At 44.8% G+C, this 42,234-nt stretch carries 19 protein-coding genes; 9 read left to right on the top strand and 10 right to left on the bottom strand.

The window, feature by feature from the left end:
* Positions 1-228 precede the first annotated feature (228 nt).
* The 7 genes from AB4329_RS09745 to AB4329_RS09715 all read right to left on the bottom strand — a co-directional run bounded on the left by AB4329_RS09745 (position 229) and on the right by AB4329_RS09715 (position 14,065).
* The gene (locus AB4329_RS09745; protein WP_102332120.1) at positions 229-1,797 is read right to left on the bottom strand and encodes a polysaccharide lyase family 7 protein; all 1,569 of its coding nucleotides are present in this window, start codon (positions 1,795-1,797) and stop codon (positions 229-231) included.
* Positions 1,798-2,218: 421 nt separating this feature from the next.
* Positions 2,219-3,967, bottom strand: coding sequence for a polysaccharide lyase family 7 protein (locus tag AB4329_RS09740; protein ID WP_372138172.1), 1,749 nt, complete (start codon positions 3,965-3,967; stop codon positions 2,219-2,221).
* Between the two features lie 237 nt (positions 3,968-4,204).
* Complete coding sequence (locus AB4329_RS09735) at positions 4,205-6,076, bottom strand: methyl-accepting chemotaxis protein (protein WP_017065711.1); 1,872 nt, start codon at positions 6,074-6,076, stop codon at positions 4,205-4,207.
* A 1,044-nt stretch (positions 6,077-7,120) separates the two neighbouring features.
* The gene (locus tag AB4329_RS09730; protein WP_004733521.1) at positions 7,121-8,002 is read right to left on the bottom strand and encodes an NAD(P)-dependent oxidoreductase; all 882 of its coding nucleotides are present in this window, start codon (positions 8,000-8,002) and stop codon (positions 7,121-7,123) included.
* A 541-nt stretch (positions 8,003-8,543) separates the two neighbouring features.
* Positions 8,544-10,622 (bottom strand): DUF4962 domain-containing protein, encoded by a 2,079-nt coding sequence (locus tag AB4329_RS09725; RefSeq protein ID WP_372138171.1) that lies wholly within the window; start codon positions 10,620-10,622, stop codon positions 8,544-8,546.
* A 219-nt stretch (positions 10,623-10,841) separates the two neighbouring features.
* Positions 10,842-12,620 (bottom strand): sodium:solute symporter family transporter, encoded by a 1,779-nt coding sequence (locus tag AB4329_RS09720; RefSeq protein ID WP_017061477.1) that lies wholly within the window; start codon positions 12,618-12,620, stop codon positions 10,842-10,844.
* 725 nt (positions 12,621-13,345) lie between these two features.
* A complete protein-coding gene (locus AB4329_RS09715) occupies positions 13,346-14,065 on the bottom strand; it encodes a FadR/GntR family transcriptional regulator (protein WP_017061478.1) in 720 nt (239 codons plus the stop codon).
* 265 nt (positions 14,066-14,330) lie between these two features.
* Here AB4329_RS09715 and phnD point away from each other — a divergent pair, with 265 nt between their 5' ends.
* From phnD to phnE (AB4329_RS09695), 4 genes are all read left to right on the top strand, one after another.
* A complete protein-coding gene (gene phnD / locus AB4329_RS09710) occupies positions 14,331-15,287 on the top strand; it encodes a phosphate/phosphite/phosphonate ABC transporter substrate-binding protein (protein WP_372138169.1) in 957 nt (318 codons plus the stop codon).
* A 143-nt stretch (positions 15,288-15,430) separates the two neighbouring features.
* Positions 15,431-16,249: a phosphonate ABC transporter ATP-binding protein gene (gene phnC / locus AB4329_RS09705; RefSeq protein WP_372138167.1), complete on the top strand. Its 819-nt coding sequence runs from the start codon at positions 15,431-15,433 to the stop codon at positions 16,247-16,249.
* A complete protein-coding gene (phnE, locus tag AB4329_RS09700; protein WP_240698126.1) occupies positions 16,246-17,100 on the top strand; it encodes a phosphonate ABC transporter, permease protein PhnE in 855 nt (284 codons plus the stop codon). The genes phnC and phnE (AB4329_RS09700) overlap by 4 nt, the downstream gene beginning before the upstream one ends.
* 10 nt (positions 17,101-17,110) lie before the next feature.
* On the top strand, positions 17,111-17,941 hold the full coding sequence (gene phnE, locus AB4329_RS09695) for a phosphonate ABC transporter, permease protein PhnE (protein ID WP_372138165.1): 831 nt from the start codon (positions 17,111-17,113) through the stop codon (positions 17,939-17,941).
* Positions 17,942-18,220: 279 nt separating this feature from the next.
* Here the strand turns inward: phnE (AB4329_RS09695) and AB4329_RS09690 are convergent, their stop codons facing one another.
* The gene (locus AB4329_RS09690; protein ID WP_372138164.1) at positions 18,221-20,374 is read right to left on the bottom strand and encodes a heparinase II/III family protein; all 2,154 of its coding nucleotides are present in this window, start codon (positions 20,372-20,374) and stop codon (positions 18,221-18,223) included.
* A 2-nt stretch (positions 20,375-20,376) separates the two neighbouring features.
* Positions 20,377-22,575 carry a heparinase II/III family protein gene (locus tag AB4329_RS09685; protein WP_017069899.1) on the bottom strand — a complete coding sequence of 733 codons (2,199 nt, stop codon included), beginning with the start codon at positions 22,573-22,575 and terminating at the stop codon, positions 20,377-20,379.
* Positions 22,576-22,908: 333 nt separating this feature from the next.
* Between AB4329_RS09685 and AB4329_RS09680 the strand changes: the two genes are divergently transcribed.
* The 5 genes from AB4329_RS09680 to AB4329_RS09660 all read left to right on the top strand — a co-directional run bounded on the left by AB4329_RS09680 (position 22,909) and on the right by AB4329_RS09660 (position 28,548).
* Positions 22,909-23,244: a cupin domain-containing protein gene (locus AB4329_RS09680; protein WP_009846518.1), complete on the top strand. Its 336-nt coding sequence runs from the start codon at positions 22,909-22,911 to the stop codon at positions 23,242-23,244.
* A gap of 34 nt (positions 23,245-23,278) precedes the next feature.
* Positions 23,279-24,211 (top strand): sugar kinase, encoded by a 933-nt coding sequence (locus AB4329_RS09675; protein WP_052878562.1) that lies wholly within the window; start codon positions 23,279-23,281, stop codon positions 24,209-24,211.
* Between the two features lie 73 nt (positions 24,212-24,284).
* Positions 24,285-24,911, top strand: a complete 627-nt coding sequence (locus AB4329_RS09670) for a bifunctional 4-hydroxy-2-oxoglutarate aldolase/2-dehydro-3-deoxy-phosphogluconate aldolase (RefSeq protein ID WP_017061486.1) — start codon at positions 24,285-24,287, stop codon at positions 24,909-24,911.
* Positions 24,912-25,761: 850 nt separating this feature from the next.
* The gene (locus tag AB4329_RS09665) at positions 25,762-27,528 is read left to right on the top strand and encodes a sodium:solute symporter family protein (protein WP_136979158.1); all 1,767 of its coding nucleotides are present in this window, start codon (positions 25,762-25,764) and stop codon (positions 27,526-27,528) included.
* Positions 27,529-27,783: 255 nt separating this feature from the next.
* Complete coding sequence (locus tag AB4329_RS09660; protein ID WP_017067326.1) at positions 27,784-28,548, top strand: transporter substrate-binding domain-containing protein; 765 nt, start codon at positions 27,784-27,786, stop codon at positions 28,546-28,548.
* Between the two features lie 75 nt (positions 28,549-28,623).
* On the opposite strand, the gene AB4329_RS09655 is transcribed toward AB4329_RS09660, so the two are convergent.
* The coding region (locus AB4329_RS09655) for a cadherin-like domain-containing protein (protein ID WP_372138161.1) at positions 28,624-42,234 on the bottom strand (13,611 nt) is incomplete at its 5' end.

Genomic DNA, 42,234 nt, shown 5'->3' with positions numbered 1-42,234 from the left:
GGCGATTGGCGATTGGCGAGAGGATAGTAACTGAAACTGATAATGACTACAGTTAATACTGAATGAGCTTAATGATATTGTCTTAAACTATGTGTAACTGATAACTACCCTTCTCCGACTCAATTAAATCATACGCTTAAGCCCAAACAACAGGAGGCAAAAAAGCCTCCGAACCCTGAGGCTGGAGGCTATTGCGATAACTTAAATATTAAGTGTTATTCGATCAGATTACTTTTGGTATTGATCGTGCGATACGTCTAGCTGGTAGAAAGTCGCTTGTGAGTAATCGTCTAGGTCGCCGCTGATGTTTTGGTTGTAAACACCTGCTTTGAAGTACATGTACTTGCCGCCTACGTCGTAACCGCTGTTGCTCATATCAACCACTTGTACAACGTCGTCTTTGCCTTCACGCATTAACGTTACAGTCATCGTGTTGCCTTTAACGTCAATACGGTAGCTGAACACTTCGCCAAGTGCGATACCATCGTCACCCACTTCAGCCGTCATGTCGCCCACTAGAGGGTAGAAGTCCTCTTTAGTTGCATCTTGGCTTTCGTGTGCGAAGTAAACCGCACCCGTTGCTTGGTTTGGCAGTTTACGGTAGTACAAACGAATTGGTTCATCGTTTTGATCGTGAATCTGACCAATGATAAAGCGGCCTACTTCGTTCGCATTACCTGTTGTTGTTGCGTGATCGATTTTCAACGTTGCTTCTAAAACGCCATCAATACCAGCAGCAGCTTCTAAGTCAGACTCAGGTGCGCTTGAGAATACCCAGTTGTTCTTGTTAACACCTTTAGTGCTAATAGACTGGTCACCACGGCGCATCATTTCGCGAAGCTCTGTACGCGCATACTTAGTATTTTTAGAGGTACGAACACCTTTCACGTAAGACTTGAAGACTAGACCACCATCGTCAGCTGTGTAGAAGATCTCTGGGTGTTGGTAACCGTTTGCAAGGTTCCACTCAGAAACATCATCAGGCTTACCGTTTTTGTCATGGTCGAATGGTTGAGATAGGTACCAATGCGTCATGTCAAAGTTTTCGCTTGGCGCGTTACCTGCAACTGGTGTCGCTGGCAGGCCTGTCGGAACTGGCAGTGCACTGCGTGTGTCACATTCAACTGAGGTCTCACAAGGGTAAACCGCTGCTACACCAAAGTTACCTGAACGAAGATCTTTGCGCGCATCTTTACGTGCTTTTTCCACTGCTTTCATTTCAGCGATCATTGCCGCTTCTGCAGCTACTACGTCTGAAGTAATGATATGGCTAGCGGGACAAGCGTTAATGTTACAGTTAACCGCAGCTAACCCTGTCACACTGTTCCAACCATTTTTGGTGTTACCGTGACCAACGTATCTTACGTAGCGCGCTTGCACTGCTGGCTCGAATTGGAAACGCTCTAGGCCGATCGCTTTACCTGAGCTCAGTTGGTTTTCAAGTACGGTTGTCCAGTTTTCGCCATCGACACTTACTTGAATATCAAATTTAGACTGGCGCTCGTTACCTTTGCTGAAAGATGCTTGAACCGCATCAAATTCTTGTACTGAACCATAGTCTAGTGTTGCCCACTCACCGTCACCCGCAGATGACCAACGTGTAGTTAGGTCTTGGTCAATGAGACGATCAGGTCCGTTACCATCATGGCTACTAGCGGCAACAGCAACTGGCGTCAGAAGCGCTTCACCAGTTTCTTTGTTATTTGGGAAATCAACAGTCGGTGTGCTCGTGCTCGCACAACCAACTGCAAGTAAAATAGAAGAAGCGAGTAAGGTTTTTAGAGTAATTTGTTTCATATCTAATCCATTATTATAATACAAAGACAGCGTTCGTAAGTGAAAGATAAATTGGCAAACACGAGCTATAAGGCGTTTTCTCTCTCAGTATTTGCGATAACACAAAAATATTACGTAATCTTATAATACAAATAAAACACTTCGTTGAATAAATGAGACTGGGAACACTTTTCGCTTTTTCCATACTTTAACTGGATCACACTTCCTATTGATAAAAGACAACATATGAAAATTTAGAATGCGAAATGGGCTATCAAGGGCGAAAAATCCGAGCGGTAATGGTGAGAATGTGCATCACTCGAGCAGAGCATTTATCGTTCAGAACATCTCATTTAACAGTGTCGCAGCAGTTAAAAAAAGACCACATTGTTAGGAATCAATATGGTCTTTAAAGCAGTCATTGTTGTTACTCAAACGTTAGCTAATTCAAATAGTGTTCAGCTCTAAGAGAACTAAAGCTCACATCAAACACTTCACCCGCATAGTCGCTATCAGGCTTAAATTGTGGATAGATGCCTGCTTTGAAATAGAAAGCGATGTCTGTCGATGTCCAATCTGATGTTAACGAAACCGTGTCCCCATCTTTATCTGTGTAATCTTGTCCCCAAGGGATTAAATGAGAAACGGTGTTGGTTCCATCTAAATCATGAGTCGCCAAGTAGATACCGTCTTGATTGGCACGAATCGTATATCGCCACTCTTCACTTGCCGAATAAGTCCCTAACTCGACACTGAACGGGTCACAATGATTACAGTCTTGGTTGTTGCGTTCAAAATCGTCATTCAGTATCACTCGTACCGGCTTACCCTCACCTTCCCAAAGCAATTTGACCAATGCTTGATTGATCTTCCAGCCATGGATCTGACCGAGCACTACTTTTGGGTCTTGGCCGTTGATGTTCGGGTAATCTTCAATTCGCAAGCTTGCCGTTAACTCGTGACTGGTTGTGTTGGTTCTGGTGTCGTCCAAATACCAACTGGTATCTTCATCACTGGTGCTGCAATCTGGCTGAACACTGCTTTGATACAACTCCCTGAGCTCAGAGCGAATATAGCTAGAGTTTTGGGTAGAGGTGCCGTATCCCATATCCGCTCTAAAGTGCATTCTTCCTTCATCAGTATTGAAGTAAGAAAGATCAATATCACTGTCGTACACATCGCTGTCATTTGAAAGAAGATCTTTACTCGATTCACAACGTTCTGGTTCTAACTCAGCAGCACTGTCACCACCGCTTCCATACCAATCATTCTTACTCGGTGGAATAGTCAGCTTCCAATCATTAATGTCCCAATCGTTTGATCCATCGATTTGAGTCGTGGTGTATCTCAACGCCTGATAGTAAGCAATCGCTTCACCATTCTCAAATTGGTTATAGATACCCGCTTTGAAGTAGCTCAATAAATGCTGCCAGTAAGCGATGTCTTGATTCACTTTTACTTCATCATTCACTTTGAGCGACAGTGTGTTCTCATAAACAGAAAGATCAAATTTGGTAAAACTGTCCAATTCCGCCTCACCTAAATCGTAGCGATTGTATGACGTGGCATAACAATCCGAAGAGTCAGCAGCGCTGCTACAATCAATGGCATTGTTTTTCATGACTGCCCAGTAGTGACCTGTGAGGCCATCTCGTTCTTGCTCCCAAACCACACGCAATAGCGGATGAGGGATATAACCCGTACCACTCTCATCAGTCCCCTTATTGTGTATCTGCAGCAACGTCACTTCATCATGGTCGGCAGGTGAACTCGCCATTGCATGCTCGATATCAGGTAAGCTTATTTCCGCATACAAGCTTCGTCTTACACCCGTTTCATTGATATCGAAGTTTTCTCCCTCACGAACCTCAGAACGCATCTTGTAGTTCGTCATTTTGAAGATAAGATTTTCCGTCTCTTCATCAGCATAAAAATAATCACTGACATAACCATCGAAGTTACCATCTTTGACTTCAGAGGTTTTATTGCCCTCCTCTCCATTAGGATCAGAGACCTGAAGATCTGAGCTGGAAAGGATGTTTTGATACTTGGTAATATCATAGGGAGCAACAACACCAGCGGGCATTCCTGGGTTATTGGTATCGGAAGGATCACTGCTGTCACTGGAGCTGCTTCCACCGCAGCCATACGTAAGCGAAGCGAGTACTACGACGAAGATTGGCTTATTCACATTTATCTCACTTATCCATAAGAATAGAGTGACAATGTATATTTGTACTATTTTATGTCAATTATATATTTATCAGAATGTGAGATGCGGCAAATGAAGTGGGATGAATGAGTATTGCGTAGAGTTAGACTCAAGAAAAACGCAGAAAGGCCACTCTAAACTCGCAAGCTATTGAGTGGCTCTCAGATCAACAACTAAACTTAGTATGTTGATTTTTAAATATAAATATTAGAAAAGTTAAACCTTAAAGCTGCTCATCAAGTCACTAACGCTGCCGTTAAGTGTTTTGATTTCTGCTGATTCAATCAACTGATCTTGGCTTAGCTTATTAAGCTCCTCAACAAAGCTTTCAATCTTATGCATGTTCTTAGCAATGCTCTGAATAAGGGCGTTCTGCTCAACAGACGAACCCGAAATATCGTTATTAAAACGACTTACCGTTTCCATCTGTTCCGTTAGCTTGGCCAACATATTTACCGCTTGAACCACTTGGGCACGCGTCATTTCACAGTTACTTTTGGTCAACTCAATCGATTTAACCAAACCATCTGATTTAGACTGCAAGCCAGACAGCGCTTCATCAATTTCAGAAGTACTGATTTGAGTTCGGTTGGCTAACGCACGGACTTCATCAGCAACCACCGCGAAACCTCGGCCATGCTCACCCGCTCTCGCCGCTTCAATTGACGCATTCAATGCCAGCAAATTAGTTTGTTCCGCAATTCCTCCAATCACAGACACGATAGACTGGATGCTCTGCGTTTCATTCGCCATTGAGCGAATATCATCAGAGGTGGTGCAGACTTGCTTCTCAAGATCACTGATATAGGTTTCCGTCACGGTGTTAATTTGTTTCGTCTCATCACTAAACACAGCGGCCTCTCTTGCTGCTTCTGCCGCCGACTGAGAACTCTTCTCGACTTCGTTTGATGCTTCAGATAAGCCGTTAATTGCAGAGACCACTTGAACCGTTTCATCAGTGTGAACTTTCAGTACATCGCTGGTTTCTTTACAACCTTCACGAATACTCAGTACCTTAGTATCGAGATCCGAGTTCTTAAATTTGACGTCCTTAACCATCTCTTGCAGACCAATGATGAACAAGTTGATGTCTTTGGCGATATGCCCTAAGTCATCATTCCCCTTCTCAACAAGCCTTTGAGTCAGGTCTCCGTTACCTTGAGATAGATCGTGGACGATTTTTCTCAGTGACACGATTGGGCGGTAGAAGCGATTCAGCAGTAAAATCATCAATATCACCGAGCCAAGCACACATGCCACGATAAGGATACGCGCACTCGACATCACGCCATTCAACTGATTGAGCGCGAGTTCAGGATCGATACTAGATATCATGTACCATTCTTTCTGGCTGCCAATATCGACCTTCTTAGCCATCAAGATTCGCTGATTACCATCAATCATACCTTCAATGAATTGGTCAGGTAGTTCAATAGCTTCATTGAGTTTCATTAAGGCGTCAGCAGAAGATATATTGCTCTGTGGAAGCACGTTTTCTATTGTGGATGCAATTACCATCCCTCTCTCATCCACGATGATACCTTTGGCTTCGTAGATGCTATCTAGCTGTTTGAGCTGAGTTTCCAAATCATCAAATCGAATGTCTGCCATGATGACGCGATCTTGATAGGTGTAAGTCACACCAATCATAGGTACTTGAGTACTCTTGGTGAAAAACAGATCACTAAAAGATAAACCTGATTTCAATTTCGCTTGTTGATACCAAGGACGAGTCGTTGGGTTGTATTTTTCTTTGATTCCAACACCGTTTGGGAAAGACTCTGAAGGACGAGAAGTGTAAGAACGACCATCATCAAAACCCACTACAATCTTGTCAATACCACCGAGCTTAGCGGCAAAATGCATCAGCGCTTCGTTTGGTACTTGGTATGGGGATTTCATGAACTCTTGTGCAACGGAATTGACCGTATCGATGGTGCGCTGGACGGTGCTTTCAATCTGATTAATTTCTATCGTTAACGAGTGATCAATCTCGTTATAAATCGTTTGGTTTACTTGATCAGTCGCCAAGTTAAGCGTGAACCAGTTCGTAAATGCCAAGGCACTGGAACTGACGATCGCCACCATTAAAATCAATTTTCCTTTAAACCCTAGAGACAATTTTGAATTCATAAAACTCATAATCCATATCAACCTATGTCTATTATTTTTATCCGAATGAAATGGTCATTTTTTAGATATTCGAAGATACGGGAAGCAAAACTTGTTCATGCCGTTCCATCGTCACAACCATCAATTTAATTAATATTGTATGTTTAATTTACTGCACTTTCTGTGAGCAATCTTGACATATCAAAACTGGTTAAAATCACCCTGTGACATAGGTATCATTTATGAGTTTGAACTTTTAACATGATTAGAAAGGAATAATTAACCAATTAAAAATGATCAACTTTCAGATGATTACCTCACAACTTCGCCGATAATGCCTCCACTCAAATTATTCATATCACTTTCGGTCACCTGACTAGGAAAGTGAGCCTTAGGTCACATTTTCACTAACCAACCATTCACTCAAGGCATTCAATCTTAAAATTTATTTGTAATACAATAAGCCTTAAGTTATGGTGTATTTGAATCATAACTTAAGTTCTTTCTGGATGCTTTTGTTCAGTTCAAAGTGATAATTGAAGCAGCCGCTTTAAGGTCATTGAACTCGTTTAACGTAGAAACTGTCGGGGGATCTCGTTATTCGTTTTTTCACTTTCTATTGATCATTTGTTTTTCCAGACGGCTCGTCCGAACATGCCCATACAGTCACCAGCTGTGTGGGTTTTTTTTACTTTCTTTTCAGACCCGATATACGAGCGGTGTTAAGCCATCGCCAACAATCAGTTAAGTGCACTGGTTTAAGCTTGCGAGGAAAAGTGAGTGAGTTGGTGCTAGAAGGCTTTGAATTTACAAATAGATATAGATATAGATATAGAAACAAAAATAGGAATTGAGGCAGTAACAAAGTTGAACAGAGTTTTGAGTAGGTGTAGCTGAGGAAGTAGAAGTAGAAGAGTTTAACGAGGGAACAAAGGGTTGGGTATGGCAGATAAAAACGAACCTCGCTGAGGTCTCGCCGCCTAAAAAGACAGGCAATACCCTAGCGAGGTCGTACGTCGATTACTTCTCTAGTTTAGCGAAGTAGTCGAAGATTACTGGTACGTCGTTGTTACCCATTCCTGCGTCAACAGCAGCTTGTAGGCTAGTTGCAGTACCTTGAGCAATTAGAGACTCAGTACCTAGCTCTTCACAAAGAGCAAGGAAGTAACCAAGATCTTTGTTAGCGTTAGCAACAGAGAAACCTAGCTTCTCTTCGCCGTCTACTGCGTAGAACTTACAGAATTGCATGAATGGTGAGTTAGATGGACCTGCAGACATGATGTCAAACAGTTGTTGGCCATCAACACCAGCGCGTTGAGCAACAGCGAAAGCTTGAGACATAGTCGCAACAGTCGTCATACCCATGAAGTTGTTTACAAGCTTAGTAACGTGACCAGAACCTAGAGCACCTAGGTGGAATACGTTTTCGCCTTGCTCTTCAAGAACAGGTTTAACTTTGTTGAAAGTTTCCATGTCGCCAGCAGCCATGATGTTCAGAAGACCATCTTTAGCGTGTGCAGGAGTACGGCCTAGAGGTGCGTCGATCATGCCCGCGCCTTTTTCAGCTAGAGCTGCGCCGATTTTCTTAGTAGAAGCAGGGATAGAAGTACCGAAGTCTACTAATACTGCGCCTTCTTTGATGCCAGCTAGAACGCCGTCTTCGCCGTAAACGATTTTTTCAACAACAGCTGAAGTTGTAAGACAAAACTGAACGATGTCACTTGCAGCAGCTAGTTCTTTAGCAGAAGTGAATGCAGTCGCATTGCCGCGATCTGTAACGCGAGCAACAGCTTCAGCGCTTAGATCCATTACGTTTACGTGGTAGCCGCGCTTTTGTAGGTTTTCAACCATGTTGCCGCCCATAAGACCTAGGCCAATGAAACCGATTACAGGTTTAGTCATGTTCAAACTCCAAATATAGTATTGTATGATTATATGGTCATTATAATAACGACGTCTTTTCCGTTACGCAATAGTTTTAGGGTAATCCTTCAATGCTTAGACGCAAGTTGTGACGGGGATTCACTTTACGAGAAAATATGGTCACGCTTTGTACTTACAAGAGCGATATCCCAATCAAAAAATAACCTATTGATGAAATAATGCACTCTAAATGTCATACGATTAATGAGAATAAGCCACTCCAATAACGATTATTAACCTGCCGTCCCTTTTTTCAGACAAGATTAAGGCTGCCCACTGTCAGTAGTTGACAAATTATTGGAAGACAGTCACTGCCCTAGCCTTAGTAAGGTTTACTGAACACGGGTTTTAAACCAAGTTTTGTCGCCACTTACTAAGCCTGGCACTCTTGCTACTTAGCCTCTAACTAACCAACGCAACCTCTTCCCACCTCGTAGGCTACTGCCTGTTCTGTGCAAACAAAAAAACTCCGAGCTTTCACTCGGAGTTTTTAGTATCTAGCTTCTGTTGCTTCAGCGAATTACAGTTCGATTGAAACCGTTTCACCATCAACATTTAGCATTAGCGTGTTGCCTTCAAGCTTGTGAGACACTTCAACTTGCTCGCCTTCGTTCTTATTAGGAACAAGAAGCGTAAGGATGTTGTGCTCTTTTGATGGCTTGAATTCCACTTCAACGTGACGGTGGATTTCAAGATCTTTGAACTCGTATGGGTCAACTTCGCCAAAACCTTCAACGTTCTTAACTGACGTGATGTTATCAGCAGACTCGTTGATGAAGTTTACGTCTAGGTGCGCAACTTCGCCACGGATAGTGAAAGACTTGTCTGCCACGTCGTTTGCGAAAGTTGTGTGCATTAGCCAAGTCATGTCTTTCTCTTCAGAAAGCGTTGCCTTGTCTTGCATTACGAATACTTTACCTTGAACAAACCAGACCTTACGCTTGTAAGATTCAATTTCAGGAACGAAGTACTTGTAAGATGCCGTTGCATCACCCTCAACCATCTTCACATCAGATTCAGTGTCGAAATCAGAGATGTTGCCGCCCGCTTCGATACAGAAGCGATCTTGGTGGTTTTCGTAGCCCGTGTTCTTGTTCTCGCCGTACTGACCTTTACCGCCAAATAGTGGAAGGTTCTTAGAGAACGTTTGACGACGCCATTTAGTGTGCATATCAACACCGAAACCACCGTAATAGCCAGTGATTGACGCTAGCGTTTCACCGAATGCATGCAACGTGAATGCGTTTTGGTCACCGTGAGAGTGGCTGATTGAGCCAAACGGAGAACATTTGAATACCATGTGAATATGGTTATCACGCTCAGTCATCTTGTTGTGGAATGCAGCCCAACCCGTGATTGGGAATACTTTCAACAGTGGGTCATTCGATGGTGCTTTCTCTTCAGGTGCATCCCAAAGGAAGTTAAAGCGAAGATCATCGTAACCGAAGTCCCACCAACCGAAGTTGTAGAATTTGGTGTGTGCTTCAGTATCACGGCCTTTCAGTTGGTTGTAGTACCAAACATACTCAGGCTTCTGGTTAACACCTGCGTAATGCTTGATGTTGTAAGCCAGTTTTAGACCTGGGAAATCACCGATTGAAGACTGGTCACAGAAGCTCGCGCGCTTAGAGTGAACAGGCATGCAGTAAAGCGGGAAATCACCTGTGTTTTCGTAGAATGTTTTGTTGAACATGTCTACGCCACAGTATGCTTTCAATAGGTCGAATGCTTCGCCTAGGAATGCAGTTTGCGTGTTCCAGTAGTCAGGACCTTCAGCCCAACCGCCGTCTACACCGCCCCATGGTGGGTAGTGTACTGCGTAGTATTCTAGTGCGTATGCAATGTACTCGCCTGCTTTCGGGTGATCGTGGTAAAGCGCGATACACGTTGGGATGATAGCAGAAGAGATAGAACGAACACCGTGGCTGTTCAGTGGGTTGTTCAATAGATCAACCGTCACTTTCAGGTGGTGCATGATTTCGTCTAGACGCTCAATCAAAGCATCTTGAACTTGCTGACGTTCTTCATCTGTGAAGTAGCCGTGTAGCCAGTCGTAACCCCAAGCCATAGCCGCGATAACACGGAAAGCCGCTTCATCGTTATAGCCACGAGAAGTCACGCCTTCTGGATCGTACGTAGACAGTTTTAGAGTCCAAGCTTTTGCTTTAGCAATTAGCGCTTCGTCTTCTTTCACAACACCAGCAATTGCTAGGTTACGTGTCGCGTTTAGTGCCATTTGGCAATCAACGTACATTTGACGCCAGTAAGGACGCCATAGAGAAGCTTTGCCTACCGTGTCAGCTGGGTACGCTTTAGGCTCTTCGAAAGGAGCAGTCTCAAGGAACTTAACTGTCGAGTTATTGTAGAAATCATCAAACATGCAGTGAGCTTCATCAGCTTTCACTTTCGCTTTGAATTCTTCTAACTGATCTGCTTGAACAAGAAGACGTGGACGTGCTTCGCTCAAGTTGTCTAGGAATGATAGGTCGAAGTCACGTTTCTGTACTTCGATAGGGAGTAGGTCTACAAGATTACCTGCTGAAGTATCATTCTCCAGCTTCATCTTCCTGATTGCATCAAGAGATTTTTGGTCGCTCATTCTAACTCACTTATTTTTCAAGTTGATTGAAAGGAATTAGCAATAATATACGTCTTATTGTAGGACAATTAAATCTATTTCGGTTCGATTGAACCATTTTGTACAGTTTTCGTGATTTAGGTCAGATATCTTCCACCTGACCGTTTTTCCGTTTCGCAGAGCAAAAAAATGCGACGCCCTTTCGAGTCGTCGCATTCTATTATAATCGTTTTCTATGTATTAGCTTTCAGTTACTGCTTTCGCTTGCTTGCCGCCGTCATCGACCGCTTTAACCAATAGCACACCAACACCACCAACAATCACACCACAAAGTATGAAGACTAGACGTCCCCACATTGGGTTAGTGAGTAGAGCCATTAGCATGATACCGACACCCGCTACCGCAATCAGTTTACCAAGCATTTCACGCTGTTTGTTATCCAGTACTTTCTGTTCTGCTGACTCCGCAACTAATGGAGTAGACAGGTTACCGAAGAACTTATCAACGTCTGCTTGACGCTTCTCAGTTAATGGCTTGTAGAACAGAGTTGATAGGATGAAGAAACCACCTGTCAGCGTAATGTGAGCAATCAGACCGATAGCAACCTTAACATCAGACCATTCACGGCTTGTTAGCTCTTCTAGACCGAAGATTGAAGACACCATTTCAGCGTTAACAACGAAACCCACGTAGTAAGAAACAAAACCACCAACCACTAGCGTACCCCAACCAGCCCAGTCCGGAGTCTTCTTAATAAAGAAGCCAAGGAATGCAGGAATTGTCATTGGGAAGCCGATCAGTGCGCCTACATACATCATGGTATCGAACAGGCTCAAACCTTTAAGCGAGTTGATGAACTGTGCAATAAGGATGATAGCAATACCAAACACGGCAGAAGTAATCTTAGAAACCGTTACTAGTTCTTTTTCGCTAGCCGTACCTTTACGAACGATTGGTTCATAGAAGTTCTTAACAAAGATACCCGAGTTACGGTTTAGACCAGAATCCATTGAAGACATTGTCGCTGCAAACATCGCCGCAACTAGAAGGCCAACCATACCTGCTGGCATGTACTCTTGTACGAAGTATAGGTAGGCAAAGTCACCCGCTTTCTTACCTGCTTCTGGGTAAGCTGCTGCTAGGTCGACACCTTGACCTGCAATGTACCAAGAAGGCATGAACCAGATAAATACACCACAAAGCATTAGCACACACGCTAGTAGCGCTGCTTTCTTCGCGTTCTTTGAGTCTTTAGCCGCTAGGTAACGGTAAGAGTTAAGCATGTTGTTAGTAATAGAGAACTGCTTCACGAAGATGAAGAATGCCCAAATGCTGAAGATGCTTAAGTAGTTAATGTTGTTACCAGAAAGGAAAGAACCGCCTTCCGCTACAGGGAAGTTATTCACGATTTCACCAACACCGCCACCTTGAACAACAGCAACAACAGCACATGTCACGGTTACTGCCATGATGATAACCATCTGCATAAAGTCAGATGCAATTACCGCCCATGAACCACCCGTTACAGACATTGCCAATACAACCAAACCGGTAATCCAGATAGTTGCTGTCATGTCGAAACCGAAGATACCAGAAGCGATGATTGCTAGTGCGTTTAACCATACACCGGCAGAAACAACACTGTTTGGCATTGAAGACCAAGTGAACACTTGTTCGTTAGTCGCACCGAAACGCATACGAATTGCTTCGATTACCGTTACTACACGTAGTTGACGGAACTTTGGAGCAAAATATGCGAAGTTCATGAAGTAACCAAATGCGTTGGCTACGAAGATGACCGCTACTGCAAAACCATCGTTATACGCTTTACCTGCCGCACCGGTGAATGTCCATGCACTAAACTGGGTCATAAAGGCGGTTGCACCAACCATCCACCACAACATGTTACCGCCCCCGCGGAAGTAGTCACTGGTGGTACTTGTAAATGTTCTAAACATCCAACCTATCGCAATCAAGAATAGGAAATAAATGCCGACAATAATCGTGTTGAGTTCCATCGTGTATCCTTTGTCCGTTGTATTTTGTTACGATGACTATAGGAAATCTCAAACTTTATTTGTAGTACAATAATCCAAATAAGTGATGGCGATCTTATTTTGATTGATTAAGTTAATTATATATATGACATAGGATGGAATATGGCCAATCCATCAAGGCAATTACTGGTGTTTGAGGTAAAAACTCAAAAAACAAGGCCAAAGAACATCACACCCATTAAAATCAAAGACTTATGAGAAAGTGAGACTTTGCACACTTATTAACAAATACAACCAAACACATATAAATATAAAATCCTCAAAAATAATAAAAGCCAAATCAGAGCTAAATCACCCTCATTTATCACACAATAAACCAGCGTTTTTTATCTATTGAGAGTGGATAATTTCATTAGAATTCTACTTAAATTAATCAATATAGAAGAGGCATATCCAGTTCAAACGATGGTAGATTCAAAATATACAAAAATGAAAAATCATGGATGACGCATAATTATTTGAGGGTCGAGAGTGTCTAAAAACGAATATCGAGCGTAATATTATTTTTATTATGATGGTAAAGAGAACGACCGCTAGGCGTATACAAGAAGGAACTGGCTTAAGAAGGAGTTAAGCGAGGATGAACCAAAACAGTGCCACACATGGTGCAACACGCTTTCTAAAAACAAAAAAGCATGCACTTGGCATACCTTTTTGATTGGTTCAAATGAAGTTGAAAACCGTGTTTAGCTTGCAGTGGCTAAACGGTGGTTAGCGTCTTGCAAGTGAGCGGCTGACATTGTACGAGCTTTTTCACTGTCGCCAGCCATAATCGCTTCATAGATTCTACGGTGTTCATTGATACATGTGCTGCCCTCTTCAGAAGAGTGCACGATGAAGTTAACGAACATGGTAGTCAGAATATTGCCGAATGGCAGGTAGAAATCGTTACCTGTCGCATTAAAGATCAAGCTATGGAAACGAATATCGATGTCTGTCCAACGTTCTTGGTCAAACACTTCTGCGTCATCCACTTCAACCATCTTCTGGAAGATCTCTGAAAGCTCGATACGTTGCTCAGCAGTCGCAAATTTTGCAGCTAATGCACACGCTTCAGGTTCAATCGCACGGCGAAGGCCTAAAAACTGAGAACAGAATTGGTCTATGTCGGTTAGACCATCCATCCATTCAATCAGTTGAGGATCAAGAAAGTTCCAGTATGCGCGATCTACTACACGAGTACCGATTTTCGGGCGGGACTCTAACAGACCTTTAGAAGTCAGTAGTTTAACGGCTTCACGAAGTGCCGTACGGCTGATACCAAACTGTTCACACAGCGCCATTTCACCAGGAATAATAGAACCTTGTGGCAGTTCACCAGACAAGATTCCACGAGCGATTTCACGCGCTACTTGCACGTGCAGGCTGCGCTTCGAGCCCGAGATTGAATTAAAAGTGCTAACCATAAGTTCACTTATTTTATATGTTATGTTTATGTATTATTTAAGGATCACTATAACAGGATTTCAACCTAGCGCCAATTGAGTAAATTAGCAACGAGTCGTGCCCTATTAATTTACTCAATGAATCAAACACTTATAAAGCATCTAACTCCATACCGCTAGAAACATTATGTTACACCATTCATAAATCCGTCATCAAAAGGCATCGGTTCTGTCATCCTCGATTCCTATACTTCCTTCCAACAAATCACTCAATTGGACTGACATAATGAAACCGACAAAAACAAATCTCACGCTTAAGAGCGCTATTACTGCTGCGCTGATTTTTTCTGGTTCTGCATTAGCAATGGATACACGATACGAAGATCGCTCTGGCAACTTGGTTGCTGATGTTCCTCAAGATGAATCACAATGGGTTGACCCAAACACGCTAATTTTTGCTTATACGCCAGTTGAAGATCCTGCAGTATACGCTGATGTGTGGAGCGAGTTTTTGAGCCACCTTGAAAAAACAACGGAAAAGACGATTCGTTTCTTCCCTGTTCAAAATAACGCTGCTCAAATTGAAGCAATGCGTTCAGGTCGCCTACATATCGCAGGTTTCAACACAGGTTCTACACCACTGGCGGTTAACTGTGCAGGCTTTGCCCCATTCACAATGATGGCTGCAGAAGATGGCTCTTTCGGTTACGAAATGGAAATCATCACTTACCCTGGTTCTGGCATTGAGAAAGTGGAAGACCTAAAAGATAAGAACCTAGCGTTCACATCACAAACGTCTAACTCTGGCTTCAAAGCACCTTCTGCGATTTTGGACGCTGAATACCAACTTCAACCTGACCGAGATTTCAAACCAGCATTCTCTGGCGCACACGACAACTCTATTTTGGGTGTGGCGCACAAAGATTACGATGCTGCAGCAGTTGCTAACTCAGTATTGAACCGCATGCTTTCACGCGATGTTGTGAAAGAAGACCAAATCAAGAGCATCTACAAATCTCAAACCTTCCCGACTACCGCTTACGGCACAGCGCACAACCTGACGCCAGAGCTGCAAGAGAAGATTCAAAAAGCGTTCTTCACTTTCGATTGGGAAGGCACAAAGCTTCAAGAAGAATTTGAACGTAACGGCGAAGCGCAGTTCGTTCCTATTACTTACAAAGAGCACTGGGAAGTGATCCGCACTATCGATACGGCAAACAAAGTCTCTTACACGTGTAGCTAAGTTCAACCGAACTAAAAAGCCAATCACACACCGATAAAACTAACTGCAGGTGTAATCGCCTGCAGTTATTCACCACTCTTTCCGGTTTACTTTCCATGCCTGTCTCAGGCGAACTCTTAGTACACCGCTCTTATAGGAATTCTATGTCTACTCTTACCCTTAAAGGGCTTACCAAGCACTACTCCAGTTCTGATAAAGCCCTTACCAACGTTAGCTTGTCGGTCAATGCCGGTGAAGTGGTTGGTTTAATTGGTCCATCTGGTGCGGGTAAATCAACGCTTATCCGTTGTATTAATCGGCTCACCGAACCCACCAGCGGCGAAGTGATCTTTTCCAATACCAATCTAGAAACGCTGTCTAAGCGACAACTGAGACAATCACGCCGTGAAATCGGGATGATTTTCCAAGAGTACGCGCTGATTGAGCGTTTGACGGTGATGGAAAACGTACTTTCAGGACGTTTGGGTTACGTGAATTTCTGGCAAAGCTTTACTCGCCGTTTCCCTGAATCGGATATCCAAGCCGCTTATGCGCTACTCGACCGTGTTGGATTGTTAGAACACGCCAATAAAAGGGCCGATGCTCTGTCGAGTGGTCAGCGTCAACGTGTTGGTATTGCACGTGCACTTGCTCAGAAACCGAAATTACTGTTGATTGATGAACCAACGGCCGCACTTGATCCACGTACAGCGCGCCAAATCATGCGACTGATCAGTGAGATTTGTTCAGAGCAACAGCTCCCTGCCATCATCAATATTCACGATGTTCAATTAGCAAAGCAGTTTGTTGACCGTGTTGTCGGCTTAAATGCAGGTTGTGTCGTATTTGATGACAAACCAAACCTGCTCACTGAATATGTTTTAACGCAAATCTACGGTGAAGAAGACTGGAGTCAACAAGCAGAAGAAGAGGCCGATGACCTCATCATCACAAGTCCTCGCCTGTCTGAGGCAACAATATGACTCAACCATATCCAAATCAAGTTCAGCAGCATTTAAAGTCAGGAAAACAGAATTCCAAACAATACCCGACACAGTGGACAAAGCCGCCACTGATTTCTAGCCCATGGTTACGCTGGAGCTTAATCATCATTGTCGCGGTTTACTTGTACCTTGCGACTCAATCGGTACACGTCAACTGGACTCGAATTTACGAAGGCAGCGAACGCGGCTGGCAGTTCATTTTGGCTTTCATGAACCCAGATTTTGGTGGCCGATGGAACAACATCTCACAAGGTTTGATTGAGAGTTTAACCATGACCCTGACATCAACCGTGGCGGGTGTCCTTCTTTCAATCCCATTCGGATTAGGCGCAGCCAAAAACCTTGCCCCTACTCCCGTTTATCTATTCTGCCGTGCGTTTATTTCGATCGCTCGTAGCTTACAAGAGATCATCGTTGCGATTCTGTGTGTGGCTCTGTTTGGCTTTGGTACGTTTGCGGGTTTTGTCACGCTGACCTTCGCAACCATCGGCTTTCTCGCGAAATTGTTTGCCGATGAAATTGAAGCCATCGACCCAGCACCACTCACCGCAATGCGCGCAACTGGCGCAAGTTGGTTACAACAAGTGAACTATGCGATTCAAGCGCAGGTAATGCCACGCTTTATCGGGCTTTCGATGTACCGACTCGACATCAACTTCCGAGAGTCAGCGGTAATTGGCATTGTTGGCGCAGGGGGTATCGGTGCTACATTGAACACCGCAATGGACCGTTACGAATACAGCGCAGCGGCCGCTATTCTATTGATTATTATTGTGATTGTGATGTTGTGTGAATACCTATCAACCATCATCCGTAAGCATGTGCAGTAAGGAACGACCAATGAGCACGTTAAATGAAACACCGACAAGCGCCATCAATCGTACCCAATGGCAGCGTTACGACAGTAAACAGAGCCTCATGCTTTGGCTAGGCTGGCTTTGCTTTGTTGCTTTGACAGTATTCGCATGGCAAGTCATGAACAAGGATACGATTTGGTACTTTGTGACTGACTCACCCAACCAATTTACTGATATCTCTTCACGTATGTGGCCACCAAGATGGAGCTACTTAGAGTCTCTTTGGAGTCCGTTGTGGGACACCATTAACATCGCGACACTTGGCACACTGTTGGGGATAGTACTAGCGTTTCCAGTCGCGTTCTTAGCTGCACGTAATACAACGCCAAGCATGACGTTTATCAGACCTATCGCGCTGTTCATCATCGCGGCAAGTCGTTCAATTAACTCGTTAATTTGGGCATTGTTATTGGTAGCAATCATCGGCCCAGGCTTGTTGGCCGGTATCATTGCGATAGCGCTACGTTCAATTGGTTTTGTGGCGAAGTTAATGTATGAAGCGATTGAAGAAGTGAATGCAACACAGATGTCTGCAATCCAATCGACTGGAGCTTCTCCGCTGCAGGTATTGAACTACGGTATTCTTCCGCAAGTGATGCCAAGTTTCATCGGCACGAGCTTGTTCCGTTGGGATATCAATATTCGTGAGTCTACAGTTTTAGGCTTGGTCGGCGCTGGCGGTATCGGCTTAAAACTGCAAGAGTCGATGGCGATGCTGGCATGGCCTCAAGTGACGGTGATTTTCTGTGCGATTCTAGTGACGGTCATCTTCTCCGAATGGCTGGCTGCGAAAGCAAGAAAAGCCCTTATCTAAATACTAAAAACAACGTCAAATAGACGGTTAGCTAAGATCAAAGCCTACTCACTGAGTAGGCTTTTTGTTTGTTGAAACGTTCTATTCTGTTTCTTACACACATAAAAAAACCGAGCAACTCGCAATGAGTTACTCGGTTTGACTTATTCCCGATGTATTCAGTCGTTGTTGGTATCAACGAACGATTTTGCAATCACGACTGAATTCAATGTGACGCTTCGTTCCCGCAAAGCACCACATCAGTACACACCATCGTTAAATGGTATGTGTGTTGATCATTTACAGTTGAGCAAATGATCCTTCCCACGAGTATGTCTCACCCGCGAACTCAACAGCGTGAGTTGCTTGCTGCGTGTCTTCAGCTTGGTTTGAAATACCGTAGTGGTAAGTGTTACCAGAAGTAGTCTGAATGCGAACAACAGTCCCGACACTGTTATGGCCCACAACAGATACTGATTTAACCAGACCACGAGCGCCTACAGAAGCTTCGATAGACTCGTTAAAGTAACCATGCGTTTCTAGTACAGAAGCAAACACGTGGTTTTGACCAGACTGACGTAAGATGAACGCAGGCTCACTCTTAAGGTTGAAGTCTGGATCGTTAGCACCAGTGCGAGCAAAAATCACTTCGCTGCCCGCATTCGCGCTGGTTACTAGGCTGTAGTAGCTGCTGTCATGTAGCCAGCTTACTAGAGAACCTTCTTCGTTTACTTTACCTGAAGCAACGTTCCATAGATGTTGGTAACCGTTATCTTCACCTAGCGGCTTAAGCGTTTTTTCCATGTTGTAATCAAAGTCAGTACGGATGATCTGGCCAGAGTGGTGAACTGGTAAGTCGTACTGGTGCTCAGCGTCAGCTTCGATGCGGTACACATCAATCACTAGCGGTTTTTCGAACTCAGGAAGTTCAGCAAGAATCACGCTGCGTTGCATGTCTACGCCAGTGTAGTACTCAGAAATGGTGCCGCTCATGCCTTGTAGAGACTGGTCGTCTGCTACGAAGAAGTGCTTCTGACCAAACTTAGACTCAGCCAGTGCTGTGTTGAAGTTGTTCTGCGTTTTCTGATCAACCGTTACTGTGTTGTGAGCAACCGTCTGCTTACAGTAAGACTTGTTCTCTGGGATGTAACGACCGCCAAACTTAGGCTCCACGTTTACCCAACGACCGAAGCCGTAATCGTGCAGTACTTCGTGGCCACGGTTGAATACGCTTAGGTGTAAGCCATCGTAGTGACCGTGGTCTAGCGCAGAGTGATACTGGTGATCAGAGCCGTGCTGACCAAACCAGATCAACGCCATTGTGTCGTCGTCTTGCTCATCACGGTGACGAAGGATGCTTACGCCACCTTTTTCGCCTTCAGGGCCGTCCGTTACAAACAGGCTACCCCAGTTAAATGCTTTGATGTCGGCTGCTGCATCAACCGCGTCAGACAGTGTTTTACCCGAAGCATGAACCCAAACGTTTTGTTGGTGATCAGCCATGCCAAGCAGAGTTTCAGTCTGCTCGTAACGGTGGTAACACACAGACGTTGCCATGATAACGCCTTCATCGTTGATAGAGATTGTCTTCGATGAATCGTTCAGAGCTGGCAATGTACCGTCTGGGAATGCTGTTTTGAATACAGAGTACGACGTTGTCTTGATCACTGAGTCGTTGAATTCATAGATACCAACTTCAGGCTGACGACGTTCAATTGCTTCTGCGAACAGGTAGATTGGACGTAGCGAGAAACGGTGGTAGTAAGGACCTTCCATGTAGTAGCCGTCTGGCGAAAACAGTTGGTCAAGTTGTGCTAAGAAACCGCCGCTTACTTTGTCTAATTTCAGGCCGTAAAGTGCTTTATCTACAGACTCTTGATCGTTGATCGCATAACCACAGATACCTACCGCTGCCACAGCCCATAAGCCGTGGTTGTGTACGATATCGAAGTCGTGTGCGTAAGTCACAACGAACATTTCGATCATTTGCTTAAGAAGATCGTCTTCGATCAGACGCTTTTGCTCTTCAGAAATGGTGTGGTAAATACAGCTGTACGCACAAGAAGCGTAAAGCATCCACATGTTCTCGTTCAACGTTTGGTGGAACAGCTTACCCGGAGGGTTAGAGTCACGGCTTACGTTGCTTTCAAGTGTTGGGTACACCGTCGCGTACGCTGTTAGCATATCAACGATGTAATCACGGTACTTTGTTTCCTCAGTGATAAGGAACAAACGGCCCGCTAGATCCATATGGATGTAGTTTTGCTTGTGACGGTTGTGCTCGTAACCGCCGCCTTCACCGTGACCAGGTACTTCAATGCCAACTTCCGCCATGTAAGCGTCAGTTTGTTTAATGTCGCGAGTCAGTGCGTTACCTAAAAGGCTATCCTTGCCAAGTTCTTTACGAAGCTCTGCTGCTTCATCAAAGTTAAGTAAAAGTGGTTGATAGCTCATTATTATTTCCCCTGCTCTGCTCTGCTTGCTAATTCTGGGTTTAAAGTTGTTTCTACTGAGTAGAAGCCTGTCCAGCTGTATACTTTGCCGTTCAGCTCTACTTTGTGTTCAGTGCTGTCAGTCGCACCAAGTTGGTTGCTGATCATCACTGTCACGTTTGATTTCTCTGTGGTGATCTCAACTACCGAACCGATATTGGTGTGAGCCACTACTTTGATGTCTTTCACAACACCACGTGCATTAACTGATTGCTCGAATTCTTCGTTGAAGTAACCGTGCGTTTCAACAACAGAAGCAAACAGTGTTGTTTCACCTTTGCTGCGTAGAATGAACGCAGGCTCAGAACGTAAGTTGAAGCTTGGATCGTTAGCGCCAGTGCGAGTAAAGATAACTTCAGCATTGTCGTTAGACGTTGCACCTAGCCACGTGTAGTAGGTGTTGTTCTGTAGCCAGCTTACCAGTGCTGTGCCCTTCACTTCACCGCTTGCCACGTTCCATAGGTGTTGGTAACCGAAGTCTTCACCTAGCGTGTTCAGCTCTTTGTTTGCTTGGTATTCAAAGCTAGTGCGAACAATCTGACCTTGATATTGGTGTGAGTAGTCGTACTGATGCTCACCTTCACCGCCTTTCTCAGAATCTAAACGGTAAAGATCTAATAGTAGCGGAGATTCTAATTCTTCAAGGTTTAGCATGAACACGCTGCGTTGCATGTCAAAACCTTCGTAATGATCGTTAGCAAATGCGCTCATGCCATTGATTTGCTCGTCTTCTACTTTGAAGAAGTGTGGCAAGCCGTGTACTGCATCTGCACGTTCAACGTCAAAGTTGTTCTGACATTTTTCATCAATCGTTACTGCGTTATGTGCAATTGTTTGACGAGCGTAAGATTTGTTTTCGTCTAGGTAACGGCCGCCGAATTTAGGCTCAACGTTCACCCAACGACAGAAACCGTATTCACGCAGTACTTCTTGACCACGGTTGAAGAAAGAAATACCCAGCGTATCAAAGTTACCGTGACCCATGCCGTGTTGGCCGTAGTTCATAACAAGTTGAGAAACGTCGCCTTTCTTATCCTGCATACGGATAAAGCCTTGCGCGCCGTTGTGACCTTGAGGGCCTTCGTTCAATTCAACACTTGGCCAGAAAGGCATGCCGATTTCTTTCTCAGCAGACGCTGCTTCGTAGGCTTTAGATAGCTCAAGACCACATGGATGCATCCAAACTGCGTCTTGAATCTTCGCCATACCAAGAATGTTTTGGTCTACGCCGTTTTCAGAAGAGTAATGCTTGCTGTAAACACTTACTGCAACCTGAACACCCATGTCTGTAATACCCATAGTACGAGAAGCATCATTCAGAGCCGGGAACTCACCGTTCGGGTAAGCCGTCGCCAGCATCGCTTGTACTGTGTTACCAATCACGCCGCCTTTGTAGTTGTAGATATCCACTTCAGGCATATGACGGTGAATCACTTCAGCGAACACACACGTTGGACGAATCGCATAACGGTGGTAGTAAGGACCTTCCATGTAGTAGCCAGACGGTGCAAACAGCTGAGAAACTTGCGCTAGGAAGCCGCCAGTGTCGTTACGGTCAATGCCGTACACCGACATTTCAAGGTACTCACGCTTGCCAAGAGCAAGACCACAAATACCGACAGCGGCTACAGCCCAAATACCGTGGTTGTGAATTCGGTCGAAGTCGTGTGCGTATTTAACTGTGAACATTTCTAGCATTGGTTCGAAAATACGAGACTCAATATTGTCGCGTTGTTCTTGTGTCAGGGTTGAAGCAACACAAGAGTAAGCTAAGCTTGAGAACATTAACCAGCAGTGTTCGTTCAGGATTTGGTGGAACAAACGACCTGTAGGGTTAGTGTTTTTCTGTACGTGGTAATCAAACGTTAGGTATTTGTCTGCGTACTCTTCTAGTAATTCTGTAACAAAGTCAGCGTACTTTTGCTCTTTAGTGATCAAGAACATGCGACCAGCTAGATTCATGTACGTGTAATTTTGCTTATGGCGGTTATGTTCGTAACCACCAGCCTCACCATGACCTGGGACATCAATAGGTAAACGCATGAATGCTTCTAGATCTTTCGCGTTCGCTGCAATGGTTTTGCCCATTAAGCTAGAACGGCCCACTTCAAGGTGAAGTTGCTCTATTTCAGCTTCAGTCAACAATACTGGTTTAGTCGTCATATTCTTTGTCACCCTCAATAAAGAGTTTATCTGCTTAAACTTTGATTAAATTTTCAAACTCCATATAAAGTAATACAATATTAGCTTTAATTATACATATTCGTCGCCAAATGATGAGTAGAGTCACACTATTAGTCATAAGTCATTGATGTAGCTGACTAATGGTAAATATCAGCCATTTATTAAGTTGTTGATTTATTTACGCTATATGAAGTATCGCTTGATCAATATCACACAAATTTAGATATATTGTATTACAATTGAGCTCATTCCCTTATGATGGATGCAAGTTAAGTAACACTTAAAAGATTTAAACAGATTAGGAGATACACAATGAACTCTTTCTTTATCCTAGATGAAAACCCATGGGAAGAACTTGGTGGCGGCATTAAGCGTAAAATCGTTGCTTACACTGACGATCTAATGGCAGTACACCTATGTTTTGATAAGGGCGCGATTGGCCACCCTCATACTCACGAAATCCATGACCAAATCGGTTACGTAGTTCGTGGCAGCTTTGAAGCTGAGATTGAAGGCGAAAAGAAAGTCCTTAAAGAAGGTGATGCTTACTTCGCTCGTAAACACATGATGCACGGTGCCGTTGCACTAGAGCAAGACAGCATCCTTCTTGATATCTTCAACCCTGCGCGTGAAGATTTCCTAAAATAATAACTAGCGCAACCTCAGTTGCTAAGGTAAGCATATGAAATCATTAAACATCGCGGTCATTGGCGAGTGCATGGTTGAGCTACAAAAGAAACAAGACGGGCTTAAGCAAAGTTTCGGTGGCGATACACTAAATACTGCACTTTACTTGTCTCGCTTAACAAAAGAGCAAGATATCAACACGAGCTACGTAACAGCACTAGGCACTGACCCATTCAGTACCGACATGTTAGAAAAGTGGCAAGCGGAAGGTATCGACACTAGCTTAATTGCTCAGCTTGATCACAAACAACCAGGGCTTTACTACATCGAGACCGATGAAACTGGTGAACGCAGTTTCCACTACTGGCGTAATGATGCTGCAGCAAAATTCATGTTTGACCAGGAAGACACACCTGCTCTACTTGATAAGTTATTCTCTTTTGATGCGGTTTACCTAAGTGGTATTACGCTTGCTATCTTGACAGAGAATGGACGCACGCAGCTATTCAACTTCTTAGACAAATTTAAAGCGCAAGGCGGCCAAGTATTCTTCGACAATAACTTCCGTCCAAAACTTTGGGAAAGTCAACAAGAAGCGATTTCTTGGTACTTGAAGATGCTTAAGTACACTGACACGGCTCTACTGACGTTCGATGACGAGCAAGAGTTGTACGGCGACGAAAGCATTGAACAGTGTATTGCACGTACGTCTGAATCTGGTGTGAAAGAGATCATCATTAAACGTGGTGCTAAAGACTGCCTAGTAGTTGAAAGCCAAAGCGCTCAGTACGTTGCTCCAAACCCAGTAGACAACATTGTTGATACTACAGCGGCTGGCGACTCGTTCAGCGCGGGCTTCCTAGCTAAGCGCTTAAGCGGTGGCAATGCACGTGATGCAGCGTTAGCAGGTCATACTGTGGCAGGGACTGTGATTCAGCATCCAGGTGCTATCATTCCTCTAGAAGCGACGCCTGATCTGTCTCTATAATTACGCACTTTAACTATTAATCAAGGGTTTGCTTAGTTGAAAGCAAGCCCACATTTAACGTGAGAAAGAATTCATGACTACATTAAATGAACAACTAGCAAACCTAAAAGTAATTCCTGTAATCGCTATCAACCGTGCTGAAGACGCTATCCCTCTAGGTAAAGCACTTGTTGAAAACGGCATGCCATGTGCAGAAATCACGCTTCGTACAGAATGTGCAATCGAAGCGATTCGCATCATGCGTAAAGAATTCCCAGACATGCTAATTGGTTCAGGTACTGTACTGACTAACGAGCAAGTTGATGCATCTATCGAAGCTGGCGTTGATTTCATCGTAAGCCCAGGTTTCAACCCGCGCACTGTTCAATACTGTATCGATAAGGGTGTTGCAATCGTACCGGGTGTTAACAACCCAAGCCTAGTTGAGCAAGCAATGGAAATGGGCCTTCGCACGTTGAAGTTCTTCCCTGCTGAGCCTTCTGGCGGCACTGGTATGCTTAAAGCACTAACAGCGGTTTACCCTGTTAAATTTATGCCTACTGGTGGCGTAAGCTTGAAGAATGTTGATGAATACCTATCGATCCCTTCTGTACTTGCGTGTGGCGGTACTTGGATGGTTCCAACTAACCTTATCGACGAAGGTAAGTGGGAAGAACTAGGCAAGCTGGTTCGTGACGCAGTTGATCACGTTAACGCTTAATCTGTTTTAGATTGAGTGATGAAGCCTCACCTCGGTGGGGCTTTTTGTTATCTGTCATTTATTGCGCTGACTAACCGTAAACACGCTCAATCAACGTTCTGTTTCCCCTATACCCTATCGCCTTTCTCCCTATGGGCTCGTAAAGATCCGTGACTAAGACAGGCAAGAACGAGTAATGTAAGGCTTTCAATCTACGTCAGTATGCATCTAGCGAAGCGTTACTGGTGCCCCCTATCGCCTATCCAGTTTCTTATCCAGCCCCTTACCCAGCAATGGTCCTTTTCGATACGTCGTCAAACATCTCTCATCGCATGCACTGATGGCCACAATAGACAAAGTGCGCCGCAAAATGTGTCCCGTCATCGAGTTTAACGCCCACTCAGTGACAAAAATTCCAAATACGCACCTCTATGATGAATAAATAGCATAGAAAGGCTTCATGGCCGCAGATAAACAGAAAATAGCGAAGTGAAAACAATGAGCTACACTTGAAATCTCAATACAAAAATTTTCAGTATAGGGTTCCAAATTAACGTGAATGTCGTCGCACAACACACCAATTTGTAGCACATTTGTTACGGTTATAATTAAAATCTTATAGATACGGCAAAGTAAGCGCTTTTGTTTATATTGTAATACATATAAACATTTAACCCTCAATTTATTTTAGATCTCAAACAAAATACACTCACATTTAAATTCAATTAAAACAAATGCTTATACAACCACGTGTTAGAGGCCGAAAAATCAATGCGACCTAGATCATACTAAAGACATATTGTAGTACAAATAAACCTTGGGACGCGTTAATCTAAGCCCAGTTAATTATGATATTTAAAAGGCTGAAAAGATGACTATTGATACTTTTGTTGTTCTCGCCTACTTCTTCTTTTTAATCGCGATTGGTTGGATGTTCCGTAAGTTCACCACCTCTACAAGTGATTACTTCAGAGGGGGCGGCAAAATGTTGTGGTGGATGGTTGGTGCAACTGCCTTCATGACACAATTTTCAGCATGGACGTTTACAGGTGCCGCAGGACGCGCATTCAATGACGGTTTCGTTATTGTAATCCTATTCTTAGCCAATGCTTTTGGCTACTTCATGAACTATATGTACTTCGCTCCAAAGTTCCGCCAACTTCGTGTGGTAACGGCGATCGAAGCTATTCGTCAGCGCTTTGGTAAAACGTCTGAACAGTTCTTCACATGGGCAGGTATGCCGGACAGCCTTATCTCTGCAGGTATCTGGCTAAACGGTCTAGCTATCTTTGTAGCAGCGGTATTCAACATCCCAATGGAAGCTACCATTGTGGTAACGGGTATGGTTCTAGTATTGATGGCAGTAACCGGCGGCTCTTGGGCGGTTGTTGCTTCTGACTTCATGCAAATGCTTGTAATCATGGCCGTGACAATCACTTGTGCGGTAGCAGCTTACTTCCACGGTGGCGGCTTAACTAACATCGTTGCTAACTTCGACGGTGACTTCATGTTAGGTAACAACCTAAACTACATGAGCGTCTTCATCCTTTGGGTTGTATTCATCTTCGTGAAGCAGTTCGGTGTAATGAACAACAGCATCAACGCTTACCGTTACCTATGTGCAAAAGACAGTGAAAACGCACGTAAAGCGGCAGGCCTAGCATGTATCCTTATGGTTGTTGGTCCACTAATTTGGTTCCTACCACCTTGGTACGTTAGTGCATTCATGCCTGAGTTCGCTGAGCAATACACATCAATGGGCGACAAAGCCGGTGATGCTGCTTACCTAGCATTCGTACAAAACGTAATGCCAGCAGGTATGGTTGGTCTTCTTATGTCAGCAATGTTCGCTGCAACGATGTCTTCTATGGATTCAGGTTTGAACCGTAACGCTGGTATCTTTGTAATGAACTTCTACAGCCCGATTCTTCGTAAAAATGCGACTCAGAAAGAGCTGGTTATTGTAAGTAAGATAACGACTATCATGATGGGTATTTTCATCATTGCGATTGGTCTATTCATTAACTCTCTGCGTCACTTAAGCTTGTTCGATATCGTAATGAACGTAGGTGCGTTGATTGGCTTCCCAATGCTTATCCCTGTCCTACTAGGTATGTGGATTCGTAAGACACCTGACTGGGCTGGTTGGTCTACTCTAGTGGTTGGTGGTTTCGTTTCTTACATCTTCGGTATCTCTCTGCAAGCAGAAGACATCGAGAACCTATTTGGTCTAGAAACAGCGCTTACAGGCCGTGAATGGAGCGACTTGAAAGTAGGTCTTAGCTTAGCTGCTCACGTAGTGTTCACAGGTGGTTACTTCATCATGACTTCTCGCTTCTACAAAGGCCTATCGCCAGAGCGTGAGAAAGAAGTTGACCAACTATTCACTAACTGGAACACGCCGCTTGTAGCGGAAGGTGAAGAGCAACAAAACCTAGATACTAAACAGCGTTCAATGCTTGGTAAGCTTATCAGCACAGCAGGTTTCGGTATCCTAGCAATGGCTCTGATTCCAAACGAACCAACAGGACGCTTGTTGTTCCTACTATGTGGTTCAATGGTACTAACCGTTGGTATCCTATTGGTTAACGCATCTAAAGCTCCGGCTAAGATGAACAACGAGTCAGTTGCTAAATAGCTAAATAGCTAAATAAGCAGCTAACAAGTTAAACCAAAATGAAGCCCATGTTATTCGATAACATGGGCTTTTTGTTTGTCTTCGGTTTATCAAAACGGAATATGAAACGCACCTCGATCAATGCTCACAAACCATAGAAATACCTATCTCCTGCCCTCGTTTCATCTTCTTTTCCAACCTTTCCAATGGTTTGATCTCTTTCTCTGATTGTTTCTGTTACTTTGAATGACAACACAAACACAACAGACAATTACAATGAAAAAAACATCACTATTACTTGCTTCCATTGCTCTGGCACTTTCTGGTGTCGCACACGCTGACCAGCTAGAAGACATTCAAAAATCAGGTACTCTGCGTGTGGGCACCACAGGTGACTACAAGCCTTTCTCTTACTTCGATGGTAAAAGCTACTCTGGCTACGATATCGACGTTGCACAGCACATCGCGGAACAATTAGGCGTTGAATTGAAGATTGTTCGTACCACATGGAAAGATCTACTGGCCGATCTAGACGACGATAAGTACGACATCGCAATGGGCGGCATTACACGTAAAATGCAGCGTCAGTTAAACGCGGAACAAACTCAAGGCTACATGACCTTTGGTAAGTGTTTCTTGGTTGCAAAAGGCACCGCAGAACAGTACGACAGCATTGAGAAAGTGAACCTCTCTTCTGTTCGTGTGGGCGTGAACATTGGCGGTACTAACGAGATCTTTGCCGACGCGAACTTGCAGAATGCAAGCTTCACACGCTACGAGAACAATCTCGACGTACCGAAAGCAGTAGCAGAAGGCAAAGTTGATGTGATGGTAACAGAAACGCCTGAAGGTCTATTCTATCAAGTAACTGATGAACGTCTTGAAGCGGCACGCTGCGAAACTCCATTCACCAACAGTCAGTTCGGCTATCTGATTCCTAAAGGTGAACAACGTTTGTTGAACACGGTGAACTTCATTATGGATGAGATGAAATTGAAAGGTGTTGAAGAAGAGTTCCTGATCCACAACTCCCTTAAGTAACTCTTTTCAATTTATACCGTAACAAAAAAGAGGCCAGCAATGCTGGCCTCTTTCGTTATGGTTCAATGGTTCGCTTTAACCGTGAGTTATCACATTCTGCTGTACCAATGCATCCAGAATGTCCGAAGGCATGGTGCTACTTAAGGTTAGCTGTGGCGCAAGGTCTTCAACCACAATCACCTGTTCCGTAGTACCTAAGCCATCCGGGTTGATCGTAAGCTCAATATCATCCCCGTCCACTTTCGCGTCTATCTGTTGTAGCAACGCGGTCATGTCTGGAGATGTATTTTTAAGCTCCGGCAACACTTCTCTCAAGTCAATACTGTCCCCTTCCGACAAATCAAAGTCGGTAATCGTATCTTCAACACCATCTTCGATGTTAAGCCATACGAACGAGTCCATACCATCACCACCAGTCAGAATGTCTGAGCCTCCGCCGCCAATCAGGGTGTCGTTACCGTCACCGCCAACAAGCGTATCGTCACCTGCGCCACCTTCAAGTCGATCATTCCCTGAACCACCCGTTAAGTCAGTCGCATTAGCACCAGCCAGTAACTGAACATCATCGGTTTCCGAAGCCAAGTTAATATCAACTGCGTTAGACACAATGTTCAAGTTAAGGTCAATCGATGCAGAGGTTGCTGTATCGTTGTTGTCAGTCTCTTCAGAAACCGCCTCGACTTTCAGTGTGTAGTTACCTGGAGTTTGAGAAAGCCCAACCGCTTGCAAGCTTTCAATTGCATCTGCCGTTGCTACCCAAACACCACCGCCAAGATCCGTCACAGAACCCGCAGCACTGGTGATTTGAGCGCCAGCAGGTACATCACTGATATGCAGCGTTAGCTCTTCTGTAATGTCCGTTAAGGCTGCGATAATCCCAACTAAAGGAATGCCACTCGCACTCACAGACTGACTCGCAGTAATGTTTCTCACGTAGTTAGTCGCACTATCGATAGACAGGGTTGGTGCATTCGCCACTGGCGTCACCGCGATGTTGTAAACCACAGGTGCTGTCTCTATCGCAATACCTGAAGGGTTGCCGCTGTCTTTGGCAACAACTTCTAATCCAATGCTATTGGTTGGAGACAGGCTCGCATCAAGGAAAACACCATTTGGACTGGTTGGCGTATCAATCAACGCATTCAGGTCACTCAATGTCCCCACTAAGATGACTGAACCCGTGTTGTTGCCGTTAACAACAACCGTCGTCACTGCTGGAAGTGATACATTCAATGTACCGTAATCCACCGTCAGCGTGACGGTCATCAGATCATCAGAAAATGTATCTACATAATCAGGGTCACTGACATTGATACCACTCAACAGTTGACCAGCATCCTCGTCAATAACCGTAGTGACACTGTCACCATTAACGACCGGTGTATCGTTCACTCCATCGACAATCGCGGTGATCTCCGCTGTATCCGTTAGGAAGTCATTAGCGCCGTTGGTTGTACCATCATCCTCTACGGTATAGGTAAACTTAACGTTGCCGTTGTATTCATCAGCTGCCGTAAATACCCAGTATGGGCCAGTGATCGTAGCATCATCAGCACCACCTACGTTCTCGAAGCGTTGTAGTTGACCTTGGCCTTCATCGAGCGCCAGATTAGTCACGGTAATCGTGTCGTTTTCCGGATCGCTCGTCGCAGCAATTAAATCGCCCTCTTTGATGATCAACTGACCTTCTTCAAGGATGGTGCCCAAGTCGATGTCCGTTGCCACTGGCTGATCATTCACTTCCGTTACTTCAAGACTAATTTCAGCACTGTCGGTTAGGAAGTCATCCGCGCCATTAGTTGTACCGTCATCAGTAATTGAGTAATTGAATTTAACGTCACCGTTAAAGTCGTTGTCCGCTACAAATAGCCAGAATGGTCCGGTAATCGCCGCGTCATCGGCGCCACCCGCATTTTCAAAGCGGGTTAGTTGGCCTTGTCCCTGAGTCAGAGTTACACCAGTTACTGTTAAGTTGTGGTTTTCTGGGTCAGAGCTTGCTGCAATTAAATCCCCTTCAACAATGACGATTTGACCATCTTCTGCAATCGAACCTAAATCAACGTCTGTCGCGACAGGCGCATCGTTCACTTCCGTCACCTTAATGGTGAACGTAGTTTGATTAGTTTGAGCCGTATTCGGATCACCCGCGTCAATCAAGCCGTTATTACCACCATCATCGAGCGTTGCATTGATCGTGACTAAACCACTCTGGTTGAGGTAGTTCTGGTCTGGGTCTGGTTTGAAAGTCACGGCTCCATTAGTCAATGCGGTATTGATGTCGGCTTCTTTACCGGTAATCACCAATGAGCCACCAGGTTGCAATACAAACGTCACGTCAGGTGAGCTCGTAAACTCAAACACACCTTGCGCTCCCGGAAGTGTTTGATCGACTTGCAACGTAAGAACATACGGAGCGTCTGGATTATCAAAGTTAGCATCAACGTCGTAGATACTAAAGTTGTCGATAGCAACACTAATGTCTTCCGATGTTTCAATATTCGTTACGTTCACAAAGATCGGTTGATCGTTAATAGGATCAATCACCAGATCAACATCGAAGCTGGTTGGCGTCCCCAAATATTCGGTGTTATCAGCGTCAGTATCCACAGAGCGAACGGTAATCTGCAGCGGGCCATTAATGCCTAATACATTACCCGTATCGCTATTGTGTTCACCTGAATTGAATACGATCTTATCGAGCGACTGTGCAGGAACATCAAGTGTCCAAAGCTGCGTAACTGGATCATAACTAGCCAAGGTTGTGCCGTCTGGATAATAGATAGAGGCATCTTGAGGAACGCCCGCAACTTCTACTCGAAGTGTCTCTGGTGCATTCTCGGTATAAGTGCCGTTGCCCGTTGCAGATAGCTCTTTATCCAAAATCGTCGCATTGATTTCGATATCAATGTTTTGACCTTCGTTACCTGTCACAGAATCTGTTGGATTAGTATCAACATCATCACCCACAGGTACCACATGCAGCTTAAAGCTTGGCAGATTTGATGCTGCAGTAGGCACACCCAACAAAGATTCTTGAGTAAATACGGCAACACCAAATTCAGCCGTACCACTGAAGTCCTTAGGCGGTAAAATCGAAATCTCACTCAAGTCGAACGATAACCCTGATGCTTGAGGTAGTTGAACACTCCACTCACCACCACCATTATTCTTCACCGTGTATGCCGAACCAGCATCTGCACGCATCTGGAAGCCATCAGGTACATCTGTAAACTTAATCGACACAAACTGTTCTGAGCCATCAAGGTCAGTCAGTGCAATCGATACAGGCCCTGTGCCCGACAAAGAAATCAGCTGGTCCTCAGTACCCGTAATCTCGATAACATCAGGATCGCTACCCGGGCCAGTGACAGACACGTCATCCACCACAGGAACGACTTCAAAACTGACATTGGTAGAGAAAGTATCGGTATCAGTCGCGCTGCCAGTTGGCGAAGCTGCATCATTGTATGTAGCAGTATCGGTAATCGTCCCGCTGACATTCACTTGCACTTGATTTACGTCATTATCTGTTGGGTAATTTAACGCCGGTCGGAATAGTACATTATCCAACGCGCCTGCATTAATCTCAACTTCATTAAAGGTCACCGATGTGCCAAGCGATACCCCTGCGCTGGTATAGAAAGCCCCAACACTCGTGTCATTTAACGTCAGTGTGATAGAGGTGAATTTTTCGTCACCACCTTCAACTCCGCTTACTTGGTCATCAATGGTCGAGCTGAAATCAAGTTGGATATAGGTATCTTCGTAGCCGACTGGATCTTGCCCTGCTTGACCGTCGGTATCGACAGGGTTAAACGAATCGTCAAGCGAACCAACGACAGTAACGTCAATATCTGGGTTACCTTCAACATCAGGAGCAACTTTAATGACTACTTCTGTCACTAGAGTTTTCTCATCCCCCGACAATACGTCTTTAGTTACTATCGTCAACGGCAACCTAAAGTCGCCGGAGTAGTCGGCTGGTAAGTTAAGCAGTAGTCCAGAGAGGTCGGTCGAGACCCCTTGATCGACGGTAGTCTGGAATACATATTTGCCATTAACAAAGTCTAGGTCGCTGCTTCCCGATAAACTAATTGGGAAGGTGACTTCGTTCACCGCTCCTGGATTAATGGTCACACTGTCATCAATAATGATGGTCACTTGATCAGTTGAGTCATCTTCGCCCGAGAAAGTAATTAAACCATTCAATGCCGTACCTAGATCTAACTGGGTGTCCTCAATCGCATCAACAACACTGTCTGGTGTTATATCAATATCGGCTGCAACCTTAGTACTCCCAGCCACCACTTGAGGGAATGACAGAGTGACTTCTCCGTCCCTACGAGCGGCCGTAGATGACTCAACCTCAGCACCATCACCTCGGTCTATTACCGTGCTAAAGATATCCATCTTGATGTCATTGAACCCTCCTGCCCCGCTGTTTCCTGAAGGAAGAACAAGGCCGTTCGGTGCACTGATGCTAAATATGTCTTCATTCGTTACAACCCAGCGCCCATTGCCTTCATAAGCAGCGCCAATAACGAGCAGTTGATTGAGTACAGCATCTGATAGCTCCGAACCGTCCACGTTTGTTAATTCAATAACTAACTGGTCAACTTCTTCGATAGCGGACGAAGCATCTGTTTCTTGATATCGAATGACGAACTCATCCGTAACCGATGTATTATCGCTGTTGGTTGTGAACTTAAGCACGCCAGTGTTTGCATCAGCAACTACGGTTGCTAGTGCTCCAGTACCCAGCACATCATCGACGATAAGCTTGTTGCTAGCGTCTTTCGGCTCAACGACTGGACGTACGATAACATCAATCGAGCCCGTGATTGTCGCGATAGCGATGCCCTGACCAGGATCAGTCGCATCAACATACTCATGATCTCGCTCTTCGATCATGACAACCGTATTAAGCGTAAAGTCGGTGCTCGAGTCTTGTTCAGGTGTGATCTGAATAAAATTATTGTTCAGTGCAATTTGAGTAAACTCTTCTGCCGTCTGTCCACTCTTCGGCGTAATGGTTAAAGTGCCTGCTGAAGCATCGTAAACCCAAGTTACATCGCCATTAACCACAACACTTTCAACATCTGTCGGAATGGCACTGATCACAATAGAAGTGAAATGCTCATCATCATCAATATAATCAGTACCCTCTGGGTGCCAATCAATACTGATCGCCGTATCTTCATCGCCATTAGTGACTGTGCTGTACGTCGCTGAGGTATCGATTCTAGGTTCGACCAACACTCGCACTTCTTGGTCAAACGTAAGCGTATGACCGTCATTCTCAGTCACGATCACTTTACCCTGAATGTGAATGTTCTCTGTTGAAGAATCGACAGGTCTGATGCGGATTCCTGAGGTTTTACCTGCGTCAGTGATGTTCGCTTCGTAGATAGGTTTAGAAAGATCGGGGCTACCACCCGGACCGGTTTCGTAACCGACAAAGTTAAGGTCAATAATGGTACCGTCACCGTCTTCCAGAATAACGCCATCAGGAATACCCGAGAGGATAACGGTTATGGATTCTGAACCATCGTCAGGTAATGGGGTTTGATCTACTGCTGCAGGATCAGGTCTTCTCTCTCCCGACAACACGGTGAAATCAAGCTCGGCGTAGCTGTCTCCATTCTGGCTCTCTTGGATCGTGGTTTGAACACCAGGTGTTGTGCCATCGGTGATTGCTGTCCAAGCCGTACCGTTTGTACCGCCATAAGGAATATCTGCAACACCTTTAACCTCGACGTTGACCGTCTTAGTACCCAGAATTTCTTCATCAACTTGTTGAGGGTTGGTTGACAGGTTTGCAGTATCTTTGACTACACCGGTAACATCAAAGGTGAAATCTACATTACTGTGTTTAGTTGGAACAACCTCAACATTAGCCAAATCGGAATATGCGATTTCTTGATAATTGGTACCATTAACGGTAGGAACTACCGTGGTTGTACCTACAAAGTAAAGCACTGCGCCTTCTGTGATATTACTGATACGGACAAACAGTTCTTCAGAGCCATCTGTGTCCACCGACCCTGTCATGGTAATGACTTCGTCTAACGTGAATGCGTCTTTGTTGTCCAAAGGGCCAATGTAATCAGGGTCATCGATATTGTCTTCGTTGATCTTGATACGACTCACACTGAATTTTCCTGGGTCGGCGTCAGCAGTGACATCAATAATGATGTTTTGCTCTACAGAACGAGCTTGAGTTTTATCATTTGCTCCGCCATTGGCGGTATCTTCATAAGGGTTCAGTGTTTCCTTTGTAACCGCTATTGCTTTGAATTCAATCTGACCAGAGAAGTTATCGATCGGGTTAACTACGGTGCTGTTAATGTCTTCTGCCGCTATTTCATATACACCATCCGTCGTCAGCGTAAGCACATTGCCATTTTGATCAAGTAACTCAAACTTCCCATCACCCTGAATCGCTTCAAGTTCATAGGTAATCGTCTCAGTATTACTGTTATCTTGCGACTCTGCGTTCAGCTGCAAAGTAACGTTGTCTTCATCTTCGTTCACTTGATAATGATAAGTGCTGTTGGAATCATCCCAAGTTGCTATATCAGCCACCGCTTCAATCTCGATTCTGAAGTTTGAGTTGATGGTGTGATCCGTATTGCCATTTTTCTCAATTTCTAGCTCATAACGAACGCGCCCACCAGTTTCATCCGAACTAGCGTGTTGGTCCGGAACAAAGAACAAGTTGTCTATCGTCGCAATAGTTTGTCTTGGCTCATTCGGATTTGGAGCAAAGCTTTGTTCGAGTTGAGGAGGACCAAATATAATGCTCCCATTTGACTCAGGCACTAATTCAATGTAGTCAGCACCATCAAAGTAATAAAAAGTACCTTGATGACTATCACCTCCGTTCGGGCTTTTAATCGTCAACTGGCCAATAGATTCAGCGTTATCTTGGTCATACAGACTAACTTGCAGCGCAACTTGAGCTGGCGCATTAGGCAAACTATTTTGGTTATCTTGAATATTCTCAAGAGCCGGCTCATCGCCTGTTGCATAAGGTATGGTTGAGTCTCTACCCGCATCCTCGAAGGTCGTCACTTTCAGAGCGATTCTTGTAGAGTCCCTATCAGTAATCGTTATATCTAACGGTGTTTCAGAGGTATCTAAATCGCCATCCGTCGCAATCACATTAATCGAAAAATCGATGGTGTCTAGGCCGTCATGATCGAGATAGCCGTTAGCTCTAAATTCAACCTCGCCATTTGAGTTGATACGCAAACGCCCTAGCTCACGGGTGTCCACGCCACCACTACCATCGTCGGTTTGTTCGTACACTCGTACTTGTTGACTACCGCTATTTAAATCGAAACTGCTGCTGTACGGCCCGCTGTTTCCTGTACGGAAAACAATATCTGCACCATTACTGGTAATGCCCTCAATTCGACTCAGTACCGCGCCATCCGCGCCGACATCCGTCGCATTAGCAAACATGTCAACTTTGGAATTACCATAGCCCTGGCCTTCAATTCGTGTGATCGATTGAGTTGTCACCAATGGAACATCATCAGTCACCGTGATTTTCAAATCGATCGCGTTTGATTGGTCTTGATCAAAATCTTCTGCAACAACAGAAAAGTTAAGGTCAATTGCGTTTTCATTCGCGCCATCAGGGTGCTTAAGTGGTTTAAACAATTCAAACTGATAGCTGTTATCCGAGGTATCGAAAATAATCTCAAACACAGCTTCATTACTCGTTGCTGTTTGAGCAACGTAAGTAAATGTTGTGCCGCTTTGTGAAACAGCAAGCCACTCTAAACTTTCTCCGTTGGAGGTTAAGCCAGTCAGAACCAAATCTTCATCAACCAGTTCATACTTCACAACACCATCCGCGCCTTCATCGACAGTGAACAGGCCATTAATAATGGTGTCTTCAGATTGATCGGAACCAATACCAGTAAGATCGTCTTCATCGACAACCGTTTCACCCGTCGGCGCACTCATTACTGGCGCATCGTCTAGCACCTCGATTGGCAATACATATTGGTTAGAATCATCGCCGTCACCATCAACCGCAACGACATCAAATGGAATCGTTAAGGTATTGGAATTCGGGCTTGTTGGATGGTTTAGAGGACCTAGCAACGTAAACGTATAAGAGCCGTCATTCGCTAGCGCGAGCGTGAAGATAGGAGTTCCACTTGTCGTCGTACCTTGATAGGTCGTTGTGTTGGCGGCACCTGTGACTTCTGTAATAGAAATCGCTTCAGTTCCAGAGGTCAATGTCGCTTCAAGCGCAGAGATATTACGCAGTTCGTAAACCTCTACTTGGTCTGCACCTTCTGTGGTAACAAATGCACCTGTTGCTTGAGAAATCGCAGAGCCGAGATCATCTTCATCAACCACAAATGTGCTGGTCGCTGTCGTATCGGTAATGACAGGCACATCATCGGTGATAGTAACGGTCAAAGGTTTCATCACAGAGTCGGTATTGTCTTGGTCGACCGCGATCACTGGCAGAGTGAATACTTGATCGTTGTTGCCTTGCACAGGCAGATGATCGAGCTCTTCCAACAAAGTGAAGGTGTATTCGCCTAGCACTACACTATTAAAAGTGATGGTAAAGATATCCGTTTGAACACCCCCACTCTCAACGAAACCAATATAGGTTCCGCTGTTGGCTGGATCTTCTTTAAGCTGAACCACTAGGCCATCCGATTTCAAATCACCAGACGTGTTGAACTGAGTGGTATCAATACGGAAATAGCTCACATCATCACTTCCCGCTGTGAAAGCAATGGTTTCAGTTTGGCTCACAGGTAAGCTCGGAGATGAACCATCCACGAGATTCGCTTCTTCCAATGCAACCGTTGGTACAGTATCAATTACCGGTGGAGCACCATCTGAAATCGTCAATGTCACGGTCGAAGTAACAATATCACCGTCTTTATCTTCTGATGTCACGGTAATCGTCTTAACGATATCACCACCAGAATGATTCAGGTTTCGATTAGGCTCAAAGCGCACATCACCTTCAAGCGTGATAAACAACGAACCTTCCGTAAATACAAACTCTTGCTCACCAGTGTTGGTTTGCACCAGAGACTCTTCAGGCTGACTACCATAAGTAAATTTGGTTATGGTGGCGCCATCAGCACTTTGCGCAGGCATCACATCAAATGTCGTTGTGGTAGGTGTGCCCGTGCTTGGTTCAGTGATGCTAAGCGCACCAGACTTCATTAACTGGACATCATCGGTGATGGTTACTGAAAGCGGTTTAGACGCTGAAATATCGCCATCGGTGTCTTGCGCGTAAACAGAAAGATCAAAACTCAGATCGTTGCTTCCTAAGCCATCAACGTGATCCAAACGCTCAAGCAGCGTAAAGGTATACTGGCTAGGATTAGTATCATCAAAATCTAGGGTGAATATGATTTTCTCACCACCCGAACCATCCGTCGTAAACGCAATGTAGTCGCCAGAACCCGCAGGCTCCTCACGTAAACTCAATTCAAGGCCATCAGACTTCAACACGCCGTTGGTATTGAACAGCCCAGCTTCAACGACTATTTTTCCAATGTCATCACTGCTCGCTAGCGAGGTGATAGTCTGAGTCACACTGACAGGCGTTCCGCTAGGTGTCGAACCATCCGCAAGTAAGCTTTCCGACAAGCTGACACTTGGCACAACGTTGATTGTTGGTCCATCGCCATCAACAATCGTAAGCGTGACTGTTGATGAAAAGGTATCTTTATCAAAGTCAGAAGACGTAAACACAATCGACTTAACAATGTCGCCCGCAGAATGATCTAGATTTCGGTTTGGTTCGAACCTTACATCACCGCTTAGCGTGACAAACAGTGAGCCTTCAGTGAAGGTAAACTCTTGCTCGCCATTGTTAGTTTGATCCAAGGTGATCGCTGAACCGCCACCAAAAGTAAACTGAGTAATGGTCGCCCCATCAGCACTTGGTGTAGGCATTACATCAACAGTAGCAGTGGTTGGTGTGCCAGTATTTGGCTCTGTGATGCTTAACGTGCCATCTTGCATCTGTTGAATGTCATCTTGTATCGTTACCATGACATCGCGTTTAACCGAATCATCACCATCGGTATCAACGGCGTAAACAGGCAGGTTGAAGTTGAGGCTGTTATTAAGATCACCATCAAGGTGATCTAACGCCTCAATCAAAGTGAAGGTGAACTGCCCTTTATTAACGCTATCAAAATCAATGGTGAATACATTAGTTACGTTACCGGCCCCGTCATCAGTAAACCCGATGTAGTCGCCAGGTGAAGCAGGATCTTCTTTTAACTGAACAACAAGACCATTTGATTTGAGTAGGTCGCCAGGATTGAACTCGTTGGTTGCAATTCTAAAGTGGCTTAAATCATCACTACCCACGGTATAAGTGATCGTTTGTGTCGAGCTAACCGCTGAACCACTCGGCATAGAGCCATCAGCAAGACCAACTTCCGATAGGTTAATATCTGGCACTACATCGATAACCGGATCAATTCCGTCTTTGATCGTCAACGTGACATCCGCGGTATCGGTATCGTTATCAAAATCACTGGTCGTCACGACTATCGTTCTCACGATATCGCCAGATGAATGGTCTAGATTTCTACTTGGTTCAAAGCGCACCTCACCTTCAATCGTGATGTACAGTAAGCCATCGGTTACGGTAAAAACTTGTTCTGTAGACACAGTTGGGTCTAACGTAACAGCCGTGCCACCATCGTAGATAAACTGAGTCACTTTCGCGCCATCAGCACTCTGTGTCGGCATAACGTCGATTGTTGGCGTGGTTGGCGTACCTGCTGCTATATCAGCAAGTGAAGGCTCAGTGATACTTAACGCCCCATCTTGAACGCCTTGTACATCATCGGTGATCACCACGGTCATTGGCGACATTGCAGAATCATCACCATCGGTATCAACCGCTAAAACAGGGACATCGAAACTTAGAGTATTGTTTTGTAATCCATCTGTATGGTCTAACGCTTCAAGCAGTGTGAACGTATATTGCCCTAGATTGGTTGTCGAGAAACTGATCGTGAAGACGTTGGTTTCGACGTTAGAACCGTCCTTGACGAAGCCAATGTAATTACCAGAATTCGCTGGCTGCTCTTTAATCTCAACCTCTAATCCATTCGACTTCAAAGCCCCCGAAGTATTGAACTGAGCAGGGTCAATTCTGAAATAACTAACATCGTCACTACCCTCTGAATAGGTAATAACTTGAGTCATCGCCACTGGATTGCCGGTTGGCGAAGAACCATCAGCGAGATCCACTTCTGAGAGCGTAATTCCAGGGACCAAATCGATCGTTGGAAGATCACCATCGGTAATCTTCAATGTCACGGTAGATGAGACGATATCACCATCAAGGTCAGTAGATGTAACAACAATCGTCTTAGTAATATCACCACTCGTGTGATCTTGATTTCGCACAGGCTCGAATCGTATCTCACCTTCTGTGGTAATAAATACAGAACCTTCAGTGAACACAAACTCTTGCTCGCCATTCACATTGAGATCAAGGCTTTCTGCACTGTTTCCATCAAACACAAATGAAGTGATTTTTGCTCCATCTGCGCTCTGATTTGGCATCACGTCCAGAGTATTCGATGTTTCGACGACTCCAGCAGGCTCACGACTGGTTATTGTGCCGCCTTGCATCAACTGCACATCATCACCAATAGTCACGCCAAGCTGAGAGACTAACGAATCGTCGCCGTCACTATCCACCGCATACACAGGCAGATCAAAACTCAGGTCGTTGTTGCCACGTGCATCTTGATGATCCAAGGCTTCGATTAAGGTAAAGGTGTATTCACCTAAGGTTGTCCCAGAAAAACTCAACGTAAATACTGTGGTTACCGCATTCGACGAGCTGGTTGTAAATCCGATGTAGTTGCCCGACCCTTGCGGATCTTCACGTAATTCAACAGCTAAACCATTCGATGTGAGTGCATCATTGGTATTGAACTCTGTTGGTTCAAGGCGGAAGCGGACCACATCATCACTTTGATTAGTGAAGGTGATGGTTTCGGTTTGACTTACCGCACTGCCACTTGGGGCTGAACCATCCGTCAGGTTCGTTTCAGATAAGCTAACCGTTGGAATAACATCAATGGTTGGTATATCACCATCGGTGATCGTTAACGTAACGGTTGACGTGACTGAGTCTTTGTCGAAATCGCTTGAGGTCACCACTATCGACTTAACAATATCGCCGGCCGTATGGTCAAGATCTCGATTAGGCTCAAAGCGAACTTCACCTTCGAGGGTAATGTACAGTTTGCCTTCTGCGAAGATAAACTGCTGTTCGCCTGCAATATTTTGATCGAGGGTGTTTACGACGCCATCATAAGTGAACTGAGTGATGGTCGCGCCGTCAGCACTTTGGTTTGGCATGACATCAAAAGTAGCCGTGGTCGGTGTACCAGCCGCTAAATCAGCGACGGTCGGCTCGGTAATATTGAGCGCACCACCTTGCATGATTTGAACATCATCATCAATCGTTACATTAAGCTGCGATACCAGTGAATCATCACCATCACTGTCTACCGCATAAACAGGCAGATCAAAGCTCAGATCATTGTTCGCTAGGCCAGCAACATGGTCTAGCGCTTCAAGTAGAGTGAAAGTGTATTCACCTAACGTGGCTGAAGAGAAGCTAATGGTAAACACGGGGACTTCAGCGCTCGAACCGTTGGTAATAAAGCCTATGTAAGTGCCCGGATTAGCAGAATCTTCTTTTATCTCGACCGCAAACCCATTCGATTTCAGTACACCACCGACATTAAACTCAGTTGGTTCAATGCGGAAACTCGTCACATCATCACTTTGGTTAGTGAAAGTAATCGTCTCGGTTTGACTTACTGCGCTACCGCTCGGGCTAGAGCCATCGCTAAGGTTAGTTTCAGATAGAGTAACGCTTGGCACGGCATCGATGGTTGGGATATCACCATCGGTAATCGTCAGCGTAACCGTTGCTGTCACGGGATCGTTATCGAAGTCACTTGAAGTCACCACAATCGACTTCACGATGTCTTCGCTCGTTGTGTGGTCTAAATTACGATTTGGCTCAAAACGCACTTCACCTTGAAGAGTAATGAATAACTCTCCTTCCGTGAAGCTGAACTTTTGCTCGCCATTGTCAGTTTGATCAAGTGTTCGAAGTTGACCATCATACGTAAATTGAGTGATCGTCGTGCCATCGGCACTTTGTTCTGGCATCACATCGATGGTATTGGTTGTCACTGTGCCGTCTGCAAGATTTGGCTCAGTGATATCTAACGTACCATCCTGCATGATTTGAACATCATCACCGATGGTTACATTTAACTGAGAAACCAAAGAATCATCGCCATCGCTGTCTACTGCATAAACAGGCAGGTCAAAGCTCAAACTGTTATTCACCAGACCATCTTCGTGGTCAAGCGCTTCAAGCAACGTAAATGTGTATTGACCTAGATTTGCACCAGAGAAGGTAACGGTAAAGACGTTGGCTTCAACATCCGACGCGTCTTTAACAAAACCGATGTAATCACCAGCACTGTTAGGATCTTCTTTTAGCTGAACCGCCAAGTTGTTTGACGTTAACGTACCTAGAGTATTGAACTCTGTTGGCTCGATACGGAACGACTCAACATCGTCACTCTCATGAGTAAACTGAATGACTTTGGTGTCGCTGACCGCAGA

The organism is Vibrio sp. 10N.261.54.A5 (genome assembly GCF_041471145.1).
Lineage (GTDB): Bacteria > Pseudomonadota > Gammaproteobacteria > Enterobacterales > Vibrionaceae > Vibrio > Vibrio crassostreae_C.
The sequence above is the reverse complement of the archived record's forward strand: the minus strand, read 5'-3'. Positions and strand labels throughout refer to the sequence as shown.

Excerpts from the sequence above, each read along its gene's own strand:
- AB4329_RS09745 (WP_102332120.1), bottom strand. The coding sequence starts at position 1,797 with ATGAAACAAATTACTCTAAAAACCTTACTCGCTTCTTCTATTTTACTT.
- AB4329_RS09735 (WP_017065711.1), bottom strand. The coding sequence starts at position 6,076 with ATGGTGGCGATCGTCAGTTCCAGTGCCTTGGCATTTACGAACTGGTTC.
- AB4329_RS09730 (WP_004733521.1), bottom strand. The coding sequence starts at position 8,002 with ATGACTAAACCTGTAATCGGTTTCATTGGCCTAGGTCTTATGGGCGGC.
- AB4329_RS09725 (WP_372138171.1), bottom strand. The coding sequence starts at position 10,622 with ATGAGCGACCAAAAATCTCTTGATGCAATCAGGAAGATGAAGCTGGAG.
- AB4329_RS09720 (WP_017061477.1), bottom strand. The coding sequence starts at position 12,620 with ATGGAACTCAACACGATTATTGTCGGCATTTATTTCCTATTCTTGATT.
- AB4329_RS09715 (WP_017061478.1), bottom strand. The coding sequence starts at position 14,065 with ATGGTTAGCACTTTTAATTCAATCTCGGGCTCGAAGCGCAGCCTGCAC.
- phnD (WP_372138169.1), top strand. The coding sequence starts at position 14,331 with ATGAAACCGACAAAAACAAATCTCACGCTTAAGAGCGCTATTACTGCT.
- phnC (WP_372138167.1), top strand. The coding sequence starts at position 15,431 with ATGTCTACTCTTACCCTTAAAGGGCTTACCAAGCACTACTCCAGTTCT.
- phnE (WP_240698126.1), top strand. The coding sequence starts at position 16,246 with ATGACTCAACCATATCCAAATCAAGTTCAGCAGCATTTAAAGTCAGGA.
- phnE (WP_372138165.1), top strand. The coding sequence starts at position 17,111 with ATGAGCACGTTAAATGAAACACCGACAAGCGCCATCAATCGTACCCAA.
- AB4329_RS09690 (WP_372138164.1), bottom strand. The coding sequence starts at position 20,374 with ATGAGCTATCAACCACTTTTACTTAACTTTGATGAAGCAGCAGAGCTT.
- AB4329_RS09685 (WP_017069899.1), bottom strand. The coding sequence starts at position 22,575 with ATGACGACTAAACCAGTATTGTTGACTGAAGCTGAAATAGAGCAACTT.
- AB4329_RS09680 (WP_009846518.1), top strand. The coding sequence starts at position 22,909 with ATGAACTCTTTCTTTATCCTAGATGAAAACCCATGGGAAGAACTTGGT.
- AB4329_RS09675 (WP_052878562.1), top strand. The coding sequence starts at position 23,279 with ATGAAATCATTAAACATCGCGGTCATTGGCGAGTGCATGGTTGAGCTA.
- AB4329_RS09670 (WP_017061486.1), top strand. The coding sequence starts at position 24,285 with ATGACTACATTAAATGAACAACTAGCAAACCTAAAAGTAATTCCTGTA.
- AB4329_RS09665 (WP_136979158.1), top strand. The coding sequence starts at position 25,762 with ATGACTATTGATACTTTTGTTGTTCTCGCCTACTTCTTCTTTTTAATC.
- AB4329_RS09660 (WP_017067326.1), top strand. The coding sequence starts at position 27,784 with ATGAAAAAAACATCACTATTACTTGCTTCCATTGCTCTGGCACTTTCT.